This is a genomic window from Mucilaginibacter sp., assembly GCF_028288185.1.
GTDB lineage: Bacteria > Bacteroidota > Bacteroidia > Sphingobacteriales > Sphingobacteriaceae > Mucilaginibacter.
The window spans coordinates 1-57,671 of sequence record NZ_JAQBOF010000036.1; the positions used below are offsets into that span (position 1 = coordinate 1).

The 57,671-nt window shown below is 41.1% G+C and carries 46 protein-coding genes (1 of these 46 running past the window's edge); 15 read left to right on the forward strand and 31 right to left on the reverse strand.

All coding sequences use genetic code 11. The features are described 5' to 3' along the window. The 3 genes from JWQ34_RS15940 to dnaK all read left to right on the forward strand — a co-directional run. Nucleotides 1-908: DNA-directed RNA polymerase subunit alpha (locus tag JWQ34_RS15940; RefSeq protein WP_299358851.1), on the forward strand; the 908-nt coding region annotated here is incomplete at its 5' end. Between the two features lie 191 nt (nucleotides 909-1,099). Further along, nucleotides 1,100-1,738 (forward strand): 50S ribosomal protein L17, encoded by a 639-nt coding sequence (rplQ, locus tag JWQ34_RS15945; RefSeq protein ID WP_299358852.1) that lies wholly within the window; start codon nucleotides 1,100-1,102, stop codon nucleotides 1,736-1,738. Nucleotides 1,739-2,028: 290 nt separating this feature from the next. Next, entirely contained in the window at nucleotides 2,029-3,939 is a 1,911-nt protein-coding gene (gene dnaK / locus JWQ34_RS15950) for a molecular chaperone DnaK (RefSeq protein WP_299358856.1), read from the forward strand. Nucleotides 3,940-4,099: 160 nt separating this feature from the next. On the opposite strand, the gene JWQ34_RS15955 is transcribed toward dnaK, so the two are convergent. Continuing rightward, nucleotides 4,100-6,373 carry a glycoside hydrolase family 31 protein gene (locus tag JWQ34_RS15955; protein ID WP_299358858.1) on the reverse strand — a complete coding sequence of 758 codons (2,274 nt, stop codon included), beginning with the start codon at nucleotides 6,371-6,373 and terminating at the stop codon, nucleotides 4,100-4,102. An 88-nt stretch (nucleotides 6,374-6,461) separates the two neighbouring features. On the opposite strand from JWQ34_RS15955, the gene nhaA reads away from it, so the two are divergent. Next, nucleotides 6,462-7,634, forward strand: a complete 1,173-nt coding sequence (gene nhaA, locus JWQ34_RS15960; RefSeq protein WP_299358860.1) for a Na+/H+ antiporter NhaA — start codon at nucleotides 6,462-6,464, stop codon at nucleotides 7,632-7,634. A 60-nt stretch (nucleotides 7,635-7,694) separates the two neighbouring features. Here nhaA and JWQ34_RS15965 read toward each other — a convergent pair whose 3' ends face one another. The 19 genes from JWQ34_RS15965 to JWQ34_RS16055 form a co-directional block, all read right to left on the reverse strand. After that, nucleotides 7,695-7,871, reverse strand: coding sequence for a histone H1 (locus JWQ34_RS15965; protein WP_299358861.1), 177 nt, complete (start codon nucleotides 7,869-7,871; stop codon nucleotides 7,695-7,697). 312 nt (nucleotides 7,872-8,183) lie between these two features. Further along, nucleotides 8,184-9,725, reverse strand: coding sequence for a VCBS repeat-containing protein (locus JWQ34_RS15970; protein ID WP_299358863.1), 1,542 nt, complete (start codon nucleotides 9,723-9,725; stop codon nucleotides 8,184-8,186). Nucleotides 9,726-9,880: 155 nt separating this feature from the next. After that, on the reverse strand, nucleotides 9,881-11,122 hold the full coding sequence (locus tag JWQ34_RS15975; RefSeq protein ID WP_299358865.1) for an aminotransferase class I/II-fold pyridoxal phosphate-dependent enzyme: 1,242 nt from the start codon (nucleotides 11,120-11,122) through the stop codon (nucleotides 9,881-9,883). Between the two features lie 170 nt (nucleotides 11,123-11,292). Then, a complete protein-coding gene (gene ftsZ, locus JWQ34_RS15980) occupies nucleotides 11,293-12,915 on the reverse strand; it encodes a cell division protein FtsZ (RefSeq protein WP_299358867.1) in 1,623 nt (540 codons plus the stop codon). A gap of 140 nt (nucleotides 12,916-13,055) precedes the next feature. Beyond that, nucleotides 13,056-14,402: a cell division protein FtsA gene (gene ftsA, locus JWQ34_RS15985; protein WP_299358869.1), complete on the reverse strand. Its 1,347-nt coding sequence runs from the start codon at nucleotides 14,400-14,402 to the stop codon at nucleotides 13,056-13,058. A gap of 2 nt (nucleotides 14,403-14,404) precedes the next feature. Beyond that, nucleotides 14,405-15,268, reverse strand: a complete 864-nt coding sequence (locus tag JWQ34_RS15990; protein WP_299358871.1) for a cell division protein FtsQ — start codon at nucleotides 15,266-15,268, stop codon at nucleotides 14,405-14,407. After that, the gene (gene murC / locus JWQ34_RS15995) at nucleotides 15,261-16,616 is read right to left on the reverse strand and encodes a UDP-N-acetylmuramate--L-alanine ligase (protein WP_299358873.1); all 1,356 of its coding nucleotides are present in this window, start codon (nucleotides 16,614-16,616) and stop codon (nucleotides 15,261-15,263) included. Before murC ends, JWQ34_RS15990 begins: the two co-directional genes overlap by 8 nt. A 51-nt stretch (nucleotides 16,617-16,667) precedes the next feature. Beyond that, nucleotides 16,668-17,783 (reverse strand): undecaprenyldiphospho-muramoylpentapeptide beta-N-acetylglucosaminyltransferase, encoded by a 1,116-nt coding sequence (gene murG / locus JWQ34_RS16000; RefSeq protein WP_299358875.1) that lies wholly within the window; start codon nucleotides 17,781-17,783, stop codon nucleotides 16,668-16,670. 89 nt (nucleotides 17,784-17,872) lie between these two features. Then, the gene (locus tag JWQ34_RS16005; RefSeq protein ID WP_299358877.1) at nucleotides 17,873-19,036 is read right to left on the reverse strand and encodes an FtsW/RodA/SpoVE family cell cycle protein; all 1,164 of its coding nucleotides are present in this window, start codon (nucleotides 19,034-19,036) and stop codon (nucleotides 17,873-17,875) included. Nucleotides 19,037-19,145: 109 nt separating this feature from the next. Continuing rightward, entirely contained in the window at nucleotides 19,146-20,534 is a 1,389-nt protein-coding gene (gene murD, locus JWQ34_RS16010; RefSeq protein ID WP_299358879.1) for a UDP-N-acetylmuramoyl-L-alanine--D-glutamate ligase, read from the reverse strand. Between the two features lie 97 nt (nucleotides 20,535-20,631). Then, nucleotides 20,632-21,873: a phospho-N-acetylmuramoyl-pentapeptide-transferase gene (gene mraY / locus JWQ34_RS16015; RefSeq protein WP_299358881.1), complete on the reverse strand. Its 1,242-nt coding sequence runs from the start codon at nucleotides 21,871-21,873 to the stop codon at nucleotides 20,632-20,634. Further along, nucleotides 21,873-23,333 (reverse strand): UDP-N-acetylmuramoyl-L-alanyl-D-glutamate--2,6-diaminopimelate ligase, encoded by a 1,461-nt coding sequence (locus JWQ34_RS16020; RefSeq protein WP_299358883.1) that lies wholly within the window; start codon nucleotides 23,331-23,333, stop codon nucleotides 21,873-21,875. Before JWQ34_RS16020 ends, mraY begins: the two co-directional genes overlap by 1 nt. Beyond that, entirely contained in the window at nucleotides 23,330-25,453 is a 2,124-nt protein-coding gene (locus JWQ34_RS16025) for a penicillin-binding protein (protein ID WP_299358885.1), read from the reverse strand. Before JWQ34_RS16025 ends, JWQ34_RS16020 begins: the two co-directional genes overlap by 4 nt. After that, nucleotides 25,450-25,857, reverse strand: a complete 408-nt coding sequence (locus JWQ34_RS16030) for an FtsL-like putative cell division protein (RefSeq protein ID WP_299358887.1) — start codon at nucleotides 25,855-25,857, stop codon at nucleotides 25,450-25,452. Before JWQ34_RS16030 ends, JWQ34_RS16025 begins: the two co-directional genes overlap by 4 nt. A gap of 1 nt (nucleotide 25,858) precedes the next feature. Beyond that, entirely contained in the window at nucleotides 25,859-26,764 is a 906-nt protein-coding gene (gene rsmH / locus JWQ34_RS16035; RefSeq protein WP_299359140.1) for a 16S rRNA (cytosine(1402)-N(4))-methyltransferase RsmH, read from the reverse strand. Further along, on the reverse strand, nucleotides 26,745-27,218 hold the full coding sequence (mraZ, locus tag JWQ34_RS16040) for a division/cell wall cluster transcriptional repressor MraZ (protein WP_299358889.1): 474 nt from the start codon (nucleotides 27,216-27,218) through the stop codon (nucleotides 26,745-26,747). The genes rsmH and mraZ overlap by 20 nt, the downstream gene beginning before the upstream one ends. A 503-nt stretch (nucleotides 27,219-27,721) precedes the next feature. Next, on the reverse strand, nucleotides 27,722-29,551 hold the full coding sequence (locus JWQ34_RS16045; protein WP_299358891.1) for a UbiD family decarboxylase: 1,830 nt from the start codon (nucleotides 29,549-29,551) through the stop codon (nucleotides 27,722-27,724). Nucleotides 29,552-29,612: 61 nt separating this feature from the next. Continuing rightward, nucleotides 29,613-30,908 carry a pitrilysin family protein gene (locus JWQ34_RS16050; protein ID WP_299358893.1) on the reverse strand — a complete coding sequence of 432 codons (1,296 nt, stop codon included), beginning with the start codon at nucleotides 30,906-30,908 and terminating at the stop codon, nucleotides 29,613-29,615. Nucleotides 30,909-30,918: 10 nt separating this feature from the next. Next, a complete protein-coding gene (locus JWQ34_RS16055; protein WP_299358895.1) occupies nucleotides 30,919-32,289 on the reverse strand; it encodes a pitrilysin family protein in 1,371 nt (456 codons plus the stop codon). 196 nt (nucleotides 32,290-32,485) lie between these two features. Here JWQ34_RS16055 and JWQ34_RS16060 point away from each other — a divergent pair, with 196 nt between their 5' ends. Then, on the forward strand, nucleotides 32,486-33,322 hold the full coding sequence (locus JWQ34_RS16060; RefSeq protein ID WP_299358897.1) for a sulfite exporter TauE/SafE family protein: 837 nt from the start codon (nucleotides 32,486-32,488) through the stop codon (nucleotides 33,320-33,322). 85 nt (nucleotides 33,323-33,407) lie between these two features. Beyond that, nucleotides 33,408-33,785, forward strand: a complete 378-nt coding sequence (locus tag JWQ34_RS16065) for a DUF1634 domain-containing protein (RefSeq protein ID WP_299358899.1) — start codon at nucleotides 33,408-33,410, stop codon at nucleotides 33,783-33,785. Here the strand turns inward: JWQ34_RS16065 and JWQ34_RS16070 are convergent. After that, on the reverse strand, nucleotides 33,782-36,241 hold the full coding sequence (locus JWQ34_RS16070; RefSeq protein ID WP_299358901.1) for an outer membrane beta-barrel protein: 2,460 nt from the start codon (nucleotides 36,239-36,241) through the stop codon (nucleotides 33,782-33,784). The genes JWQ34_RS16065 and JWQ34_RS16070 overlap by 4 nt on opposite strands. Before the next feature lie 187 nt (nucleotides 36,242-36,428). On the opposite strand from JWQ34_RS16070, the gene JWQ34_RS16075 reads away from it, so the two are divergent. Next, the gene (locus JWQ34_RS16075; RefSeq protein ID WP_299358904.1) at nucleotides 36,429-37,703 is read left to right on the forward strand and encodes an alpha/beta hydrolase; all 1,275 of its coding nucleotides are present in this window, start codon (nucleotides 36,429-36,431) and stop codon (nucleotides 37,701-37,703) included. Nucleotides 37,704-37,710: 7 nt separating this feature from the next. Here the strand turns inward: JWQ34_RS16075 and JWQ34_RS16080 are convergent, their stop codons facing one another. After that, entirely contained in the window at nucleotides 37,711-38,187 is a 477-nt protein-coding gene (locus JWQ34_RS16080; RefSeq protein ID WP_299358906.1) for a DinB family protein, read from the reverse strand. A 77-nt stretch (nucleotides 38,188-38,264) separates the two neighbouring features. Here JWQ34_RS16080 and JWQ34_RS16085 point away from each other — a divergent pair, with 77 nt between their 5' ends. The 3 genes from JWQ34_RS16085 (at nucleotide 38,265) to pruA (ending at nucleotide 43,667) form a co-directional block, all read left to right on the forward strand. Then, the gene (locus JWQ34_RS16085) at nucleotides 38,265-40,019 is read left to right on the forward strand and encodes a DUF885 domain-containing protein (RefSeq protein WP_299358908.1); all 1,755 of its coding nucleotides are present in this window, start codon (nucleotides 38,265-38,267) and stop codon (nucleotides 40,017-40,019) included. Between the two features lie 554 nt (nucleotides 40,020-40,573). Continuing rightward, a complete protein-coding gene (locus JWQ34_RS16090) occupies nucleotides 40,574-41,503 on the forward strand; it encodes a DUF5996 family protein (RefSeq protein WP_299358910.1) in 930 nt (309 codons plus the stop codon). A 529-nt stretch (nucleotides 41,504-42,032) separates the two neighbouring features. Continuing rightward, a complete protein-coding gene (gene pruA, locus JWQ34_RS16095; RefSeq protein WP_299358912.1) occupies nucleotides 42,033-43,667 on the forward strand; it encodes an L-glutamate gamma-semialdehyde dehydrogenase in 1,635 nt (544 codons plus the stop codon). A gap of 87 nt (nucleotides 43,668-43,754) precedes the next feature. Here pruA and can (JWQ34_RS16100) read toward each other — a convergent pair whose 3' ends face one another. From can (JWQ34_RS16100) to JWQ34_RS16125, 6 genes are all read right to left on the reverse strand, one after another. Beyond that, nucleotides 43,755-44,414 carry a carbonate dehydratase gene (gene can / locus JWQ34_RS16100; RefSeq protein ID WP_299358914.1) on the reverse strand — a complete coding sequence of 220 codons (660 nt, stop codon included), beginning with the start codon at nucleotides 44,412-44,414 and terminating at the stop codon, nucleotides 43,755-43,757. A gap of 29 nt (nucleotides 44,415-44,443) precedes the next feature. Beyond that, entirely contained in the window at nucleotides 44,444-45,175 is a 732-nt protein-coding gene (locus tag JWQ34_RS16105) for a YoaK family protein (RefSeq protein WP_299358916.1), read from the reverse strand. Between the two features lie 6 nt (nucleotides 45,176-45,181). Then, nucleotides 45,182-45,613, reverse strand: a complete 432-nt coding sequence (locus JWQ34_RS16110) for a cupin domain-containing protein (protein WP_299358918.1) — start codon at nucleotides 45,611-45,613, stop codon at nucleotides 45,182-45,184. A 145-nt stretch (nucleotides 45,614-45,758) separates the two neighbouring features. After that, entirely contained in the window at nucleotides 45,759-46,481 is a 723-nt protein-coding gene (gene can / locus JWQ34_RS16115) for a carbonate dehydratase (RefSeq protein ID WP_299358921.1), read from the reverse strand. 6 nt (nucleotides 46,482-46,487) lie between these two features. Beyond that, nucleotides 46,488-48,092, reverse strand: a complete 1,605-nt coding sequence (locus tag JWQ34_RS16120; RefSeq protein ID WP_299358923.1) for a SulP family inorganic anion transporter — start codon at nucleotides 48,090-48,092, stop codon at nucleotides 46,488-46,490. Nucleotides 48,093-48,161: 69 nt separating this feature from the next. Continuing rightward, nucleotides 48,162-48,491, reverse strand: a complete 330-nt coding sequence (locus JWQ34_RS16125) for a hypothetical protein (RefSeq protein ID WP_299358925.1) — start codon at nucleotides 48,489-48,491, stop codon at nucleotides 48,162-48,164. Between the two features lie 101 nt (nucleotides 48,492-48,592). Here JWQ34_RS16125 and JWQ34_RS16130 point away from each other — a divergent pair, with 101 nt between their 5' ends. The 5 genes from JWQ34_RS16130 to JWQ34_RS16150 all read left to right on the forward strand — a co-directional run bounded on the left by JWQ34_RS16130 (nucleotide 48,593) and on the right by JWQ34_RS16150 (nucleotide 53,867). Then, nucleotides 48,593-50,134: an acyl-CoA carboxylase subunit beta gene (locus JWQ34_RS16130; RefSeq protein WP_299358927.1), complete on the forward strand. Its 1,542-nt coding sequence runs from the start codon at nucleotides 48,593-48,595 to the stop codon at nucleotides 50,132-50,134. Nucleotides 50,135-50,170: 36 nt separating this feature from the next. Next, nucleotides 50,171-51,130: a hypothetical protein gene (locus tag JWQ34_RS16135; RefSeq protein ID WP_299358928.1), complete on the forward strand. Its 960-nt coding sequence runs from the start codon at nucleotides 50,171-50,173 to the stop codon at nucleotides 51,128-51,130. 128 nt (nucleotides 51,131-51,258) lie between these two features. Further along, nucleotides 51,259-51,678: a GNAT family N-acetyltransferase gene (locus JWQ34_RS16140; RefSeq protein WP_299358930.1), complete on the forward strand. Its 420-nt coding sequence runs from the start codon at nucleotides 51,259-51,261 to the stop codon at nucleotides 51,676-51,678. 116 nt (nucleotides 51,679-51,794) lie between these two features. Then, on the forward strand, nucleotides 51,795-52,910 hold the full coding sequence (locus JWQ34_RS16145) for a M42 family metallopeptidase (RefSeq protein ID WP_299358932.1): 1,116 nt from the start codon (nucleotides 51,795-51,797) through the stop codon (nucleotides 52,908-52,910). Between the two features lie 54 nt (nucleotides 52,911-52,964). Further along, nucleotides 52,965-53,867: a sugar phosphate nucleotidyltransferase gene (locus JWQ34_RS16150; RefSeq protein ID WP_299358934.1), complete on the forward strand. Its 903-nt coding sequence runs from the start codon at nucleotides 52,965-52,967 to the stop codon at nucleotides 53,865-53,867. 76 nt (nucleotides 53,868-53,943) lie between these two features. Here JWQ34_RS16150 and dapA read toward each other — a convergent pair whose 3' ends face one another. From dapA to ligA, 3 genes are all read right to left on the reverse strand, one after another. Continuing rightward, entirely contained in the window at nucleotides 53,944-54,819 is an 876-nt protein-coding gene (gene dapA / locus JWQ34_RS16155; protein ID WP_299358936.1) for a 4-hydroxy-tetrahydrodipicolinate synthase, read from the reverse strand. Nucleotides 54,820-54,931: 112 nt separating this feature from the next. Next, nucleotides 54,932-57,376: a DUF5686 and carboxypeptidase regulatory-like domain-containing protein gene (locus JWQ34_RS16160; RefSeq protein ID WP_299358938.1), complete on the reverse strand. Its 2,445-nt coding sequence runs from the start codon at nucleotides 57,374-57,376 to the stop codon at nucleotides 54,932-54,934. Nucleotides 57,377-57,584: 208 nt separating this feature from the next. Then, nucleotides 57,585-57,671: the 3' portion of an NAD-dependent DNA ligase LigA gene (gene ligA / locus JWQ34_RS16165; RefSeq protein WP_299358940.1), read on the reverse strand. 1,923 nt of this gene lie beyond the right edge of the window; only the last 87 of its 2,010 coding nucleotides appear in the window; its start codon lies beyond the right edge, outside the window; its stop codon occupies nucleotides 57,585-57,587.

Consider the following 57,671-nt stretch of genomic DNA (forward strand, 5'->3'; position numbering starts at 1 on the left):
TAGAACCAGGCTTTGGTATAACCATTGGTAATGCGCTACGTCGTATATTACTTTCATCGCTTGAAGGTTATGCAATTACTTCTGTACGTTTCTCAGGCGTAATGCATGAGTTTTCAACTATAAAAGGAGTTGTTGAAGACGTTACCGAGATCATATTAAACTTAAAACAAGTTAGGTTTAAAAAGACAGGTGAGTCTGGCGACAGTGAAAAAGTTTTCGTGATCATCAATGGTCAGGATACTTTTAATGCTGGTGATATAACTAAGTTCTCAAATAACTTTACAGTTTTAAATCCTGATTTAGTTATCTGTAACATGGATTCATCAGTAACGCTTGAAATTGAATTCACGATCAATAAAGGCCGTGGTTACGTTGCAAGCGAAGAAAATAAAAATCCGGATGCGAATGTTGGTGTAATAGCTATTGATTCTATTTACACCCCGATCAAAAACGTAAAATACACTATTGAAAACTATCGTGTAGAGCAAAAAACCGATTACGAGAAATTAGTATTGGATATTGCTACAGATGGTTCTATTCATCCTGAAGACGCGCTGAAAGAAGCTGCTAAGATCCTGATCCAGCACTTTATGTTGTTTAGCGACGAGAACATGATGTTAGAAGCGCAAGCTAAAGAAGAAACTAAAGAAGTTGACGAGGAAATTTTACACATGCGTAAGATCCTTAAAACTGAATTAGTTGATCTTGATCTTTCAGTACGTGCATTAAACTGCTTAAAAGCAGCTGATATCCGCAGCCTGGCTGACCTGGTATCTTATGACGTAGCAGATATGTTGAAATTCAGAAACTTTGGTAAAAAATCATTGACTGAAATTCAGGACCTGGTTAAATCAAAAGGTTTATCTTTCGGCATGAACTTGTCGAAATTTAAATTAGACGAAGATTAATAAATAGAGTCAAGAGTTAAGAATCAGAATCTTGTATCCTGATTCTTAACTCTTAAATCTATAAAAGAGTAGTTACAGTGAGGCGATCTCACTAACTCCAAACACAATTTTTTAACGGAGTATTTGCATAATTCCGCGGGCTTGACTGAAAAGCCGCCCAACGGTATGCACGTGCCACAAACAACAAAACAATGAGACACGGTAAAAAACACAACCACTTAGGCCGCACCACCAGTCACCGCAAAGCGATGCTGAGTAACATGGCTACTTCGCTTATTTTACACAAGCGTATCACTACTACATTAGCTAAAGCTAAAGCTTTACGCGTTTATGTAGAACCAATACTAACAAAAGGTAAAGATGATACTACGCACTCACGTCGTACCGTATTTAGCTACCTGCAAGACAAAGACGCAACAACTATCCTTTTCCGCGAAATTGCTGAGAAAATTGCTAACCGCCCGGGTGGTTACACTCGTATCGTTAAATTAGAAAATCGTTTAGGCGATAACGCTGAAATGGCAATCATCGAGCTAGTTGATTACAACACAGTTTACGGTACAGACGCAGCACAAGCCGCTAAGAAATCAACACGTCGTCGTGGTGGTTCTGGTAAAGCAAAAACTGACGCACCTGCTGCAAGCGCTGCAGTAACTCCTGCTGATGAATTAGCAGTTGCAGAAGCACCTGTTGAGGACATAGCTGTAGCAGAAGCTCCAGTTGCTAAGGCAGAAGTTGAAGCACCGGTAGCAGAAGAAGCTGCACCAGCTGTTGAAGAAGCTCCTGAAGCACCAACTGCTGACGAAGAAAACGCAGAAAAAGGCGAATAAGCCCCCTCTAAATCTCCTCCGGTAGGGGAGACTTTAAATAATATTAAAAACGCCCTGCTCATTTGAGTGGGGCGTTTTTTTGTTTAATGCCGTATAAAAGATGCAAAATATTGAGTCTCTATAATTGAGACCATTACACTAATTTTCTGCCAACCTGTCACCACAATAAGACAGCATTCTGACTAAATATTACCACCTTTTACAGCAATTGCCTAAAAAAACTGCCAAACCCAAATTGGCACATGCATTGTTAATAAGGTAGTATAAACAATCAAGAAAAATATAATCATATGTCTAAAATAATTGGAATCGACTTAGGAACAACAAACTCGTGTGTTGCTGTAATGGAAGGTAATGAACCTGTAGTTATAGCAAACAGCGAGGGAAAACGTACTACGCCGTCAGTAGTGGCTTTTATCGACAACGGCGAGCGTAAAGTGGGAGACCCTGCCAAACGTCAGGCTATTACAAATCCTACAAAAACTATTTCATCTATTAAACGCTTCATGGGTAACCAGTTTAATGAGGTTACTAAAGAAGCAGATCGTATGCCTTATACGGTAGTAAAAGGCGATAACAATACACCACGTGTAGAAATTGGCGATCGTAAATACACGCCACAAGAGATCTCTGCAATGATCCTTCAGAAAATGAAGAAAACTGCCGAAGACTTTTTGGGCCATGAAGTTACCGAAGCGGTTATTACCGTGCCGGCTTACTTTAATGATGCACAACGCCAGGCTACTAAAGAGGCCGGTGAAATTGCAGGCTTAAAAGTTCGTCGTATCATTAACGAGCCTACTGCTGCTGCCCTTGCTTATGGCTTGGACAAAGCACACAAGGATATGAAAATTGCCGTATTTGATTGCGGTGGTGGTACGCATGACGTGTCTATCTTGGAGTTAGGCGATGGCGTGTTCGAAGTAAAATCAACTGATGGTGATACACACTTAGGTGGTGATGACTTTGACCAGGTAATTATCGACTGGATGGCAGACGAATTTAAAAGCGATGAAGGTGTTGACTTGCGTAAAGATCCAATGGCTTTGCAACGTTTAAAAGAATCTGCAGAGAAAGCTAAAATTGAATTATCAAGTTCGACACAAACAGAAATTAATTTACCATACATCACTGCTGCCGATGGCCAGCCTAAGCACTTGGTTAAAACTTTAACACGTGCTAAGTTTGAGCAATTGGCCGACAGCTTGATCAAACGTACTATTGCCCCTTGTAAAACAGCATTGAAAAATGCAGGTTACAGCGTTAGCGATATTGACGAGGTTATTTTGGTAGGTGGTTCAACTCGTATCCCTGCTATACAAGATGCGGTACAAAAATTCTTTGGTAAAGCGCCATCAAAAGGTGTTAACCCGGATGAGGTTGTTGCTATTGGTGCCGCTATACAAGGTGGTGTGTTAACCGGCGAAGTTAAGGATGTATTGTTGTTAGATGTTACCCCGCTATCATTAGGTATTGAAACAATGGGTGGTGTAATGACCAGATTGATCGAATCGAACACAACTATCCCGACCAAAAAATCAGAGACATTCTCTACCGCTTCTGATAACCAACCGTCTGTTGAGATACACATTTTGCAAGGCGAGCGCCCTATGGCACAAGGTAACCGTACCATTGGCCGTTTCCATTTAGATGGATTGCCACCTGCGCCGCGTGGTGTACCACAGGTTGAAGTAACTTTTGATATTGATGCCAACGGTATATTACATGTATCGGCTAAAGATAAAGCTACCGGTAAAGAGCAAAAGATCCGTATTGAAGCATCATCAGGTTTAACCGATGCCGAGATCAAGAAAATGAAGGATGAAGCTGAAGCTAACGCTGATGCTGACAAAGCAGCAAAAGAAGAAGTTGAAAAACTGAATAGCGCTGACGCCTTGATCTTCTCGACAGAGAAACAATTGAAAGAGTTTGGTGATAAATTACCGGCTGATAAAAAAGCACCTATAGAAGAAGGTTTAACCAAATTGAAAGCTGCTTATGAGTCTAAAAACTTAGCTGATATAGATACTGCTCAAGCCGAGTTGAATACTGCCTGGACAGCAGCCTCTGAAGAGATGTACAAAGCATCTGCCGAAGGTGGCCAGCCAGCAGGTGATGCAGGCGCCGGAGCAGGTCCGCAAGATCACTCTGACACCGTAACTGACGTTGACTTTGAAGAAGTAAAAGACGACAGCAAATAATTTCTCAATATATATTAGTAAAAGCCTTGTTCTGCTAGATCAGAACAGGGCTTTTTTGTTTTATACTGTTTTTGCTACCCATGACATGTTGTAAAATGTTAAATTTACTTGAAGCGTAACATGTTATTTTATCTTTAAAGTCCCATTGGAATTTTATAACTCAGAATGACAAATATGAATATGATATTGTGAATGATTGATTATTATTCTCCATCCCAACCTTACTATCACCCTCAAACCCATGCCAAACCACCTGCACTTTTGAATGTTTAGAAACAAAACTCCCTTCAACCAAACCAAACACCACTTCTCTTTTTTGCGGATCAAAGCTTATAACTCTTTTATAATAAACTCCGCTTTGATAATCATAAGATGTCCCATCATCCTCATAAAAAACAAACTCGCTAGCCTCATCGCCGTTCCAAACATGGATAAGTAAAACACCATCCCCGGCCTCATTAGTACTCTGTATCACATTTTGCATGGGGATAATTCCACCTGCTTTTACAAATACCGGCAGATCAGTTAGCGGACATGAAATATTTACAACTTGCCCTCCGGCAAACTTTTCATCTGTGCTTAACCTATACCAATCGCCTACTGGCAAATAAACATCAACGCTTTCAACCGTACTGATGATCGGCGCTACTAATATTGAGTCGCCAAACAAAAACTGGTTCTGATATTTGGTGTCGAACACGTTTTCATCAGTTGTATAATCAATAGCCAATGTACGGCTTAAAGGCAGGCCGGTTTGGGTAGATTGGTAAAAACCCGAATAAATGTATGGCAATAACTTATACCGCTGCTCAATGTCTTTTTTAATGACCTGCTCATAGGCTTTGCCCCATTGCCAGGGCTCGCGCATACTCATGCCCAAAGCTGCATGGTTACGGTACATAGGCGTATACGGGCCAAGCGAGTTCCACCTAACCATCAGCTCGGGTGTAGGATTACCCATAAACCCCCCAATATCTACCCCGATCAATGACATTCCTGTCAACCCCAAACTATTAACCAACCGTTGGCCGAATAGCATGTGTTCATCTGTAGCGGCGTTATCACCCGTCCAAACCGCCGAATAACGCTGCGTACCGGCATAAGCGGCACGGGTGAGTATAAATGGACGTTTGTTATTTAAAAGGCCTTTAGTGCCGTTATAAGTGGCCCTTGCCATTTGCATGCCGTAGACGTTGCGGATCTCGGGCATAAACTTATCGCCGAACTTCACCAGCCAGGGTATGTTTTGTCCCCAGGCGGCAGGCTCATTCATATCGTTCCAAAAACCTTCAACGCCGGGGTCGGTTAACGCTTTAAATGATGCGCCCCACCAATCGCGCACATCCTCGTTTAAAAAATCCGGAAAATGGCAGCGGCCCGGCCAAACGCTGGCGGTGTATAATTCGCCGTTAGGGTAGGTGGCGAAGTAGTGTTTGTCTACACCTTCTTTATATTCATTGTAGTTCTCATCTATTTTTATTCCGGGGTCTACTATAGTTACCAGTCTAAAGTTCATGGCTTTTAGTTCATCTATCATTCCTTTTGGATCGGGAAAAGTCTCCTTGTTCCAGGTAAAGATCTTATAACCATCCATGTAATCAATATCACAATACATTACATCGGCAGGAATGTTCTTCTCCCTGAACTTTCTGGCAACATCCAATACTTCATCAGCGCTCATATAGCTCCACCGGCATTGCTGATAGCCCAAACTCCATAGCGGTGGCATTTCCATGCGCCCGGTTAGCCACGTATAATCTTCCAGAATATTCCGTACGCCCTGCGCACCGAAGAAATAATAATTCATATCACCGCCATCGGCCCCGAACCAGCTCATTTGCTCAGCGGTAGTAGCGCCAAAGTCGAAATAGCTTTTATGGGTATTATCGAAAAACAAGCCATAAGTTAACCCGTTATGCAGGCCGATAAAGAACGGGAAGGTTTTATACAATGGATCTGTTGTGATGGTGTGCATGGCGGCATCCGTGTTCCAATTTACATAATTGCAGCCACGACGGTTCAGATCGCCTGCCTTTTCGCCTAGGCCGATAAACTTTTCATCAGCATACAATTTGCGATAATTAATAACCCGATCGCCCTGCCAGTTGGTGCCAAAACGTTGGTCGTCCTCGCTTAGCGGTTGGCCATTTGCTGCATAAAAATTAAAGCGTAAAGGCTTTAGGTTGATGATCAATTTTAATGCTGACGTAGTTAATTCAACTATATCAGTCAAATGTTGCCAGGTAAAGTCATCCAGCGGCTTTTCTATCACCGCGAGTGATTCATCCAAACCACTAAAATCCTTGCTGATACAAACCCGAATAATAGTAGGGCTATACACCCAAACCCGCGCCTCGGCTTGCCGGGTTTTAATAACTAACGCGCCATTTTGCTCGGTAACGATATCGGCATTGCCTAATATTTCTAGCTGCATATTTTATAGAACAGCAATATCGTTTTTTTAGTTTGGGAAAGGAGAGATAAAAAGGATATACTTATATTTAGGACGATTACTAGCCATCATGATAAAACGCACCAATAACGCCTTTTCAGAATTTATTAAATCAGAACAAGCCAGCGGTGTGATATTAATTTTATGTCTAATCACTTCTTTAATTATAGCCAATACATCAGCCAACCAAAGCTTTGCTAATCTGCTATCGTTTAAGTTTGGTTATGAGTCATCAGGTATCGAACTAAAATATTCGCTACTAAACTGGATCAACGATGGCTTAATGGCTATCTTCTTTTTCCTGATAGGGTTAGAGATCAAAAGCGAGATCATCGGCGGGCATTTATCCAGCTTTAAAATTGCGGCGGTGCCGATATTTGCCGCGGTTGGTGGGGCGGTAGTTCCGGCGTTGATATTTTTTATTTTCAATTATGGTAAGAATACATCGGCAGGCTGGGCTATCCCAATGGCTACGGACATTGCTTTTGCATTGGGCGTGTTATCCTTATTAGGTAAACTAGTGCCACCCGCGTTAAAAGTTTTACTATCTACTTTGGCGGTAGTTGATGATCTGCTGGCTATTGTTGTCATCGCCATATTTTACTCGACTACCTTACATTGGCTCTACTTTGCAATTGGCGCGGGCATATTTTTGCTTTTATTGTTGACGAATAAGTTAGGCGTAAAGCATTTGGCATTTTATATTATTCCGGGGATAATGCTATGGTACTTTATCCATCACTCGGGTATACATGCTACAATCGCCGGGGTATTAACAGCATTAGCCATACCTGTAAGCTCCAAAAAAGGACCTATCCTTGAAAAATTGGCGCACCAATTAAATACGCCGGTTAACTTTATAATTATGCCCGTGTTTGCGTTAGCAAATACCAATATCCACTTTGAAAGCAATATGGTTAACGGTATTATGGGTATATTAGGCTTGGGTATAATTTTAGGGCTACTATTTGGTAAGCCGATAGGCATAATGCTGTTTGCCTGGCTTATTGTAAAATTTAAAGTAGGCTCATTGCCTGATCAGATCTCCTGGAAACATATTTCCGGAATGGGTTTATTGGCGGGGATTGGCTTTACCATGTCGCTATTTATATCGCTGCTATCCTTTGGTAGTTCGGTGCATAATACGGAGGCTAAGTTTGCTATTTTAATAGCTTCAGTAGTAGCGGGTGGGGTAGGGTTTGTGTATTTGAAATCCGTATTGACTGCAAAGTTGTCAAATTAAAAAGGCATAAAAAAACCCTGCTGCGTGCAGCCGGGTTTTTATAATAAGCGTAGAAATACCCTATGCTTTGTTTTTTGCTTCCTGAACTTCCAGGCGAATAGATTGTGCCAGATTTTTCAGGTCTTGCATTCCTTTGCGAACGCGGGTACCGGCTGCACTGTTACCCTTGTTGTAAAACTTGTCGGCATCAGCTTCAAGCGAAGCGATCAACTCTTTTACTTCAGTGAATTTTTTCATTTAATTTCTCCTTTAAAATATTGACGAGGTTTTTTGTTTTTGTAAAAGCTAAGCTAAAATGTTTTCTCTGAAAAAAAAATACTTAAAACAGCCTATAACGGTGTTTTTTTTCCACATTTCTAAGGTCGTTCAACTTCAGAATAATAGCTTGAAAAGATAACCTATTATCAATATTATAATAAATTTTCTTTTTAAATAATATCGATACATTTTAGGCCGCAATAGCCTAAAAATAAACGTTATACTATTTAATTTGCAAAAACAGTAAATCAACAAATAAAAACCTGCTGACGAAAAAATACCGAAGATTTGCTATTTACTTTTAATGGCTTTGCCCGTACCAGGGCTTATGTTTTTTAATACCATAAATAGCGGTTGCTTATCCGGGCCATCTATATTATCGGCGGCAAAGCCCGCCCCCAGTAACAGATCGGTCTTACCATCGCCATCTATATCTGCAGCGTCCACTGTCATGCCCCTTGTAAATCGTGTGGTTAATGGTAAAGTATACGTCTGAAACTTAAGATTACCCTTGTTTTCAAAATAAACAAATGCTTCCCAGGTTTCTTTATGTCCCGGAAATTCGCTAATGGTAGCAATATCCAGGTCGCCATCACCATCAAAATCTTTCACAATAGCTTTAGAGCAACCATATATAGCATAAAAATACTTTTGGGTGAAATTGTTCTTACCGTCATTTAAGTAGATGTATACGCCGTGATATGGCTTTAATATCTGGCTAAAATCGGCATTGTCACCGCAGGTATATATGATATCTTTAAATCCATCGCCATTAAAGTCAACCAAATCAAAAGAAGTTGAACCATAAGATGGCGGAAAACTTAACACTCGTTTTTCTTCAAAATTGCCTTTACCATCATTGGTATATAAAAAAACACCTTCATCGCCTTGCGAAAAAAGCGCCCAAATGTCCGGACGCTTACTGTTGTTACCATAATCAACAATAGTTTTTAGGCATCCGGGCTTATCTCTTAATATATGCTCTTTACTATTCTTTCCAAATCCTTCAAACCAACTTAGCCTTCCTATCATTTTGCCAAACTGCGCAATAAGGTAATCTTTCTTTCCATCCATGTTAAGATCGACCATATCAACTGATACCGGGCGACTTAACTGCTGAAAGATAGGCTTGGCTTGTGGTGTAACTGTGCCTTTTTTATCAATATTGATCTCTCTGATATTGCCCACTTTGAAATTATTTGCCGCTAAGTCTGGACCAATAGTAGTTGCGATAATTTTATTTTTTTTAAACAACAAATCTACTATAGGGCCATCTAATATGGATGACTTAATTGTTTGTACTTTATCATTCAAAATAATTAACCTGTTGGTTAGGCCATCGCATACAATAAGGCGGTGAGGAACTACACTTTCATCAATTTTGACGTATGATGTTAACGACTGTGTTGAAACCCATTCGGCAGGGGTGGGTTGTATCGCAAAAAAAGGTAATTGATGTATAGGTGTAGCCTGATGTAGCGGAGGTAAATGTTCGGGAGACTTGGTAATATAGTATGCACCTAACTGCTTCCATTGTGCAGGAGTTATTGTAGGCTGGGTGGCCTGGTAATATTCATCATCTACCGGGTTGGGCACGCGGCCGGCAGGAGCATCCAAATGGATACCCAGGTATGAGCGCATGGCCGGTAGCACGTGGCGAGCCCATGTTTCTTTGTCCAATAATGATGGATCTGGCAATTTATGGCATGATTGACAATATTGTGCAGCCATTTCTTGTCCCTTACTCACATCATCTTCACTAAATTCTGTTGGCTTAGTTGCCGGGGGCGTATCATTGGTTGAGCTTGTGCATTGAACAAGTATTACAACCATTAGAGCAAGCAATGCAATAACGGTTGTTTTATTGGATAGTCGCATAAGAACTGATCTTAACTGGGTTTGGTTATAAAGATATTAAAATATATAAAACAAAAATGCCACCTCTGTTAAGAGATGGCAACTATTTTATACCCAAAAGTTATATTTCATTAAACTTCGGCAAGCCTTTCGCGATAATGCCCTGCTTTTAGCTTTTCGCCCATTTCACTATAAGCATCCAATGTACGTTGTACATCGTCAAGTGAATGTGCGGCGGTAGGTATTAACCTAAGCAATATTAATCCCTTAGGTATAACAGGGTATATAACTATCGAGCAGAATATGCCGTAGTTTTCGCGCAGATCGCGGGTTAATGATGTAGCTTCATACAGGTCGCCTTTTAAAAATACAGGGGTAACCATGGTATTGGTAACGCCCAGGTCAAAGCCGCGTTCTTTCAAGCCTTTTTGCAGCGCGTTGGTTATTTGCCATAATTTTTCGCGCAATTGGGGCTGAGATTTAAGCAGCTCGAAACGTTTTTTTAAGCCCAGTACCATTGGCATTGGGAGTGCCTTTGCAAATATCTGCGAACGCATGTTATAGCGTAAATAATCAATTACGTGTTTGTCGCCTGCAACGAACGCGCCAATACCTGCCATTGATTTGGCGAATGTACCAAAGTACACATCTACCCCATCAATACAATCTTGTTCTTCGTGTGTACCGGCGCCGGTTTTACCCATGGTACCAAAACCATGCGCATCATCAACCAATATCCTGAAATTGAATTTATCTTTAAGCGCGATGATCTCTTTTAATTTACCTTGCGCACCTGACATGCCAAAAACACCTTCGGTAATTAATAATATACCACCACCATTTTGTTCAACCAAGCGGGTAGCGTGCTCCAATTGCTTTTCGCAGCTTTCTAAATCATTATGGCGGTAAACAAAGCGTTTACCCATGTGCAAACGCAAACCATCAATAATACAGGCGTGCGACTCGGCATCATAAACTATAACATCATTGCGGTTAACCAGCGAATCAATAATAGATACCATCCCCTGGTAGCCATAATTCAATAAAAACGCGTCTTGTTTGCCTACAAATTTACCCAAGCCATTTTCAAGCTCTTCGTGATGTTTAGTGTTGCCAGACATCATGCGGGCACCCATAGGGTACGCCATTCCGTAATCGGCAGCAGCTTGTGTATCTGCTTCTCTAACTTCGGGATGATTAGCTAATCCTAAATAATTATTCAAGCTCCACACTAAATGCTCTTTCCCATTGAATTGCATATGCGGGCCTATCTCGCCTTCTAACTTAGGGTATGAAAAATAGCCATGCGACCATTTTTGGTGCTGTCCGAGAGGACCGCCCATACTACTTGTTATTTTATCAAATAAATCCAAATGTACTCTTATTAATCGTTTTCGAATTGCAAATATAAGGTTTTATGTGGTTTGTTAATAGTTCATAGTTAATGGTTGGTAGCTATTTGCAGCATTTTATAATGCAAAATAGGGAGACACTTATTTAAGCATCTCCCTATTACTATGATCCATGAACCATAACCTAATACTTAATCTACGTTATCGTGTAAGAATGAGTTGCTGTCGCGAATCTCTATTTTACCTTCACTATCAGGCAATAAAGAGAAACGTGACACCTGGCTTTCATCAGATGAAGGAGTTTCCTGTAAAGCCACTTCCTTACGTTTATAAGCTGGTACATTTTCCAGCTCCTGTATGTTACCGCTGCGTAGTTTCATGCTCAAATCTTTTAAACGCATAATACGTTCGCGAGATTTGCGCAATTGCTCCTCTATAGATTCGTCTGTTTTATGCTCGTCAGCACTTGCAACCGGTTCAGGTTCCGGCTCAGCTATTTTTTCTACCACCGCTGCTTCAAAGTTGATGATAGTTTCCATCTCAGGCTCAGCCAGTTTGAAAGTAAACTCCGGCAATTCGGTTTCGTTCTCGCCTATTGGCTGCTCTTCAACTTCCTGGAAATTATATTTAATAATAGCCGGCTCTTGTTCTTCTGCATGTTCTGCAGCAAACAGATCAAATAACCCGGTTTGTTTTTGTTCTTCTTTTTGTTGTTGTGGTTGGCCCTTCATATAAGGCTCGGCAGTTGTGCCTTCGCTTACGTGATTGATAAATTCGTTTACAGGTCTAACCAAAGGCGCATCAGGAACCAGCATGGAAACAATTTTCTTGCTGCTATGCTCTTTTTCACGCTCATCCTTGGTTTGGACACCGGTAGCTATAATAGTTACTGATAATTTATCGCCCAAATTCTCATCACGACAGTTACCCCAGATCAGGTCAGCAGCAAGGCCGGCTTCTTCCTGGATGTAATCGGTAATAATACTTACCTCATCCATGGTTACTTCTTTCTCGCCCGAGCTGATGTTTAATAGGATATAACGTGCGCCTTCAATTTCATTATCTTTTAATAATGGCGATGATAAAGCGCCTTCAACCGCGCGTAAAGCACGGTTCTCGCCTTCGGCTGCCGAGCTACCCATGATAGATACGCCGCTGTCTTTCATTACAGTGCGCACATCTTTAAAGTCAACGTTTATATAGCCGGGTAATGTTATGATCTCTGCGATGCCTTTGGCCGCTGTAGTTAAAATATCATCAGCCTGCGCAAATGCCGATCCTAAGGTTAAATTACCGAAGATCTGGCGCAGCCTGTCGTTTGATATTACCAGGAATGAATCAACATATTTTTTTAATTCTTCCATTCCTTCTTCGGCCTGCATTTTACGGCGTTTGCCTTCGAAAGAGAAAGGTGTAGTTATAATGCCTACGGTAAGTATGTCCATCTCGCGTGCTGCTTTGGCAATGATAGGGCTTGCACCTGTACCCGTACCACCGCCCATACCTGCTGTTATAAATAACATTTTGGTATTAACACCCAGCATTTGTTTAATATCGTCAATGTTTTCAATAGCCGAATTTTTTCCAACCTCGGGTATTGAGCCTGCGCCCATACCTTCTGTCAAGCTTGCGCCTAATTGTACTTTATTGGGTATAGGGCTTAACTCTAATGCTTGTGCATCAGTGTTACAGATTATAAAATCAACCCCCGTAATACCTGCCTTGTACATGTGGTTTACTGCATTACCACCGCCGCCGCCAACACCAATTACCTTGATGATGGACGACTTTTCTTTTAACATCTCAAATTGCATAATCCTAATTTTCAGCTATATGTGACTTGACGAAATTTAACATTTAACCATTGTAATATTAGCACTTTTTCAACAACCTTTTTCCACAAATGTGTACAATGTGGAAAAAATGAACGTTGTTGATAAGTATGTCTTTTTGTCTATTTTAAAAAGTCCTCGTCTTTAATATCGTCCTTAATAAATTTCTTTCCGCTCTCTAATATTTTACCAAACAGACCATACTTTTTATCCTCGGCATATTTGGTGCCTTTATCCACTTTTACTTCGGCAGGTGTTTCTACAACGCCGGTGTATTCCATTTTCTGAATACCTTTTATCAACAGGCCAATACCGGTTGCAAAAGTTGGGCTTTGCAGCTCTTCATAAATATTCTTAGGCAATACTTCGTTCTTGGCCAGGTGCTCGTTAGGGTAACCTACACGACAATCTAACCCGGTAACAAACTCGACCATTTGCGGCAGATGTTTTAATTGCGCGCCACCACCCGTTATCACAATACCGGCAATTAATTTTTTCTCATAGCCTGATGATTTGATCTCATAATACACATGCTCTACAATCTCTTCCATACGGGCCTGGATAACAAACGCCAGGTTTTTCACTGATATTTCTTTAGGCTCACGTCCGCGCAAACCCGGCACACACACAATCTCATTTTCTTTATTTTCTTCAGCTAAAGCTGATCCGAAACGTATCTTTAATTGCTCGGCAATGTTGCGCATTACAGAGCAGCCTTCGCGAATATCCTCGGTAACACTGTTACCGCCGAATGGAATAACGGCAGTATGACGGATAATACCTTCGTGGAAAATAGCCAGATCGGTAGTACCACCACCAATATCAACCAGTACCACACCGGCTTCTTTCTCTTCATCGCTTAATACCGACTCTGATGATGCCAATGGTTCCAGTATCAATTCCTGGCTTTCTAAATGTGCCTTGTTAACACATTTTACAATGTTTTTTATGGCCGTAACCTGGCCCGATATAATATGGAAATTAGCTTCAAGACGCACACCCGCCATGCCTATAGGGTCTTTAATACCCGGCTCGCTATCAACAGTAAACTCTTGGGGCAATACATGGATGATCTCCTCGCCCGGAGGCATTACCAGGTTGTACATATCTTCAACAAGTTTGTCAATATCCTTGCGGCTTATCTCTGATTGCAGATCGCGACGGGTTATTAACCCGCGATGCTGCAAGCTTTTAATATGCTGGCCCGCAATACCTACGTTTACTACGCGTATTTCTACATTTGATTGCGTGCCCGCAATTTCAACTGCAGCGCTAATACCTTGTACGGTTTTGTCGATATTTGAAACTACCCCACGGGTTACACCCGCAGATTCGGCCTTGCCAATGCCCAGGACTTCGATTTTACCGTTTTTGCTGCGGCGGCCAACAATTGCGCAAATTTTTGTGGTACCAATATCCAATCCCACTACAATTGGCGAACTTTTTTCTTGTGTTGAACTCTTATCCATATTTACTGTTTTATTAGAGATGTGTCTTGTTTTACTTTTTTTGTTGAATCGGTAGTAATTTTCATTTGCTTCATTCTAAGCGAATCTGCCTTTGTGTTTTTTACCCCGATTATTTGATTGGCGTATTTAATATTTATTTGTTTGTAAGCATCCCAGCCAACTTGTGGTAGTGCCTGTTTGTAAAAAGCCAGCAGGTTATGAAACTTCAGTTCCAGCGAGTCTGCATTACCTAGTAAAATGCGCTGGTTGCCTACGCGTGGTATCAATTCAATTTCATGATCCTGGTTAACATAGATCTGCGCTATCTGCGCATCCCAAAGCGAATCTTGCCTTATGTATAATGCTGTTTTAAAAAGGTCTTTCGCCAGCAGTGTACGTAACGTATCTACCCTGCTGCCAAATGGTTCTTCAATAAATCCGTTGGCTGCCAATACCCTCGCGGTAAAGTTGACCGATAACGGAATTTTTAAACCGTTTTTATCAACATAATAATCCTGGTCAAACTGGTTCATTACCCGCAATATGGGTTGGCGCTGAGATATCTCTATCATAATTATGCCATCCATATCCGCATAAACCTTTGCATATTCAACAAATGGATTAGCCTTTAACCTGTTCTCCAAAATATGCAGGTTAATGTTATCTATTTTACGGCCTATCAGTGTAAAGCTGCTTAGCTGCAAAATATTTTCTACCTCTTTTTTATCAATAAAATACTGGCTGCCAGGTATGTATATTTTAACATCCTTGCAAACCACTTCGGCCTTTTTTATTTCAATAAAACTCATCAATACAACCAAGCCACCCAGGCTAACCAGCCAGATGAAACTAAATAATATAATGCGCCATATTGGTTTTTTAAACATTTTCTAAAGCACTTTTTAATGGTTGTACTAACTGATCAATATCGCCCGCGCCAACGGTTAACAATAGCTCGGGTTGTTCTGCAATTACTTTATCAATAGCCTCCTGTTTGCCCAATATTTGTTTGTTGGGCAAATGCATCCGCTCTAATATCATGGCTGATGTTACGCCCTCTATCGGCAGCTCGCGCGCCGGGTAAATATCAAGCAGCAGCAGTTCATCGCTCATATCCAGAACCTCGGCAAAGCCGTCCACAAAATCGCGCGTACGGGTAAATAAATGAGGTTGAAAAATTGTTGTGAGTTTTTTATCTGGATATAATTTTTTAATCGATGTAATTGCCGCCCTTAACTCTTCCGGGTGATGCGCATAATCATCAATATAAATATGGTTGTTGTTTTTTACGATATACTCAAACCTGCGCTTTACGCCTCTAAATGATTCTAAAGCACTTTTTATAGCAACAGCAGATACGCCAACCAGCAAAGCAGCTTCGGTAGCGGCAACAGCATTTTCAATATTATGTAAACCGGCTATGCCCAGTTTTATATTGGCAATAGTTAGATCACCACGTTTAAAATCAAAGCAGAAATTGCCGTTTTCAATACGGATATTTTGAGCCATAGCATCGGCAGCTTCATTAATACTATAAGTAAAACCACTATCTAAAGGCAAACCTTTACGATGGATGAGTTTACCACCCTCTTTTATCTGCGAAGCAAATAATTTAAATGATTCGGTTAGTTGCTCATGGTCGCCATAAATATCCAAATGGTCTGCATCCATCGAGGTTACTATAGCAATATCAGGGTATAACGTCAGGAACGACCGGTCGTACTCATCAGCCTCGACCACTACAATATCACTCTTGCCAAACAATACATTGGTTTGGTAGTTAGATGCAATACCCCCTAAAAATGCCGAGCAATCTTTACCGGAATCTTTCAGGATATGCGCCACCATGCATGAGGTAGTAGTTTTACCGTGTGTACCTGCAACTGCTATGGTAAATTTATCTTTGCTGATCAAACCCAATACCTGCGAACGCTTCCACAGTACAAAATCTTTCTTTTGGAAGAAGTTTAATATCTCCGAATCCTTAGGGATGGCAGGTGTATAAATTATCAGCGTATTATCATCCAGGTCACGAAAGCTTTTTGGGATACCATCGCTATTGTCATCAAAAAATAGTTGTATACCTTCGTTACGCAACTCATCAGTAAGGTCTGTTGGTGTTTTATCATAACCGCAAACAATACAGCCCAAATGAGCAAAATAGCGTGCCAGGCCGCTCATACCTATGCCGCCTATGCCAATCAAGTAAACCCGTTGTATGTTGCGTAATTCCATTTCTTTTTTGAAAAAGCCCTACCTCCTTTTGCGGGGAGGCAGAGCTAAGATTTAATTGTTGTTAATTGTTATTTGTATAACCTCTTTCGCAATAACTTCATCAGCATTGGGCAAAGCCATCTTGCCGATATTATCGCTTAATTTCTTTTGTAATTCTTTATCATTTAAAAGCGCAATTGCTTTATCAATCAATTTTTCTTCGGCATCCCTGTCGGCCACAAAAATGGCTGCCTGGTCATGCACTAAGGCCAGCGCGTTTTTGGTCTGGTGATCCTCGGCCACGTTTGGCGATGGCACCAGGATCACCGGTTTTTTCACCAAGCATAGCTCGGCAATTGTGCCCGCGCCTGCTCTTGATATAATTACATCGGCAGCGGCATAGGCCAGATCCATGCGGTTTACAAACTCCATTATCTTCACATTAGGGTGATAGTTTTCGCCCAATTGTTCCATAATGCTTTTGTAATAGAACTTGCCGGTTTGCCATATCAGTTGTACATCGGCAGCTATTAGTTTATCTAGGTGGGCCAGTACACTATTGTTTAATGTGCGGGCACCTAAACTACCGCCGGTAATCATAATGGTTTTTTTCTCTGCCGATAACTTATACAGCTCCAATGCGTGCATTTTTTTACCGGCGATATCAACAGACTCCCTGCGGATAGGATTACCTGTTTTAATAATCTTCGCTGCCGGGAAAAATTGCTCCATCCCATCAAACGCAACACATATCTTTTCGGCCTTTTTACCTAGCCATTTATTGGTTATACCCGCGTACGAGTTTTGCTCCTGTATTAAATACGGTATCCCTTTTAATGCCGCTGCGTATAATAACGGACCGGATGCATAACCACCAACGCCTACCGCTGCATCGGGTTTAAAATTTTTAATTATTTGCAGCGCCTTGTTCACGCTGTTAAACAGCTTAATCGGGAACATTAAATTCTTCCAAATAGATTTACGCTGTATACCTTGTATGTTTAAACCAATAATTTTATAACCGGCATCAGGGACTTTCTCCATTTCCATACGGCCAATAGCACCAACAAATAATATTTCGATGGTAGGGTCAAGTTTTTTCAAAGCGTTGGCAATAGCAATAGCCGGGAAGATATGCCCCCCTGTACCGCCACCGCTAATGATTATTCTTTTACCTTGAGATTTCACCGATTTATTATTTGATTGCACTGATTATTTTATTGATTGCACTGATTTATCTTTCTTAATTATCCTCTATTGTTCTCCCTTTAGGGGGTTTATGCTAACTCCATATTACCTACTTCTTTTATTTCGCCTACTACCACTTTTTTCGGATCCTCTATATCGCGGCTAACCGATAGGATAATACCGAACGCTATACTTGTAAACAACATGGATGTACCGCCCATACTCACAAATGGTAACGGTACACCTGTTACCGGCCCTAAACCTACTGCCACTGCCATATTAGCAAATGCCTGTATGGTTAAACTAAAGCTTAACCCCGCCGCCAGCAATGCACCGAACGCTTTAGGTGCTTTGGTTACAATTTTTATACATCGATATAGCAAGAACAGGTAAATACATATTAGCGCTATACCGCCCATCATGCCATATTCTTCTACTATAATGGCATAGATCTCATCCGAATATGCCTCGGGTAAATAATTCACCTCGTTACTTTTACCCGGGCCTTTGCCAAATATACCGCCGGTGGCGATAGCTATTTTAGCATGATCTGCCTGGAACGATTTATCAGGATTAGCAGCTTCAGGATGTAAAAATGTATGAATACGCGAGGTATAAGTATGCCTGCGCGGACCTAAGAATATAACCCCGGTTAACAATATCGCTCCAGCTAAACAGGTTATGGCTATTTGTTTAATGCTGATACGGCCAATAATCAACAGTAAAACACTAACACCAAAAAGCATTAACGCGGTTGATAAATTTGCTAACGCGATTAATATAAATACAATACAAACCGCCCCCATAATCGGGATGAATGATTGCTTAACATCCTTAATGTTTTCCTGCTTACGCGATAAGGAGCGGGCAAGGAACGTGATTAATGCCAGCTTAGCCAAATCGGATGTCTGGAAGCTTAAACCGGTGCCCGGTATGGCTATCCAACGGCTTGCATCATTAACATGGCTGCCAAACAACAGCGTATACAACAACAATGGTATGGTGATATACATCAACAGTTTTGATATACCCGAATAATACCTGTAATCCAGTTTATGCGAAATGTACATCAATATAATACCGCCAATAATCATAGCCAAATGCTTCATCAAAATAGACTCGGCACCCACACCACGTTTATAAGCCAGCGTACCGATAGCACTATATACCGACAACAGCGATATCAACGAAAGCAATATGACAATAAGCCATATCCAACGATCTCCTTTTATGTTGTGTAGTATTGCGTTCATAAGCCCCCTCTAAATCTCCCCAGGTAGGGGAGACTTTTTTATTGTATAATTTAATTTCTTCATTTCTTAACATTTAAGCCCTCCCTACCGGGGATGGTTTGGGTGGGGCTTATAGCTCCTTTACCGCCGCCTTAAACTGGTTACCTCTATCCTCATAATTTTTAAACAGATCAAAGCTTGCACAAGCAGGGGATAGCAATACCGTATCGCCTTTTGTTGCCAAATGGTAAGCCGCTTGCGCCGCATCTGTTGCAGATGAAGTATTAACTATAATATCTACTACATCCTCAAAAGCTTCGTGGATGCGCTGGTTGTCTTTACCTAAGCAAACTATGGCCTTTACCTTTTGTTTAACCAAATCTTTCAACATCGAATAATCATTGCCCTTGTCCACACCGCCTAATATCAGTACCACATCACTGGTCATGCTTTCTAACGCGTACCAGGTTGAATTAACATTAGTAGCTTTCGAATCATTTATGAAACTAATGCCTGATATTTTACCTATCGACTCCAGCCTATGCTCAATATTTCTGAACGTGGCCAGGCTTTCGCGCAGGGTATCATTGCGTAATTCTAGCACTTTTGCTACAATGCCAGATGCCATTGAGTTGTAGATGTTGTGCTTGCCTTGCAGGGCCAGTTCTGTAATTGACATTTCAAAATGTTCTTGAGGTGTGTTAATGACAATATTGTCGTTTTCGAGATCTGCTCCCGTTGCAATTTTTTTTTCTATCGAGAATGGAAACTGCTTTGCTTTAAAGCTGCGCCCTTCCATTCCCTTTATTGTTTCCGCATCATCAGCACAGTAGATAAATACATCATCAGCTGTTTGATTTTGCGTTACACGGAACTTTGATGCCGCGTAGTTTTCCATTTTGTAATCATACCTGTCCAAATGATCGGGTGTGATGTTTAACAACACCGCTATATCTGTTTTAAACTGGTACATATCATCCAGCATAAAACTGCTTAGCTCTAACACATAGCAATCATGCTTTTCGGTAGCTACCTGGTAGGCAAAGCTTTTGCCTATGTTACCGGCCAGGCCAACGTTTAATCCCGCGTTTTTCAGGATAAAATGGGTTAAGCTAGTCGTAGTAGTTTTTCCGTTCGAGCCGGTAATACCTATTATTTTAGCGTTGGTATATCGCCCCGCAAACTCAATCTCTGATATAACCGGCACACCTTTTTCTTTTAGCTTTTTGATGATGGGCGCTTTATCAGGTATACCAGGGCTTTTAATAACTTCAACCGCGTTTAATATTTCGGCTTCGGTGTGTTGGTTCTCTTCAAAACGGATATTCCAACCCTTTAACTGCTCTTTATAATGAGGGGCTATGGCACTAAAGTCTGATACAAAAACATCATACCCCTGCTGTTGGGCAAGATATGCCGCACCCACACCGCTTTCGCCGGCACCAAGGATGGCAAGCCTCACCCCGGCTCTCTCCAAAGGAGAGGGAGAGTTATAGGATATGTTAATGTTTTCGTTCATTCTTTTTTAGTCCATAGACCATGGTCGATATCCCATAGGCGTTTTTTGCTTTTTTATCTATCTATCTATCCTTTTTCTATGGACCATCGACTTCAACTTATCTTAGTTTCAATGTTATAAATGTTAAAATTGCCAGCATAATCCCCAGGATCCAAAAACGAGTTACGATCTTAGATTCATGGAAACCCTTTTTTTGGTAATGGTGATGCAACGGCGACATTAAAAATATCCGCCTGCCTTCGCCAAATCTTTTTCGGGTGTATTTAAACCAACCCACCTGCAGCATTACCGACACATTCTCTACCAGGAATATGCCGCATAATAATGGCAGCAATAACTCCTTACGTATCAGGATAGCAAATACAGCTATGATACCGCCGATAGTTAAACTACCGGTATCACCCATAAAAACCTGGGCAGGGTAGGCGTTGTACCATAAAAACCCTACGCAGGCACCCACAAAAGCGCCGGCAAAAATTACCAGCTCGCCCGAGTTGGGGATGTACATAATATTTAAGTAGTCGGATATGATGTAGTTACCCGATACATAGGCCAGTATAGCCAGTGTAATACCAATGATTGCAGATGTACCCGTTGCCAGTCCGTCAATCCCATCGGTTATATTAGCGCCGTTTGATATGGCTGTTATAATAATGATCACAAAGAATAAGAATACAATCAGCGTATATTTCTCATAACCCGGGCCTAAAAATTTGAGCACCTTGCCATAATCAAACTCGTTATTTTTATAAAACGGCAGCGTTGTTTTGCGCAGGTTGAGGTCCTGTGTTAAAACAGGTTTATTTCCCCTCATGTGGAAATCTATCTTAGCATCATATTGCACCGGCAACTTCACTTCTTGCTGTATAACCACATTTTTATTATTGTACATAATAAAACCTATGATCAATGCTAAACCTACCTGGCCAACAATTTTGAACCTGCCGGCTAAACCCTCTTTGTTCTTCTTAAATATTTTAATGTAATCATCCAAAAAGCCAATAACGCCCAACCAAAGGGTTGTAATAATCATCATGATGATATAGATATTATCCAGTTTGGCAAACAACAGGGTTGGTAGTAAAATACCAAGGATGATGATCAACCCACCCATAGAAGGAGTGCCTGCTTTTTGCATCTGGCCCTCTAAACCCAAATTCCTTACAGTTTCGCCTACTTGTTTATAGCGCAAAAAATCAATTAACCGGCGCCCATAAACAGTGGTCACTATTAATGATGTAATTACTGCCATAGCCATCCTGAACGTGATGTACTGAAACACCCCCGTTCCGGGAATACTGTAGTTTTTGTATAAATATGTAAATAGATAGTATAGCATTATCCCATCAATTTAAATTGGTTCAGTAACTCTTCTTTATCGTCAAAGTGATTTTTTACACCTTTTATTTCCTGGTATTTCTCGTGGCCCTTGCCGGCTAACAGGATAATATCACCCGGTTGCGCCAGCATGCAGGCGGTTTTAATAGCCTCGTGCCTGTCGGTAATACTTACCGTATAGCGTTGCGCGGTTGGTGTAACGCCAGCTTCCATATCTTTAATAATCTGTGCAGGGTCCTCGGTACGCGGATTGTCTGATGTCAATATCACTTTATCGCTCCATTCGCAAGCTACCTTAGCCATTATAGGGCGTTTGGTTTTGTCCCTGTCGCCGCCGCAGCCTATCACAGTTATTACTTTTTCATTTCCCTTGCGGATGTTGTGGATAGTGCTTAACACATTCTGCACCGCATCCGGCGTGTGGGCATAATCAACAATGCCTATAATTTTATTTGGCGCTACTACATAATCAAACCTGCCTTCGGCGCCTGATAGTTTACTTAGGCTGGTTAATACTTTGGCACGATCCTGATCCAGCAACATCGCGGCAGCATAAACAGCCAGTAAATTATAGGCGTTAAACGTACCTACCATCTTAAACCAAACTTCCTCGTTATCAATCAGCAGCAATAAACCACCAAATTGATTCTCCAGGATCTTGCCTTTATAATCGGCCATGCTTTTAAGGGCATAGGTTTTTTTATGAGCCTTGGTGTTTTGCAGCATTACACTGCCGTTCTTATCGTCATTATTGGTTAAGGCAAACGCGTTTTTAGATAGCCCATCAAAAAATGCCTTTTTAGCCTTTAAATAATTATCGAAGGTTTTATGATAGTCTAAATGATCGTGCGTTAAGTTGGAGAATATACCACCTGCAAAATTCAACCCCTCTATACGATGCTGAGCAACCGCGTGCGAGCTTACTTCCATAAAGCAATAATCGCAGCCTTGTGTTACCATTTCGTCCACCAAACTGTTCAATTCTACCTGGTCGGGTGTAGTATGGGTTGATGGAATAATTTTTCCGTTGATCTGATTTTCGACGGTTGATAGCAAGCCGCATTTATAACCCAGATCACGAAACAATTGATACAACAACGTAGCAATAGTGGTTTTACCATTGGTGCCGGTTACGCCAACCAGTTTTAATTTGTTTGATGGATTATCATAAAAATTGGCTGATACAATACCTAATGCAACTGCAGAGTTACCAACCATTAAAAAGTCAACCTCACCGGCGGTATGTCCCGGTAGTTCCTCGCATATTATAGCTACCGCGCCATCTTTTATGGCTTTCTCAATATAATCATGGCCATCAACCTGGGTGCCTTTTACCGCTACGAACAATGAACCGGGCACAACCTTGCGCGAATCAAACACAACCGCGCTAATTTCTACATCTGCCGCGCCTTGCAGCTCGGTAAATGGTAGTCCGGTTAATATATCGCTCAGGTATCTCATTGCAGCTCTATTGTTATTTTTGATCCCTTAGGTATTGTACTTCCACCGGTAACCGACTGCGCAGTTACTACGCCGCTGCCTTTTACACCTACTTTATAGCCTGCATTACCTAAAAGGTATAATGCATCGCTTAAACCCATGCCTGTTACTGTTGGCACAGTGCCGGCTTTATATTTATTTTCTTCAAAAGGGATACCGCTGCTGGTATCAATACCGGTATTTGCGGCAGCATACAAAGGTTTAAGGCCCAATTTGCTATACACTTGTTTTAATGCGGCTAAATTGCCCTGTTTAACTTTAGGCATAGTTGTGTTACCCACTAAATGCAAGGGGGCGCTATGATTAATATCCAGGTCACTGGCATAAACTCTATCAGCTATTTTGCGAAACACCGGACCAGCCACATGGGCCGCCAAATGCGAACCTACTTTTGGATTGCTGATAACAACAATCATGGAATACTTGGGATGATCAGCAGGGAAATAACCGCAGAATGATGCCTGGTGAGCATTTTTTTCGCCATAACCTGATGAGCCGTTAGCTATCTGCGCCGTACCGGTTTTACCGGCTACACTGTATAATTTATTTTTGATAACCAGTTTGCCGGTTCCCTCTAATACCACACCTTCTAACAAGCCTTTTACTTTAGCCAAGGCTTCGTCCGAGCATACCTTAGGATTAATAACCTTTGCCTGAAAATGCTCTACTGTATTACCCATACTGCGGATCTCGCGTACAAAAATCGGCGATATCATTTTACCATTATTAGCCACCGAATTATAAAAAGTAAGCATCTGTAACGGCGATAACTTTAACTCGTAACCGTAAGCCATTTGTGCCACACTTTGCAATTTGTTCCAGCTTTTGGATGATGGATTTTTTATTAACGGTTGTCCTTCGCCCGGTATTTGCAGGCCGTTTCTTTCATTCAGATGATAGCGATACAAAGCATCGGTAAATTCGCGTGGATTGTCTTTATAATGCGAGTAAACAAATTTTACAGCAGCCACGTTTGATGATTCTTCAAAAGCATGTTTGGCGCTAATTACGCTGCCGCCATCTTCTGCATCTTTTATATGTAAAAACACTTTGCCATTGTGTGGATTGACCATATTATATATACCATGTTCAATATCAACCTTGCTGCTGGTGTCTATTTTATGCTGATCCAGCAAAGTCATATAAGTGGCCAATTTAAAAGTCGATCCCGGCTCAGCCTCGGCTCCAATAGCATAGTTAAATCTTTCCTCGTAATCGCCCTCTTTAGTGCGGGTAAAGTTGGCAATGGCGCGGATCTCGCCGGTGGCAACTTCCATTAGTACCACCGTACCAAAATCCGCCTGGATGCTATCCAATTGCTTTTTTAAGGCTTTTTGAGCGACATCCTGGAAATTTACGTTAATGGTAGATATAATATCCGCGCCATCTTTTGCAGTCACTTCGTCCTCGTCATTATTAACGGGCACATATACACCACCTGCAATGCGCTGCATCAGGCGTTTTCCGTTTTCGCCGTTGATATAGCCGGCATAAGCACCTTCTAAACCAACCGCGTTTTTTACATTCTCGTTCTTATAACCTATTGTACGGGCCGCTAATGACCGGAAAGGTAAAATGCGCTTGTTTTGCGCCAATACAATTAACCCACCCTTATATTTACCCAATTTAAAGATTGGAAACCTGCGGATCTCTTTTAACTCCTGGAAAGTTACTTTGCGCCTGATCAACTGGTAGCGCGAGCTATCTTTACGGGCATCGCGCAGCATCCTTGAATAATCTCTTTCTGATCTTTCCGGATATAATGCTGATAGTTTTGATGCCAACGAATCTACTTTGCTGTAAAATATCTTATCCTCGGCAATACCGCCGGCAAACATATCCATGTGCAATTCATACTCGGGCACCGATGTGGCCAATAAGCTGCCGTCAACCGAATAAATGTTTCCACGGGTAGCTTCTACGTTTTCATACTTAGTTGATAGCTTGGAAGCCATCGCCTTCCATTTATTACCCTGTACGTATTGAAGGCGGTACATTTGCACCACTACCGCTACCGCGAACAGTAATATCAGGCCAAAGGCCAAATACACACGAAGCAATATGTTGGTTCTGATACTCATTGCGTAGCATCCTCCTTAACAGTAATTTTTTGAGCCGGCTGCAAAGATTCACGTATACCTAAAGTATCAGCCCGTTTAGACACTTCTGACAAAGTGCTTTTATAGGCCAGATCAGCTTTGGTTACTTTATACTCCCAGCTTAGCTCATGTACTTCTTTGGTTATTTTATCTATATCACGAATATTTTTTTCGGCCAGGTGACGGTTGCCTATGTAAATCATCCCTAACAGCGCAATGAACAATACAAAAGGCAAAGCGCGGGTAGCTTCATCCGAAGCAATAAAACCGTTGGATAAAAATTTAGTCAAAAAGTTTTCCGGAACTTCCTTTACAGTCTTTTCCTCAACGATCAGTTCGCTTTCTAATTCTTCTTCCGGAATTTCTGTGCGTAAACGATTGTTCATACTACTTTTTTACCGCTATCCTTAATTTTGCACTACGTGCCCTGTTATTGCTAAATATTTCTTCTTCTGACGCCGTTATCGCGCCGCGGCTTACCGCGTCAAATGGTTTTTGGTCATTACCAAAAAAATCCTTCTCCACCTCGCCGCTAAATTTGCCTTTGGCGATGAAGTTCTTTACCAGCCTATCCTCTAACGAGTGGTAAGACATTACCACCAACCTGCCACCTACCGCTAATACATCAGCCGTTTGTATTAAAAAATCCTTCAGCGCTTCCAGCTCCTGGTTAACTTCTATTCTTAACGCCTGGAAAACCTGCGCCAGATATTTATTTTCTTTACCCTTCGGGATGCGTGCCGAAATAACATTCTTCAAATCGGCAACGGTTATAATAGGCGCGTTTAACCGGGCAGTTACAATTGTATTTGCCAGCGATTTAGCATTCTGTATCTCACCATAAATACCGAAGATGCGGTGCAGTTCGGCCTCGGTATAACTGTTTACTACTTCTTTAGCACTTAGGTCAGATGCCTGGTTCATGCGCATATCCAACTCCGCGTCAAAACGGATGGAGAAACCACGTTCGGCCTGGTCAAACTGGTATGATGACACGCCCAGATCAGCCAGTATCCCATCAACCGGGATAGCGCCATGCAGGCGGCAAAAGTTTTTCAGGTATCTAAAATTTTGATCAATAAACTCAAAACGTTCATCGTCAATTATATTTTGCTGCGCATCGGCATCCTGATCAAACGCCAGCAATCTGCCGTCTTTTCCCAGGTGTTTTAATATTTCTTTGGAGTGGCCGCCACCGCCAAAGGTCACATCTACATAAGTGCCATCTTTTTTAATAGCCAGGCCATCAATACATTCCTGCAGCATTACGGGGTTATGATAAGTGCTCATCATTCCTCCTTCCGGCATTACCCATTACCTCTTCGGCAAGGTTTGCAAAGTTTTCGGGCTCGTTATCCAGTTGCGCGTTGTACGCTTCTTCGGCCCAAACCTCTATTTTGTTAAACTGGCATGATAACACCACATCGGCATCAATGCCTGCATATTCTAATAACGACTTCGGCAAAAGCACCCGTCCGGCACTATCCAAACCCAATTCGGACGCGCCACGGGTGAAATACCTGATAAATTCGCGGGTCTTTTTTTCGTATTGGTTAAGTTGGCTCAAGTCCTCAACTATCTTATTCCATTCTTTCCGGGTATAGATCACCAAATGTTTTTCGAAGCCACGATTGATCACAAGGCCCTCATTAACAGCTTCGGGGAGCTGTTTTTTGAGGCCAACAGGGATCATCATCCGCCCTTTAGCATCCAGTTTACAATCAAATTCTCCTAAAAAATTAGACATAGTTACACTTCGGCAATTATTGTAACGTAAAAGTAAATAGCTTTTACCACTTTTAGACACTTTTTCCCACTAAAAGTTTTCAACAATCACTAAAATGTTTTTTCTTCCCACTTTAGGTAGCAAAAAACCCGACTAGCATCGGGTCCAAAAAATAGCTTAAAGCATGTTTTTATGCGATTAATTGATTACCATGATGTTATGAATTTCGATTTAAGAGTGTTCGAAAGATTTAAGAGCCATGGGCTCGACACATATTGTAGCAACGGGTTTTAACCCGTTGAAGAATATGCCCCTTAATAATGAGTGCCATAGGCACGATGCATATTGGCTACAAGATTTGCGAATTACCCGGTTATATGGGCCGAACCTATGGTTCTTCGACTTGTTTTTATTTTAATTTTCAACGGATTAAAATCCGTTGCTACAATATGGTGCGAGGCTACGCCTCTTGTGATTTCGTTCGAAAAGTCCTAATTTAGATTTGAAAGTTACAACCGAAGGGTTTAAATAACCCCATACAAAACCCCACCAACTTCCCCCATCTTATCCACCATCTTCTCCACCTCAGGGTCCTTCACCAATACCGGTGCATGATGCGGTTTTATCCTTGCATCAATAATCAACGGGCCATAGCAGCCCCAGTGTTTATGCTCGGTAAATTCGTTAATGCCATAAATATCATGCGATGGATTGCTGCGGGTAAAGGTTACCCAAACAAAGTTGTTAATATTTTGAGCGACAAAGGCGGCATCATCACATAATACCATTAGCGGGATCCCTGATAGATCAGCCCCGGCAAAATGCTCTTGCAAAAACTCCATCATCAGGGGCATGTCACTGGTTCTTATATTGTTAGGAACCTCTACAGCGAGTACACCCGGCATCACCATTTTATAATTGACGAATGGTTTTGGCAGTGTAAAATCTGTAGGCACATCGGCCCATAATTCCCGTTTTATTTCTCCTGCTACTGCCACTGCTACTTTACTTCCTGAATTTAAGCCGCTGCCACTATAATCAAGCGTATCAATAGTGGTACGGGTATGAAAATGCAGATCGCGGGTCAGGTCTATGCGTTGCAGTATATGTGTCAAAAAACCGCTAATATCATTTACATCCAACTTAGGGTCATCCTCCTGCGCGGCAATGAACAAGTATTTGGCCAGACTTAGCTGGTTCTTGCCTAATATATGATTGGCAATGGTTAAAATCTCCTGTGGCTTTCTTTCTTTTATATAAGGTGTATAACGCTCGCTGCCTATGGCAAATAATAAAGGATGTACGCCAGCCGCGTCAACCGCGTTAACGGCATGTAGTCCCGGAATTTCCTGCGGTAAAGCCGAGCCGGTAATCTCATGGATCAAAGCGCCAAAGCTTGTATCTTCCTGCGGTGGCCGACCCACTACGGTAAACGACCATACGGCATCCTTACGGTGATAAACGTTATGTACTTTTAATAACGGAAACGGATGCGCCAAGCTATAATAACCCAAATGATCACCAAACGGACCTTCTGATTTATTTTCATGCGGCTCGACAGTTCCGGTGATGATAAAGTCCGCATCGGCAGAAATACAAAAACCTTCCTCATCATAAAAATAACGGAACCTGCGGTTACCCAACGCGCCGGCAAAAGTCATTTCTGACAGTCCCTCGGGCAATGGCATTACCGCCGCTACCGGGTGCGATGGCGGGCCGCCTACAAATATGCTCACTTTTAAAGGCTGGCCCTTTGCATTGGCTTTGGTTTGATGTACGCCTATACCACGGTGCAGTTGGTAGTGCAGGCCAATCTCTTTATTTAATATATAATCATTACCTGCCATCTGTATACGGTACATGCCCAGGTTGGCGTTTATTACCCCGGGCTTATCGCTGTCCTCGGTATAAACTTGTGGCATGGTTACAAACGGGCCGCCATCTTTGGGCCAGTTTACAATTTGCGGCAGATCACTGATGTTACACTTTTCAAAGGCCCTCCTGCCAACCTTCATAGGCAAAGCCGATAGAGCGGTAAGTGCAACATTGGCGTATTTAAATGGATGTTTTAAGGCATGTAATGGGTCGTTCTTTACATCAACCAGTGTTTTAACTTTCTCTAGCGAATCGCGGAAAATAAACTTAGACCGCTCCAGCGTACCAAACAAATTAGATACCGCCGGGAATTTACTGCCTTTTACCTTCTCGAATAAAATAGCCGGGCCAGCGTGCTCAAACACGCGCAAATGTATTTGTGCCATTTGCAGATATGGGTCAATCTCTTCTTTTATACGTATTAAATGACCGTGTTTTTCAAGGTCGGTAATGCAGACTTGTAAATTTGGGTAACCCATAGGGCAATTTTATTTGCACAAAGGTGCTTAAAATATCATAAGCAGGTCTGTAAATAATTAATTAAAAAAGCGGTATGGTGTAATTTTTTATCGAATTAGTATCCCCCAGGAAAGACCAAGTTAGCCCGGTTATATAAGTGTTTAAAGCGTTATTTACCTGTTCTACAGATGCCATATAAACTAGCTGGGGGAAATCATCAGCATACTGCCAGTTACTGTCAATTTCTGACAGCGCCAGGTTTTCTGTTACGGCCAAATTACTTTGTTGGTTTATAAAGCTTGTAATAATAAATGCGTTTTTTAGGCGGGCTAACCATTCTTCATTTACGCCTGTTCTTTGCAGATTCTTAATAGTTTTAACTATTTCATCAATAGCCTGTTGGGGAGTATTAGTAACCAAACTAATAACCATATGAGGCATTTGCATGGTTGAGCAATCGGCATTTATAGTATTTACTAGTTGCGCTTTGGTTAAGTTATAATAAAGCGTGGCGCTTAATGCCGCCACACCCAATTTAAACGGTATAAAGTCCGGGCTTTTTACAATTGGCGCATTAGACATTGCCGAAACGTAGTTACTTGGTATATTTTTCTGCTGGGTAATAATTTTATTGCCGCTTAATACCGGAGCCTCATAAAAAGGTTGGTCGTATTGTTTTGATCTAATATTCCCGAATGACAACAGTATTTTTTCTTTAAGCTCATCCTTAGTTATATTACCTACTACAACTATAAATAGTTTTTCTTTGCTTAAAAGAACATTGTTATAATAATCTTTTATATCAGCGGCAGTAATATTGTTTAAAGTAGCATCAGTTCCGTACGGATCTATACCATAGGATGTTCCCTTATAAGCATTAAGCAGTAATATTTTAGAAACATCCACTATTGGTCTTGAGCCCATTAATTTATTATCAGAAATTATCTTATTTCTGAGCAATTGAACCTCACCAGCTTGAAAAGTAGGGTTCATTACAATATCGGCAAACATATCCCATCCCTTGTCAAAATATTTAGAAATACAGTTTAGCTGTATAAAGCCATAATCAAAACTCGATGCCCCTGAAAAATATATATCATACTTATCACTGGTATCACGCAGTGCATTAGCCGTATAGTTTTGTGTTCCGCACTCTACAGCTCCACGTAACGCAAACTGTTCAATACCTGCTTTCTCTTTCGAAAAATTAGTCACACCGCCCCGAAAATATATCCCTACATTAATGACCTTCTTTTGCGAAGGCTTAAATATTACTTTGATACCGCCTACATCAAATGAAGTTGCCGTATTTATAGTTTGAGCAATTGCAGTAATATTTATGAAAATAGCTGCGATGATGGTTATTAACGATTTCATTTTTTTATTATTAATCAGCTTTAAAAAAATCATCTGTTTTTAATTGAGACCTTAACTCAGGGCTTATTAATAAGCCTGCACAGTAAGGCTTGTTTTTTATGTATTTACGTACATATGCCTGCAAATCTGCTTTATTTATTTTCTGTAGATTATCTAAATAAGTAAAATAATAATTTAGCGAGGCTGATGCCCACCAGAATGCTAAGGTATTAACAAAATTAGATGAAATTTCTTCGCGCCGTATTTGGCCAATTTCAAGCTTCCGTTGGGCTGTTGCTATTTGTTGGGCTGTTATATAATCATCAGAATCAAATAAATTGATCTGTCTTTTCGCTTCGGCCAAACATTCTTTGATTTTTAAAGGGTTGGGCTTTATCATAAATGTTATTGGGCCGCCCCTGCGTAATGTTAAATAATTAAAGTCTATTTCTAACGCTAAGCCTGATTGTAAAAGTGCTTTTTTTAACCTGGACGTATTTTGCATTACAATATTTGAAAATACATCAGCAGTATAAGTAGACTGGATATCCATTTGTGTATTTGGGCCTTGCCAGCCTAATGTAATGTAAGGCACAGTTGCCGTGGCAGACTCCACAGTAAAGTATTGCGTTTTTATAATTGGTTTAAATAGTGGCACCTGCCATTTTTTAAACGGATCAAACACAGACGATTGCCAACTGGCAAAAAGTTCATTAACTTTTGTAAATATTTTTTCGTGTGATATGGAGCCCGCTATAGTAAGCAATGCGTTATTAGGGTAATAATATCGTTTTTGTACAGAATCCATTAACGATAAAGTAGCTGACTGGATACTTGCATGATTGCCAATTGCCCTTTTACGATTATAAAGATTACCCCATAAATGCTGATCTACAGCTGCACCAAGGGCAAACAGGCTGTTTGTTTCTTTCACCTGTAATTCTCTATTTGAAATACCTTTAGCTTCGGCCAGGCTCTTTTCGTCAAGAAGCGGAAAACGCATGGCCGAATTCATATATCTTAGTCCTTCATCTACACCTATATTTGGCATCGTAAAATGACATTCGGCTTTTTCCTCTGCAGCACTGGTATTTCTAATCATGCCAGATTTACTTGCATAATAGGCAACCATGTCACTGCTGCCATAGTCTTTGTTTGCCCTAAACAGCATGTTATGATACATATAGGTAAGGCCGCTATAAATCGGCGACTCTGTAAAAGAGCCATTTTTAAACGTCATGGAGATAGTAACCAGCGGGACACTATTATCTTCTATAACCAACACAGTTAACCCATTGGGTAGTTTTTGCGAAAAGATATTCTCTCGTAATTGAGTTTGCGCTTTAACTGCGGTAATTACAAAGCAGGATAAAAGCATTAAGATGTAGCTCTTTAGGATCATATAAGGTTTAGTATTTACCCTGTTAAATTAAAAAAAAATATTTTAATTGGCAATTTATTTACCGCCCCTCCTATTTAATTTATGAAACCCTAAAAACGCCAAGCATTGCGTCTCTACTAAATCCATAGATAAACATTAAACATCGTGCTTAAAAAAAGTTATTATTACTTTTAGGGCCTAAACGTTTTGTGTTTATATGTCGGTTATTGAGCTTACGCTAATTATACTCATCGGCTCGTACTTCGCGGGTTTACTAGGTTCATTAACCGGTTTGGGCGGCGGGTTCATAATTATTCCCTTACTTACCTTATTACTTCACGTTGATATTCACTACGCCATTGGCGCATCTTTAGTATCAGTAATAGCAACTTCATCGGGCTCGGCAGCTGCTTATGTTAAGGAGGGCATTACCAATATGCGACTAGGCATGTTTTTAGAAATAGCTACAACGGCCGGCGCATTAGCGGGGGCTATCCTGGCCATATATACACCTACGCATTATATTGCCATATTATTTGGGTTGATTTTGATATTATCGGCAATAATGTCGCTACGCAAAAAAACGCGGCAAATAACCCAACACAAAAGCTATCTGGCCCAAAAGTTAAAACTTAACAGCAGCTACCCTACCACTGATGGCATGCTCGAATATGGTGTAAGCAATGTAACCGGCGGCTTTTTTATGATGCTTTTTGCGGGCGTTATATCGGGTTTAATAGGGATAGGTTCCGGCGCGTTAAAAGTTGTGGCTATGGATAATATTATGCGGATACCTTTTAAAGTGTCAACCACTACCAGTAATTTTATGATAGGTGTTACCGCGGCAGCTAGTGCGGTTGTTTATTTGCAACGGGGTTATATTGATCCGGCCCTTTCTATGCCCGTGGTTATAGGCGTATTACTGGGTGCAATAACCGGCTCGAAAATTTTGGTGCAAAGCACCTCTTCCAAATGGATACGGGTAATATTTTCGGTAATAATAAGCGTATTGGCTGTACAAATGATCTATAAGGGTGTAATGGGTAAGATATAGTTATTAGAGATTAGTGATTAAAGATTAGGAATGCAAATTTAATATCTACACTAACTTACCAATTAACTAATGAACAATTGAACTAATGAACAAATTAAAAGACACCGATATACAAGCAACTATTGGCTGGGTATTACGTACCGGGGTAATATTATCTATAGCGATCGTGCTTTTTGGCGGGGCGGTATATATATATCGTCATGGGCATGATATTGCAAACTATAGCACATTTAAAGATGAGTCTGATTTTGCGCAACTAACCGGCATTATAAACGGGATACTAACTTTCAGAGGCAGGGCAATTATACAGGGCGGCATAATTTTGTTAATAGCTACACCTATAATAAGGGTTGCGTTTTCGGCTATTGGGTTTTTGTTCGAGAAGGATTACCTGTATACCGGTATTACTTTACTTGTTTTACTTATTATTTTTATAAGTATGCTTAGCGGGCACACGGGTTAATTACTTGTAGCTTTTCCGGCTATACCGCCGGCCCTTTTTTGCTCGTCCTCGTTACCGGTATCATGTTTGGTTGTATTCTTTAATGATATATTACCAAAATTATAGCTAAAGCTAAACGTAATTAAACGGGTTTCTTTTTTATCATATACCGTCATGTTAAGATTTTGATACTTGATAGTGCTAAAGTCCCTGTGCGTGTTAAAAATATCCTTTACGCCCAGGCTTAATCTCCCATTTCGGTTAAGTATTTTTTTGCTTATACCAGCATCAACATAATAATCTGCCTTAAACTGGCCAATACCATAAAAGCCAGGCGATTCATAATCACCAGAAACCTGGGCAGAGAGCGTATTGGATAACCTAAGGTTTTGCTCACTGTATAAACTAATCCACTGGGTACCTTTATCAAGTGTCCCGTTTTGGGGATAAGCTTTTATACGCTGATAGGACGCATCCGCAGAAAAACTGCCAGTCCACCAGTTTGTAAAGATTACCGGCACGTAAAACCTTAAGCCATAAGTAGAGTAAGTACCAAAATTCTGGGTGATTGATCTGCTTACCTTTGTCGAATCGTTTTGTACATAATCCAAAAACTCATAAAAATTTGTAATAACCGAAGCGTATAAAGTGGTCATTGATTTTTTATTATAAGTATGTGATATTTGTATTTTGTTAGTATACTGAGGCAATAAATTTGGATTACCCTGGCGGTAATCATACAGATCTGTAAAGTACAAAAACGGGTTAACAGCATCATAAGCCGCCCTGTTTACTCCCCGGTTAAAGCTAATATCAAAGTTATTTTTGGCATCAGCCTGGTAATTTAACTGCACTTGAGGAAACCAATCCGTATAGTTCTTTTTAACCGAGCTTACCATTAATGCAGATGTGCCATTACCACTAGTATTAGACTGCTCAACTCTTAAACCTGCTATCAAATCTACTTGCCCTAATTTGCCTATATAATTTATATACCCTGAATTGATATTCTCTTTATATAAAAATGCACTGCTAAAATTTGGTGCGCTTTGGTAAACCCCGTTTACTTGGGGGCCAAAAATTAGATTATTATCGCTTTGCACCCAGCTAAATTTTAAACCACCTTCTAATCGTGCTGTTTTTGATAATGGGTTTACATAGTCAACCTTTGCTGCCAGGATATTAATCTTGGCCGGCGATAGGTTTTGCAATTTAAGCGCGGGCCTGTAATTAACATGTGCAGAATTGTAGAAGTAATTATCAATATATTCGGACGAGTGGCGATTAATATCATTATAGGTTACGTCTACAGTTAGCAGCTTGCCCATGGTATCCAGCTTACCGGTATAGTTAATATCGTAGCTTAAATTATTAAGCCCGCGGTTTAGCTGTGATTTTGTTGATATGGTCGAATCAAGCACCCCGTTATTGGTAACATTTAAAACATTGTTTTTTACAAAGTCATCATCATTAATGGTACCACTTACCAATACTCCAATAGTATGTTTAGTTGATAATGTATAATCTGTCCCGATCCTGAAATTATGAACATAGCCTTGCTGGGTAGCATAATAATTTACATCATACTCATTTACATTGCCTTTGTAGTTTATTATTCTGTTGGTTATAAACGCATGGTCGGTTTTTCTATCACCGTAATTATAATTACCAAAAATATTTATTTTGCCCCTGCGGTTATTAAATATCAAACCCGCGCTACCCTTACCAAACTTACCATAACCCGCACTGGTTGAAACTGTAAAGTTTGTACCGGCATTGGTGCCCTTTTTCATTTCGAAGTTAATAATACCACCACCGGCCGCTTCATATTTAGCTGAAGGATTAGATATCAGTACTAAATGATCTATCATGCTGGCTGGTAAACTTTGTAAATAGTCAACCAGATCCGGCCCGGTTAACTGCGTTGCTTTACCATCAATCGTTACCAAGGCGTTTGATCGGCCAATAATACTAATGTCGCCCTTATTATCGGCATGCACACCCGGTGCCTGCCTTAATAAATCAAATGCAGACTCGCCCCCAGAAATTATACTGCTTTGTACGTTTAGTATAATTCTATCTGGCTTAACCTCTATATATGAGCGTTGGGCGGTTATAGAAACTGCTTCAAGTTGTGGCAAGTGGAGGGTTAAGTTAATTTCGCCAATAGCTATATCTTTATCAGATATTACTGTATACGGCCCGGTTAATGACTGGTCATAACCTATTTTACTTATCAGCAGCAGATACTTGCCGGGCTTAATATCAAATTTAAATATTCCTTTTTCATTACAGATAGCAGATTTAATGATCGAAGAGTCGGCAGCGGCTAATAGGATAACCGTGGCCGCTTCGGCCGCCAAATGTTTTTCCTCAGAAACTTTACCATGCAACCCGGAAGAGCCTGTTTGTGCATATAAATGATTATAGGCACCCGATAAGAACGCTATTAACAAGCACCCCGTTAAAACCTTCATTAATATATATGTAGAAATTTGTTATCAGTTAATAATAAACTATAAATATGCTAAAAAATAGCCTGATTTATAGTCTTGTTACGGTTTATTTTTAATAAAAATTATTAATACTTATTGTATAGTTGGTTATAGTAACATGTATTGCCTAATTTTTATTAATTTTCGTAATTATATTACACCCATTAAAATGAAGAAAATTTGCTTTTTTACACTGGCTATATTTTTTGCTGTAAAACTATTTGCACAGGCAGAGCCCGCTACGTATATGGCTACCGCAGGTCGGTTTAAAAAGTTCTATAATGCAAACCTCCCTGATAGTATATCTGCAAACTTTGGCCCCGAGTTTAAAGCTGTTTTACCTATTGATAAATTTAACGCCTCAACCAAACAATTAAGGGCACAGTTAGGCACTTTACTTCAAACTGAGTTTATTGGTTATGACTCGTCATTGGCTAGCTATAAAGCTACATTTCAAAACGGTGTCTTTTTACTCAATCTTGCATTAAACGGTAAGAACCAGATTATTGGGTTAAAACTGGCCCCATATCAGGAAGCCGCTAAAATTGATCCTTCATTAATAGAATCTCCCGTTTCGTTAAAAACATTATCCGGAACAATTTATGGCACTATAACTACGCCAAAAACCATTAATGGTAAAATACCTGTGGTGTTAATTATTGCAGGCTCTGGCCCTACAGACCGTAACGGTAATAGCCCCAATTTGGCTACTAATGATTATAAATTAATAGCCGAAGCATTAGGTAAAGATGGTATTGCAAGCTTACGCTATGATAAACGTATGGTTGGCGAAAGCGTTGGGACAGAAAAAGAAGAAAGCCTGCGCTTTGATGATTATGTTGATGATGCTATAGGCATGATCAATTTATTAAAAGAGGATAAGCGGTTCTCTAAAGTAATTGTGCTGGGGCATAGCGAAGGATCATTAGTTGGCATGCTTGCTTCCATTGCTTCCGAAGGCGGTACCGATGCTTTCATTTCGGTTGCAGGCGCGGGCCGCCGGGCCGATGAGATTTTAACTGAACAAATGAAATCGCAGCCGGCTTATATGTCCGAAGGCTTTAAAAAGATATTAGACTCGTTAGCCGTGGGCAAAGTTCAGAAAAAGGTTGACCCTTCTTTATACTTTATAGCCAGGCCAGGCATACAAAATTATTTAAGGAGCTGGTGTAAGTTTGATCCCCAACAGGAGATCAAAAAACTTAGAATACCTATACTAATTATACTAGGCAATACAGATTTGCAGGTACCTGTTACTGATGCAGAAAAGTTAAAAAAAGCAAAATCGGCAGCTATATTAGCAATTATACACGGCATGAACCATGTACTTAAAGAGGCCCCGGTAGATAAAGATAAAAATATGGCCACCTATAACCAGCCGGACCTGCCTTTAAAACCCGAGTTTGTAAGCAGTGTGCTTGATTTTATTCATGGGTTGAAGTAAAGAATTACTAAGACTTATAGTTCCCCTGCAACCGTCGTATCACCACGATTTCGCTGATATGATAAGCGGTATGATCTGCAATTTGAAGGGCCTCGCGCAATATGGTTTGCCCACTGCCATGACCCAATGGTTTATAAATATCTGTGGTTTTAAAAAGATTTATAAACTCTTCAAGGTCGGCCTCTATTTGTTTTAATGAATTTTCCCAGTCAGTGCCGCCAACCGGCGCGGTTTCTTTTGGCCAGTATTCATCGGGCCATTTTGGCGATTTATGATTCTTGTCCAAACAAAACTGCACCATATCCCATTGGACAATGCGTATATGCTCAACCAATTGCCAAATGCTGTAGGGTAGTTTAGTTGGTTTATCGCCACGTGCCCCAGCAGGCAACCCTTCAAGCGCATCTTGTAAACCAATATGTGCGCTGCCGCCACGCAGTAATTTTACTACTTCATCAATAATTATTTTATGCTCCTTATCCATAGTAATACTTTGTTTTATTGTTAATAGCTTTTTTGTGTTAAATGTTCTAAGTTTATCCAACAAAATAATTACCAATTATGCGTAGCCTTACCTACTTAATTCTCTTGTCGCTTTTTATTATCGGATGCCAGAAAGAGGGCCCAATGGGCCAGTTATCAGCAAAAGGTAACGAGGCGTTTACCGCTTATGAGGGCCATTACCTGGATGCTTTATGGAAACTAAACCCGGACGAAGCAACTAACCAGGGCTACCATAAATATGATAGCTTACTGATAATCCCTAACGATAAAAGCCGCGAGGCGATGCTGAATTTTGTCAAACTGCAACAAGACTCTTTGGCGCGGTTCGAGGTAAATGATCTGACCGAACTGAACAAAATGGATTACCACATCCTTCAAAATCAATTAGAGTATACTAGTTGGCAGATAACGGTATTAAAAAGCTATCAATGGAACCCCGGATATTACAATGCTATCCCTACGTTCGCGCATATTTTAAATGAAAACTATGCCCCGCTGACTAAGCGCTTGCGCAATTTCTACCAAAAAATGGCCGACCTGCCGGCTTACTATAAAGAAGCCCAAAAACAAATAAAAAATCCGGTGCCCGAGCTAACCACTCTGGCTATAGACCAGCAAACAGGTGGTATTAATATATTGGAAAAAGATTTTGCCGACTCGCTAAAAAAAACCAATATACCGGCGGCAGAGCAAAAACAAATGACCGACAGGGCCAAAGTTTCGGCTGATGCGGTTAGAGCATTTGTAACCTGGCTACAAAACTTAAAGAGCGATAAATCACGAAGTTTTAGATTAGGCAAGGAGTTGTATGAGGATAAGTTTAAATTCGAAATACAATCAGCCTATAACGCGCAGCAGTTATTTAATTTAGCTACCGAGCGTAAAAAACAAGTGCATAAGGATATGGCTAAGCTAAGCCGCCAGTTATGGCCAAAATATTTCGGCAAAAAAGCAATGCCTGCCGACTCGTTGGATATGATAGGCCAGGTTTTAGATACGCTATCAGCCAAACATACAACGGCTGCTGATCTGCAATTGACCATCGAAAAAATATTACCTAAACTATCGGCATTTATAAAAACTAAGGACTTGCTAACGCTCGACCCTACCAAGCCATTGTTGGTACGTAAAAACCCGGCTTACTTTGGCAATGCGGCCGTAGCATCATTAAGCGCACCGGGGCCGTACGATAAAAACGGAAACTCTTATTTTAATATCATTAGCCTGACAGGTTTATCAGCAGATAAAGCAGAAAGCTACCTGCGCGAATACAATAACTATACCATACAAATATTAAGTATACATGAAGGCATACCCGGCCATTACGCGCAATTGATTTATGCCAATAAAGCGCCTAGCTTAATAAAATCACTGTTTGGCAGCGGCACCATGGTTGAAGGCTGGGCCGTGTACGGCGAGCAAATGATGCTGGATAATGGTTATGACGATTCGCCCGAAATGAAGCTGATGTGGTATAAATGGCACCTGCGCTCGGTTTGTAACAGTATTTTAGATTATAACGTACATAGCAACGGCACCACCAAAGAACAAGCTATAACCTTCTTAACCCACGAAGCTTTTCAACAACAGGCAGAAGCCGAAGGCAAATGGAGGCGCGTAAGTGTAACCAGCGTACAACTGGATAGTTACTACGATGGATACAAAGAAATTATGGGTCTGCGCGAAGCCTACAAAGCCAAAGTTGGTGCCGAAAAATACAAGCTTAAAGAGTTTAATGAGAAGTTTTTAAGTTATGGCAATGCGCCGGTTAAACTGATAAGATTGGCGATGTTGGGGAATAAATCAAATTAAGTTTGTCATTTCAAGGTAGGATATTTCCAGCGCGCAACTGAACGTGTAGTAGCGCTCATGGCCGCTGGGCCTAGTTCTTTTTCCTTAGATGAAAAAGAACCAAAAACTAAGCGTAGCGACCTCATGAACACCTATAAAAACAAACAATAAGTGAATAAATCAAGTCAGCCCAATCGCTGCCACCTCACAGGCCAGGCTCCCGACCGCGTGGGCTGACAGGCCTTTGCGCTCTTTTCATTGCTCATTAATATGAAAATTGTTGGCTCATTGAGCAAAGCGTCAGCAGAAAAGCTTCGGATGAAATTAAGTAAAACAAGTTGGCCTGAGTGTTGGAAAGGGCATAGCAACTTTTTACTGAAGCGGTGGACGTGAGCGAGCAAAGCTGGGTAAAAATATTGCAGCCCGTGGTTTTACTTAATTTGCCGGGCAAAGGCCATGAGCGCAAAGAAGCATATCTGATGACTTGATTTTTTGGTTACTTTTGTATCAAGACAAAAGTAACAGCCCTAGCGGCAATTGAGCGCTACGACGCGTTCTCGCAAAACAATAAAGGCATGAGCAAACAAAACTGGCCCCAACTAAACTACACCGACCTAAAAGATACTGTAGCTACTGTACAGTTATGGACACAAATAGTCGGCAAGATCCGCCTTAAAAAAATGCCATGGCTTAATCATTCCTGGCATGTTACTTTATATGTTTCGCCGCGGGGTTTAACCACACAAAGCATCCCTTATGGCGGTGGTAGTTTCCAGATAGATTTTGATTTTATAACACACCAGCTCATCATTACCTGCAGCAACGGCAAGCATCAAATAGTAGAGCTATACCCACGCACAGTAGCCAGCTTTTATAAAGAGCTATTTGAAAAATTGACGTTGCTGAATATCGAAATAGCTATTTATGCCAAACCCAATGAGATTGACCCGGCTATTCCGTTTGCTGATGATGAGGTGCATCAATCGTACGACAAACACCAGGTCGAGCTATTTTTTAAGGCTTTGCTAAACATCAATAAAGTGTTTACCCAATTTAGGTCGAGGTTTAGCGGCAAGTGCAGCCCGGTACATTTTTTCTGGGGAGCGTTTGATCTGGCCGTCACCCGTTTCTCGGGCCGCAGGGCACCGTTATACCCCGGCGGCATACCTAATATCCCCGACAGAGTGATGCAGGAAGCCTACTCGCATGAGGTGAGTAGCTGCGGTTTTTGGCCGGGCGGTGATCAGTTTCCGCACCCTGCGTTTTATGCCTATTGCTATCCTACTCCTGCTACCTTTGGCCAGCAACCTGTTAAACCGGCCGAAGCATTTTACAGTACGGAGATGGGCGAGTTCTTTTTAAAATATGAAGATGTGCGCAATGCCGGCAATCCTGAAAATACTTTACTGGAGTTTTTAGAAAGCACCTACGTAGCGGCCGCCAACACAGGCAATTGGGACAGGGAGAATTTAGAATGTGATTTTTCGTGGTTGGAGAAATCTTAAATTTAATAAGTTAGTCCTAATTTGTAATCCGAGGAAGTATCAAACAGGGCTGAAATTTTACAGCAAAATTACGGCGTTTAAATAAAATTATGGTGACACCATTTTTGTCAGTACCTGTTTTTAGCGATACGGACGTGTCATCCACAGCTAAATCGCTGATTTCGCTTGTTTCTTTTTTCTGTTTCACATCACTAAAAATCAACAAAATACAAACATTTGATTATCAGTAATTAAACTAAAAATTACACATAAAAATCTTGACGTTTAGGTTGTTTCATTTTGTTTCACTCCATTTTACTAAACTGCTATTTTTCAAATAATTATCTCAAAAAAGTGTTTCAATTGTTTCATCTGTTTCACTGTTTCATGAAACAAAGCAGTCAGCCTGGTAATATCCAGACTTACGAAGTTTTTAAAACTTCGTAAGTCTTAACCACCTTCTGTCATATACCAGTAATTTGCCCATCCGCCTATCTGCACATTTGCACATAATATGTACCTTTACTTTTAGAATTAACTGAACATCATTATGCTAAAAGGATTTTTTAATGTCCCCACACCGCAAAACGAGCCTGTATTAAACTACGGCCCGCGCAGTTTGGAAAGGGCAGCGCTAAAACAGGCTTTGGATGAAGCCCGTGCCTATAAGATTGACATACCTATGTACATTGGCGATAAGCAGGTACATACCGGCAAACGGATGGAGATCCGCCCGCCGCATGATCATAAACATTTACTGGCTAACTTTTTCGAGGGCGATAAAAACACCGTTGAGCAGGCTATAGATGCCGCCCTGGCCGCAAAAGCCGACTGGGAGAACATGCCCTGGGAGCAACGTGCTGCTATCTTCCTAAAAGCCGCCGAGCTGTTTGCTGGCCCATACCGCGCAAAGATCAACGCGGCAACCATGTTGGGCCAATCTAAAAACGCGTACCAGGCCGAAATTGACGCTGCTTGCGAGCTGATAGATTTTTTGCGCTTCAACGTGCATTACATGACCGAGATCTATGCGCAGCAACCGCCTATATCGCCAAAAGGGATCTGGAACCGTGTGGAGCAACGCCCGTTGGAAGGGTTTATATTCGCACTAACACCATTTAACTTTACGGCTATCGCTGGTAATTTGCCGGCATCGGCAGCGATGATGGGTAACGTGGTAGTTTGGAAACCTGCCTATCCGCAGATCTACGCTGCTAACGTATTGATGCAGGTTTTTCTGGAAGCTGGCTTGCCGCCGGGTGTTATCAACTTAATTTATGTTGACGGACCAGTTGCCGGCGATGTAATATTTAATCACCCTGATTTTGCAGGTATCCACTTTACCGGATCGACAGCGGTATTCCAAAACATCTGGCAAACCATTGGTACCAATATCCATAAATACAAAATCTACCCACGCATAGTTGGCGAAACGGGTGGTAAAGACTTCGTGCTTGCCCACTCAAGTGCTAATGCGGATGTAGTTAGCACCGCCCTGATCCGTGGCGCTTTTGAGTACCAGGGACAGAAATGCTCGGCTGCTTCAAGGGCCTATATCCCGGCATCACTATGGCCCGCGGTTGAAGAGAATATGAAACGCGACCTGGCCACCATTAAAATGGGCCCGACAGAAGATTTCGAGAACTTTGTTAACGCGGTTATCACCGAAGCATCATTTGACAAGCTGGCTAAATATATTGATGCCGCTAAAGCGGATAGTAGTGTTGAGGTGATTGCCGGTGGTAACTATGACAAAAGCCAGGGCTGGTTTATTGAACCTACGGTAATTAAAGTAACCGATCCTTTCTATGTAACCATGTGTACAGAGCTGTTTGGCCCGGTACTAACCATCTACGTTTATGAGGATGATAAATTTGATGAGATCCTGAAGATAGTAGATAAAACATCCATCTACGCGCTAACCGGCAGCATCATATCGCAGGATCGTTATGCTATTGCTAAAGCGACACATGCGCTACGCAACGCGGCAGGCAATTTCTATGTCAATGATAAACCAACCGGAGCGGTAGTAGGCCAACAGCCATTTGGCGGTGCCCGCGGATCAGGCACCAACGATAAAGCTGGATCAATGATCAACCTGTTACGCTGGGTATCTCCAAGAACGATCAAAGAAACTTTTGATCCGCCGAAGGATTACAGGTATCCGTTTTTGCAAAAGGATTAACCCCTCTAATCTCCCCTGGTAGGGGAGATTTTATATTTAGACATTGAAACTTTTTAAGCCCTCCCTTCCGGGGAGGGTTTGGTGGGCTCATTTAAACCTAAACACGCTATCCATCTTAGCGTTATCCTGCGTGCTTACTTTCATATCCGTAATTATGCCTGTTTCAATACTGTATACCCAACCATGTACAGAAAGTGGCTGGCCTTTTGCCCAGGCGTTTTGTACTATTGATGTTTTGCAGAGATTATAAACGTTCTCAACTACGTTTAATTCAACCAGGCGGTCTACACGCTTTTGGTCATCTTCTATGGCTATCAGTTCGTCTGCGTGTATGCGGTAAACATCTTTAATGTGGCGCAGCCAATTGTCAATCAGGCCGTATTCTTTATTACTCATGGCGGCAATTACGCCACCACAACCATAATGGCCGGTTACAATAACATGTTTCACTTGCAAAACGTTAACCGCGTAATCCAGCACAGACAGCATATTCATATCCGTATGGATAACCATATTGGCTATATTACGGTGTACAAATATCTCGCCGGGCGCGGTATTGGTGATCTGGTTAGCGGGTACGCGGCTATCTGCGCAGCCTATCCATAAAACCGGCGGATTTTGCCCGTTAGCTAACTTCTCAAAATACTCCGGATCAAGTGCCAGTGATTTCTCAATAAATTTCTTATTGCCCTCTAAAAGGGTTTCGTAGGTTATATGGTTGGTGTCGTGTATGGGTTTTGCGCACATGGCGTGTTATATTTTTAAGTAGATGATAGTTAATTTTTGGTAAACAGGCGCGTCAGTTTATGCAAGGCTAAATCAGACACGTCATAGTATAATATAGTCAGCAATATTACCGGTACGCAGTAAAAGATGGCAAACTCATACAAATTAAAGAAGTATCCGCCAATTATCCCACCTAAAATATAAAAACCCAGTATAGTGAACCTGATATATATTTTATTCCGCACCAGTTCGGTCTTTTCGGCATTGGGATGTACCCACTCGGCAATATCCCCGCCCAAGTCGGTAAACAGCCCGGTTAGGTGTGATGATTTGATTAATCCGCCCGATATGGTTGACACCAAACTGTTCTGCATCCCCATTGAAAAAAGAATGGTCGCTATTACAATTTCGCGTTCGGTTTGTGTTTCCTGGTAAAAGTTGTGTCCGTATATCGCCACAAAAAGTAAAATAACTATCTCTATAATAACGGGGATAGAATGCGCCCGATAATAGCTCTTATCCTCCAACGACCGTACAATAAAGCTGGATAAAAACGCACCCGCAAAAAACATAAACAGCCATAGCAGGAATATTAATATCTCGTTAAAGTTTTGTTCGACAATATGTTTTGATAAGTTAGCGACATGCCCCGTAACGTTTGATGTAAAAGCCAAAAACGCCACCAAGCCTACCACGTTGGTTATGCCCGATACCATCGCGGTGGACGATGCAAGCATTAAATTTTCGCGAAGTGTGCGGTCACCTTTTGATTGTCTTAGCATGTTGGATTATCCTTTGGATGGTATTAATCCGTGCCTGTTCATTATTTCGCTAATCACTGCCGGATCAGGCGGGACACCGGGTTTAATAGCATTACCGATCTCACGAAAATATGCGGGACCGATAGATGCCGGTGTTAGCACACACAAAGCTTTTGCGTTTGCAGTGCTTTTATTATCATGATGGTGTATTATTCCTCTTGGTATAAAACAATGATCGCCGGGTCGTATGGTAACGTTTTTACCATCAACAATGGATGACAATTCGCCTTCCAATCCATACAGTGCTTCATCAACATCCACATGGTAATGTGCTACCGGCACTTTGGCTCCCGCGGGGATGGTAAGCTCAAACATCACCATTTGGTTATTGGTGTCATCGCCGTCTAATAAAAAATCCAGTTCTAGCTGGCCTATCCGTATTAATTCTTTTGAGGGCATGGCAATAAATCTTAAGGTTGATAAACGTTATAAATATCGACATTGTCGCGCAATTTATCTTTTAATATTAATACTATGTTTCCAAAAAAAAATCCCGGCCTGCAATTGCAGCACCGGGATCACTTCACCCTAAACTAACTTATCTTTATATGTGCGCGGCCATAGCCTCCAGTTCCATTTCATACACATAACCCAGGTTTTGCGAGTCGTGGTTAGACACTTTAAGGTCCTTCACCAGTCCTGTGTTAATATCAACTATCCAGCCATGCACTTCCAGGTCCTGGCGTTCTTTCCAGGCGTTTTGTATAATGGTTGTTTTACATAAATTGTATGCCTGCTCCACAACATTTAACTCCACCAGACGGTTAATTTTGGTTTCCTTATCGGTTATTCGGTCAAGCTCATGGCTATGCAGACGATACACATCTTTAATATGCCTTAACCAGTTATCTATCAACCCATATTGTTTATTACTTAACGCGGCAGCCACGCCACCACAGTTATAATGGCCTGCAACAATAACATGCTTTACCTTTAATACGTTAACCGCGTAATCCAGCACGCTTAGCATATTCATATCCGAGTGATTGCAAACGTTAGCTATGTTACGGTGCACAAATATTTCGCCGGGCTTGGTATTTGTAACTTGGTTGGCAGGTACACGGCTGTCTGAACAACCTATCCACAATACTTCGGGGCTTTGCCCTTTAGATAACTCTTTGAAATAATTAGGATCTTCTTTAAGGCGGGCATCCACCCATTCGCGGTTACCTGATAGTAAAGCTTGGTAGCTTTCTGTTTGGCTAAGCTGTACTTTAATTGGTTTGGCAGTAGGTATAATATCGTTTTTTTGATTTTCAGTCTTCATGATCTTTTAATTAGGATTGTTAATTAATTCTTTCAGTTTAGGCACATCGTAGCGGTCTTTAATGGCAACCAGTTGTACAATAATGGCCTTGGTGTAAGCATTGTGCTTAAAATTGTGGATGATCTCCAGTACGTCCGGGTCAATATACCGGGAGTTGGTGCCGTCAATTATCACCTCAGTTTCTTTTGGCAAACTTGTCAGCTTGATCTGTATAGCCGCTTTGTTTAAAAAAGAAACCTCTTCGGCCAGTTTTATGCGGATGACTTTGCGGTTGGTATTATCCTCTATATGATAGAAATATGGATTACGCATATTGGTGCGCAGTATGTAAAACACACCTACCAGCATACCAATGCCCACGCCGATTAACAAATCGGTTAAAACAACGGCAGCAATAGTTACCACAAAAGGAATAAATTGCGATAACCCCTGGTGCCACATGTGCTTAAACAAGCTTATTCGCGCCAGCTTATAACCGGTAACCAATAATATTGCAGCCAAGCATGACAGCGGGATATAATTGATCAGCGCCGGGATAAATAACAGCGATAATAACAACAATACCCCATGTATAATGGTACTCATTTTAGTACGTGCGCCGGCGTTAACATTGGCTGATGAACGTACAATAACCGCTGTCATGGGTAAGCCGCCAAGCAAACCGCTTATTATATTACCAGCCCCCTGTGCAACCAGTTCGCGATTGGTTGGTGAGATCCGTTTGATCGGGTCTATCTTATCGGCAGCCTCCAAACTTAAAAGCGTTTCTAAACTGGCGACAACGGCAATGGTGATGGCGGTTATCCAAACCTCCTTATTGCCTATCGCCGAAAAGTTAGGCGATTTAAACAAGCCAAAAAACTCGCTTGCGTTAGCTACTACCGGGATGCTTACCAACTGCTTTCCTTTAAGTGCAAGCTCCGTCCCGCCAAATATCAGGCTTAAAATAACCCCTGATAGCACCACTAATAACGGTGCGGGCACAATAGCCAGTTTTTTAAATCGCGGCCAATAGATCATCAGCGCAAGCGAAACAACACTTATAATTACCGCGCCATAGCTTATCCTGGATAATGCACGAGTAATGCCCGAAAAGGTATTGTGATCATCTACCTGGCTAAACCTTTCATCGCCCTCAAAATCGGCATCATAACCAACCGCATGCGGGAATTGTTTCATGATGAGAATGATACCGATAGCGGCCAGCATCCCCTCTATTACTGCCGATGGGAAGTAGTTGGCAATGGTGCCGGCTTTAATAATACCTAAGGCTATTTGTATAACACCGGCTAATAATACGGCCAATAAAAACGTTTCGAACGAGCCTAGCCCGGTAATGGCATTTAACACGATAACGGTTAAGCCTGCGGCCGGCCCGGCAACGCTTAGTTGCGATCCGCTTAAAGTACCAACTACTACACCGCCAATAATACCAGTTAAAATACCGGAAAACAAAGGCGCGCCTGATGCTAACGCGATACCCAGGCATAGCGGCAGGGCCACTAAAAAAACAACAACACTTGAAGGAATATCTTTTTTAAGATTTTTTGGCAAAAAATATTTACCGAGATTAAGACTGCCCATAGCTGTCCCATCTTGCTTTGAATACATATAGAATGATTTGAATTAAAAATTTAAATGAATAGCAATCCATCCCGGAGCAAGGCCCGGGTTATTCATTTAAACGTTTGGAGGGGGCGTGGGTACCACAGGGTGGTAAAGTTGAATAAGCAACGAATGCTCCAAATTATGCAGATAATTTGTTTCAACTAAATAAGGATCGTAGTGAAAAAAAGTAAACAGGTGTTCATCAAAGTTCTTTTTCTCTTTGAAAGCATCTTTATCAGGCTTTTCTTTTTCGTCCTTGCTTTCATGCTCTAACTGCATAATAACCGCACGGGCGGTATCACTATCTAAAAACGAAAATAAAGGCATCAGCGATATGGACATCTTTACAACAAAGACGAACATAAAAAGCATACCTATTATTTTTTTGTTCTTAGTGTTCACTGGCGCAAATATATTGATCTTATAGCTTGTGTTACAACTTTAGTAAACGGCTTTTGTTCAATTTAATTGTTAATTTTAAAATCTTACACTATAATTATATTGTGAATAATAAAATAAAGCAACTAAAACATAAACGCGAACAGGCTTTGGCCGGTGGCGGCGTGGCCCGCGTTGAAAGTCAGCATAAAAAAGGAAAACTTACCGCGCGTGAACGGTTACATTTTTTAATGGACGAAGGCTCGTTTCAGGAAATAGGCATGATGGTTACCCATCGGTCTACCGATTTTGGAATGGAGAAAGAAAAATATCCCGGCGATGGTGTGGTTACGGGGTATGGCACAGTTAATGGCCGGCTGATATACGTGTATTCGCAGGATTTTACCGTTTTCGGTGGCTCGCTGTCTGAAACTCATGCCGAAAAGATCTGCAAGATCATGGAGTTGGCTATTAAAAATGGTGCGCCGGTTGTTGGGCTGAATGATTCGGGCGGTGCCCGGATTCAGGAAGGTGTAGTATCACTGGGTGGTTATGCCGATATATTTTACCGCAATACCATGGCATCAGGTGTAGTGCCGCAGATCTCGGCTATAATGGGCCCTTGCGCGGGTGGCGCGGTTTATTCGCCTGCCATTACCGATTTTATTTTGATGGTAGAGCATACCTCGTACATGTTTGTAACCGGCCCCAATGTGGTAAAAACGGTTACGCATGAGATAGTTACTTCCGAAGAATTAGGCGGTGCAAATACGCACGCTAGTAAATCGGGCGTTACGCATTTTGCCTGCGCTAACGAGATAGAGGCTATCAACCATATTAAAAAACTGCTAAGCTATATGCCGCAAAACTGCGAGGATAAAGCACCGGCTCTACCTTACGACCCAACAAACGAGTTACGCCCCGAACTAAACAATATACTACCCGAAGCGGCCTTGCAACCTTATGATGTGCGCGAGGTGATTACCCACGTAATTGATACCGATTCGTTTTTAGAGGTTCATAAAGATTTTGCCGAAAATATTGTAGTCGGCTTCGCTCGATTGGCAGGCCGCAGCATAGGTATTGTAGCCAATCAGCCCGGCTTTTTGGCGGGGGTTTTAGACAGGCATGCATCAACCAAGGCCGCACGCTTTGTACGTTTTTGCGATAGTTTTAATATCCCATTGTTAGTACTGGAAGATGTACCGGGCTTTTTACCGGGCACCGACCAGGAATGGAACGCCATTATTACCAACGGCGCTAAATTGCTGTATGCATTTTGCGAGGCTACAGTGCCGCGCATTACGGTTATTACCCGTAAGGCCTATGGCGGCGCTTATGATGTAATGAACTCTAAACATATTGGTGCCGATATGAACTTCGCCTGGCCGTCGGCAGAGATAGCGGTTATGGGTGCCAAAGGCGCCGCCGAGATAATATTTAAACGAGAGATCAGCTCGGCAACCAACCCGGAAGCTAAATGGAAAGAGAAAGAACAGCTCTATTCGGAAACCTTTGCCAACCCCTACCGCGCCGCCGAGCGTGGCTTTATAGATGAGGTAATAGAGCCATCAGAAACAAGGCTAAAACTCATCTATGCATTCAAGATGCTGGAGAATAAAATGGTTAATAATCCGAAGAAAAAGCATGGGAATATACCGCTATAAGGGAATTCAAATATTAATATTGTTAAAAAATAGTTTATGACCATAAAAGAAGCCATTATAAAAAGTCTTGAAGATATAAATGGAGTTACTAATTACTTAGCGGTTCTTGATAATATTATAAACAAAAAATATTACGATTTTAAAGAGGCAAAAACGCCTCCGGCAACTATATCGGCTTTACTAGGGGATTTTATTCGCACAGGGGATACCAGAGTGAAAAGGATAAGACAAACTGGAGGAACATATTCTTATTATTTAACAAAAAATGAAAACAATCTTGATCTGATATCATTAACTAACCCTACTTTACAAGTTGAAAATAAAAAAGTTAAGGCAACAGGATATGACGAAAGACATTTACATAAATTATTAAGCAGCTATTTAAAAAACACAGAAATCTATTCAAAAACTATATTTCATGAACAATCCTTAAATAGTAAAGATAATCACCAAAAATGGGTGCACCCCGATATGGTCGGTATTCGATTTTTGAACTTACAAACAAGAGCTAGTCAAACATTTTTAAAAGCAATTAATAGAGTTGACACATTTAAGATTTCATCTTTTGAGATTAAGAAGGAAATCAATTCTGATTACGAATTAAAGAAATCATTCTTTCAGGCTGTTTCAAATTCAAGTTGGGCTAATTACGGATATTTAGTTGCATTTGAAATCAGCGATACATTAACAGAAGAAATGGAACGTTTAAATCAGTCGTTTGGGATTGGAATTATCGAGTTAAAAGCCAATCCCTATGAAAGCAAAATATTATTTCCTCCAAAGTATAGGGATCTTGATTTTAAAACCATTGATAAACTCTGTAAGATCAATAAAGAATTCGAGAGTTTTATTGAACAAACCGAAAAGCTGCTAACAGCTAATGAAAAATACGTTAAAGCTACCGAGAAAGAATTAAATGAGTTCTGTGATTCTTATTTTAACACCGACACAGAGTTTGAAAAGTACTGTATAGAAAAAAACATCCCAACAGAATAGACTTGATCTAAAATATGTACCAATTCAAAGCCGAGCCTTGTGCGATTCCCTCCCGTGGGGAGGGAATCGCACGAGGCCTTGCTTGCATTAATCCAAATATTCCTACTAAATAATTGCCCTTGTATAAAATGTTGCAAATAGAGCAAATCCGCCCCGAACTTACCTGGCGCTTACGCCAGCGGGTATTATACCCCGATTCCAAATTATACGAAATGGAAATGGAGGAGGATAATCATGGCTATCACTTTGGCGCGTTTCAAAATAATGAGTTGGTAGCAGTGGTTTCGTTATTTCAAAACGGTACAGATTTTCAGTTTAGAAAATTCGCGGTAGATGCGCCGGTGCAAAACATGGGTATCGGCAAAATGCTATTAAACTATATTATGGACTTTGCCATCACAGAAGGCGCAGATAGAATATGGTGCAATGCCAGGGTTACGGCCATAGGTTTTTACCTGCGGTATGGTTTTGAACGAACGGGCACTTTATTTAGCAAAGGTGGATTTGATTACGAGATAATGGAGAAAAAGCTTTTAACTAAAAGCTGAAAGACTAAAGCTGGTAGGTTTTATGCTAATTAAAAAAAGCTTTTCGCTTTGTGCTTTAAGCTTTAAGCTAAATATTATATTTGCAACGGCCGGTTAAAAGGGCCAAAATCAACGCTATGTCTAAAAAAAAATCAGATAAAAAAGAGCACGTTACGGTAGTAACCGATAAGTCACTTTCGTTTCTTGAAAAATATATTAATAATGCCTCACCTACGGGTTTCGAGTGGAAGGGCCAGGAGCTATGGCTGGATTACATAAAGCCTTATGTTGATGATCATTATGTTGACAATTACGGCACCGCGGTAGCTATCATTAACCCAAAAGCCGAGTATAAAGTGGTTATTGAAGCTCACGCTGATGAGATATCATGGTTTGTAAATTACATCACCAGCGATGGTTTGATCTATGTTATCCGTAATGGCGGCTCTGATCACCAAATAGCGCCGTCAAAACGTGTTAATATCCATACTGATAAGGGTATAGTTAAAGCTGTTTTTGGCTGGCCGGCTATCCACACCCGCCTAGGCGGCGAGAAGGAAGAAGCTCCGTCACTTAAAAACATCTTTTTAGATTGCGGTTGTACCTCAAAAGACGAAGTGGAAAAACTAGGTATCCACGTAGGTTGTGTTATTACTTATGAGGATGAGTTTATGATATTGAACGACCGCTACTATGTTGGCCGTGCGCTGGATAACCGCGTTGGTGGTTTTATGATAGCCGAGGTTGCCCGTTTGTTGAAAGAGAACAAAAAGAAATTGCCTTTTGGCCTATACATCGTAAATGCCGTACAGGAAGAAATTGGCCTGCGTGGTGCCGAAATGATAGCACATCGCATTAAACCAAATGTGGCTATTGTTACCGATGTTACCCATGATACGCAAACGCCCATGATTAGTAAAATTACCCAGGGCGACCTGGCTTGCGGCCGTGGACCGGTAGTATCATACGCCCCTGCTGTGCAAAATAATCTAAACAAGTTGTTAATGGATACTGCCGAAAAAGCAGACATACCTTTCCAGCGCCAGGCATCGTCACGGTCTACAGGTACAGATACCGATGCTTTTGCTTACTCTAACGATGGGGTACCATCGGCATTGATATCATTGTGTCTGCGTTATATGCATACCACGGTTGAGATGGTGCATAAAGAAGATTGTGATAATGTTATCCGTTTGATTTACGAATCATTATTAAACATCAAAGCCGGGCAAGACTTCAGGTATATTAAATAAACATTTTATTACTTTTAACGTTGACATATGGGGTTATTTACCCTTGCACTTACTATGAAACCTACATTATTAATATTGGCCGCAGGGATGGCCAGCCGTTACGGCAGCATGAAACAAATTGATGGCTTCGGCCCGCATGGCGAAACCATTATTGATTATTCTATCCATGACGCTATAAGAGCGGGATTTGGTAAAGTAAGCTTTATTATTCGCGAAGAATATGTTGAACCGTTTAAAGCCATTTTTGAGCCTAAGTTAGCAGGCAAGATAGAAACAGATTACGTTTTTCAAAACTTTGATCTGAAGCCTTTCGGTATAGATAAAACTATTGAACGTGCTAAACCATGGGGGACAGCCCACGCCGTATTAGCGGCACGTAACCAAATCAACGAGCCTTTTTGCGTTATTAATGCGGATGATTATTATGGTTACGATGCTTTCGAAAAAATGGCTAAGTTTTTAACTACCGAAGCGGATGACACACATTATGCATTGATCGGTTACCAGATAGACAGAACTTTGTCTGATTATGGTTCAGTATCGCGCGGTGTATGCGAGGTTAATACCGAAGGTAACATGACCGAAGTTAACGAGCGTACCGAAGTTTACTTTACAGACGGTGGCAAAGTTGCCTACAAAGATGGAACCGGTGAGCATCCACTACCGAATGATACCCGTGTATCTATGAACTTTTGGGGCTTTACTCCGGCAGTTTTCGAACAAAGCGAACCAATGTTCCGCGAGTTTGTTGAAGCGAATGAAGCGAATCCAAAGGCAGAATTTTTCATTCCGTTAGTTGCTGATAAATTGATAAAAAGCGGCGTAGCATCATTTAAAGTTATTCCAACCGCGTCAAAATGGTTTGGCGTTACTTATAAAGAGGATAAGCCTATTGTACAAAAATCAATTTCAGAATTGATAGAGAATGGTATATATCCGGCCAATCTTTGGAGTTAATAAGCAATTTTTTAAAACATAAAATCCCGCTTAATGGCGGGATTTTATGTTTTAAAAAATTGCCAAATAGGTATGATTAAAATTTCTGAATTTCTTTGATGATCTTATCAGCAGTATAATCACTAACTGCTACCAGTGGTAAGCGTACTTTGTCGCCGCATATACCTAATTGCTTTAGCGCTGTTTTTACACCCGCAGGGCTGCCTTCAACAAAGCAAAGGCGGGTTATGTCTACCAAATCATAATGTCCTTTTTGCGCGCCTTTAAAGTCATAGTTTAAGCAACGGCGTATCATATCAGATGTTTGGCGCGGTAACGCGTTGCCAACTACAGATATAACACCTACGGCACCCAATGCTATCATAGGTAAACTAATAGGGTCATCGCCTGATATCATCAGGAAATCAGCTGGCTTATCGCGCATGATCTGGTTGATCTGGTCGAAATTGCCTGATGCTTCTTTTATACCGACAATGTTTTTAAAATCTTTAGCCAGCCTTACGGTTGTCTCGGCGCTTACGTTGCTGCCGGTACGGCTGGGTACGTTATATAAAATAATAGGTAGTTTAGCATTTTCGGCAATGGCTTTATAATGCTGGTAAATGCCTTCCTGAGTAGGCTTGTTATATTGCGGGCTTGCAGATAGTATCGCGTCATATCCCGCTATATCAAACGCTTTTACCTGTTCAACAACTTCGGCGGTGTTATTGCCGGCAATGCCTGCTACTAAATTTATACGGCCATTTACAACCCCGGCAGTAAACGTTAAAACCTTCTTCTTCTCATCCGCGCTTAATGTGGCGCTTTCGCCGGTTGTACCTAATGACACGATGTACTCTACACCGCCATCAATTAAATAATTGATGAGTTTTTTAAGCCCGTCATAATCCACTTGCCCGTCTGCAAGAAAAGGAGTAACTATCGCTATCCCCGTTCCGTAAAATTTGTTCATGTTAAATACTAAAGGGCGCTAAGATAATAAATTTTGATTAGAGGCTTTTAGCACTTTCGTCATAATATCGAATTTTGAATTTTGAATGTCGAATTTCGAAGTTCGATATTATTTAGAACCCAATCCCCAGCCTTATGGCCGAATGCACATTATTACCGCTATTATACGATTGCCCGTAAAGCAATTTTAGGTTAAGATACCTAATACCAACACCTACCTCATAGTAATTTTTAAGTTCGGGCGAGCTCAAGTAGTTTACGTGAAAAATTTCCTGTAGTTTAAGTTTCCTCAGCAAGGGTATCTTGTTGGCAATAAAGCCCGAAAAATTGTGTTCAAAATGGCCCTCAATATACTCGGTATGGGTGCTGTAGGTATAATAGTTAAGCAATAAAAAACTGTTGATACCGCTTCGGTAAAAAAGGCCTTCGTTACCTTTAAACTGGTTGTAATCTGTAAAAAATAGACTGTTTGAATTGATAAACTTACCCGCACCAATGTAAAATGATGTACGGCCGTAAAGGCCCATAGGGATGTCTGTTTTCATAATATCAGCAGATATCTTATCGTAATCTACATCCGACCCTAATACGTTTTTAATGCCCTTAGTATAGTTTACATCAATTGTAGGATACTTTGATGGTAAATAACGCCTGCCGTTAGGGTAAGTTTCATAACGGTTACTAAAATCATAACTGGCATGGAATGCTATTTTAAATGCCTGGTTTTGCGGAAATAAGGGTACATCAGCAGTAGGTATTAACGGATTATTAGAGGAGTAATCCAAGTCATTATTAGAAAAACTATAGGTCGATGTATTTGGCAGCCAATTGCGATTAGCATACTCAACCGCGGCGCTGGCTCTTAATCCGCCTGATATGCGGCCCGATAACGATGCCGATACAAACTGCTTCTGATAGAGCTTTTGATAGTTCTGCCCCGCAAATAAACTATGAACGGTGTTTGATAGCGTGGTGATAGGCTGCAGGTTATTCATATCCAATACCTCCGACCCTGCATTAAAACCAAACTGAATTTTGTTAATAGGGGCAATAATATTAATATCGCCACTAAAAATATGGTTAGAAAAACCGTACCCTGCATTGGCCGCAAACCTAAAGAAACGGTTGTTTACCGTATCAATCATTTTGGTAAACGCGGCCTTATAGTAAAAAGCAAAACCCTGCACCGTGTTAAAGAAAATATCACCTAATACCGGATCGAAATGATAGTACTCTTTTTTATAACGGTCCCTTAAATCAATACCGCCAAGCACCAGCGTAATAGGTTTAAATTTATTATTAACCTTATCAACCGAATCAATATAAGTTTTCGATTCACGCTTAGCGGCCAGTACTTCTTTCTTTTTATAATCTGTCTTTTCCTCGGCGGTTAGCGGTATGGGGCGTTCCTGGTCCCAATAGGTACTGTCTTTTTTGTTGATGCCTTTGGTAATGCGCAGCACCTCGTTAAAGTCCTTTTTATTAAAGGTAGGGACAAGGTCGTAGTTTTTGTAGACCGATATAAAATATCCGCCAAACTTAAAGCCAAATATTCCTCCCACAAAATCAAAGCTGATGGTTGATGTCATCCAGGCTTTGTTATTAACCGGCACAAACTGTTGGTTAATTTTTATGGTATCAACAATATTAATATTGGCTTTTTTGGTGATGTATAAGTTAACGCCAACCAAGCGCCAGCTATCATCCTGTATATAAATATAGCCTTCGAAACAAGGATCGTGCGCGCGGCGGGGGATAACCTTTATTTTGTTAACGGTTTTGCCATTCTCGACAGTCTCGCCAATCCAACGGTAGTTATAGTAAAAAAAGGCATTGTCGGCTATGGGCGATATTAAGGGTCTTAAACTAACCCGACCCCAATCCTCATAATTTTCATAAAAATTTACCCGCATATCGGTAGCGCGGTTAAAGCTAAACGCCCGGTTGCTGCCCGATACTTTTGACGATATCATTTCCTCATGCACATTGCCGGGGTACATATAACTATACTTAGATTCGGACTCTGACAGGTATATTATACCCCTGCGGTTGGAGTCGAGGCCCAGTTGTTTCCCTATATCATCTATATTGCGGCCCAGAAACTTTTTAGGCGCGTCAAGTAGTTTTTGTAAGCCTTTTATGTAAACATCTGCGGTATACGCCTTTACTTCATTAAGATAAGTTTTGCGTTTTTTTATCGCTTTGCGAATGATGGCATAAGCCGGATCCTTACCGCCAACGTTAACGGCCTGTAACTGGTAGGTTTCAATGCTTAGTGTTATATTAACGGTTTTGTTTTGTTGCAGATCAACCGTGCGGCTTTCCTGCTTATAGCCTACCGCTTTGTATTGGATAACATACTGACCGGGTTTTAAATAAAGGCCATATTCGCCCTCGCTATTGGCCGATGCACCCTGGGTAGTGTTCTGAATGTAAACACTGGCAAAAGGCACAGCATTACCGGCATCATCAGTAATCTTACCACTTACCTTAAATTGTTGAGCAAATATTTTAGTCGTTATTAATAAAAATAAAAAACAAATTAAGGTTGGCCGCATGCAGAAGATAAGTTTATGCGAAGATGCATTTATTTGTTAAAAGGTTACATGCGGTAGGTGTTAATTATTGTTAATTCTATTCCCACGCCGTCATTGCTGTAAGCGTAGCGTGGCAATCTCTGCACGATAGGTAAATCGTTAACCTGGCGTATAGAGATTGCCACACTCGTTCCTCGTTCGCAATGACGTGTCGGAGAGAAGAGCGAGGCTACCCAATCATCTCCATCAATTCCTCATCACTAATAATAGGGATGTTAAGCTTTTGTGCTTTCTCTAGTTTAGCGGGGCCCATGTT

Coding starts and splice junctions, on each gene's coding strand:
- JWQ34_RS16085 (WP_299358908.1), top strand. CDS start 38,265: ATGCGTAGCCTTACCTACTTAATTCTCTTGTCGCTTTTTATTATCGGA.
- JWQ34_RS16020 (WP_299358883.1), bottom strand. CDS start 23,333: ATGAGATACCTGAGCGATATATTAACCGGACTACCATTTACCGAGCTG.
- JWQ34_RS16135 (WP_299358928.1), top strand. CDS start 50,171: ATGACCATAAAAGAAGCCATTATAAAAAGTCTTGAAGATATAAATGGA.
- ftsZ (WP_299358867.1), bottom strand. CDS start 12,915: ATGCAATTTGAGATGTTAAAAGAAAAGTCGTCCATCATCAAGGTAATT.
- mraY (WP_299358881.1), bottom strand. CDS start 21,873: ATGCTATACTATCTATTTACATATTTATACAAAAACTACAGTATTCCC.
- JWQ34_RS16005 (WP_299358877.1), bottom strand. CDS start 19,036: ATGAACGCAATACTACACAACATAAAAGGAGATCGTTGGATATGGCTT.
- JWQ34_RS16045 (WP_299358891.1), bottom strand. CDS start 29,551: ATGGGTTACCCAAATTTACAAGTCTGCATTACCGACCTTGAAAAACAC.
- pruA (WP_299358912.1), top strand. CDS start 42,033: ATGCTAAAAGGATTTTTTAATGTCCCCACACCGCAAAACGAGCCTGTA.
- murC (WP_299358873.1), bottom strand. CDS start 16,616: ATGGAATTACGCAACATACAACGGGTTTACTTGATTGGCATAGGCGGC.
- dapA (WP_299358936.1), bottom strand. CDS start 54,819: ATGAACAAATTTTACGGAACGGGGATAGCGATAGTTACTCCTTTTCTT.
- JWQ34_RS16110 (WP_299358918.1), bottom strand. CDS start 45,613: ATGCCCTCAAAAGAATTAATACGGATAGGCCAGCTAGAACTGGATTTT.
- JWQ34_RS16160 (WP_299358938.1), bottom strand. CDS start 57,376: ATGCGGCCAACCTTAATTTGTTTTTTATTTTTATTAATAACGACTAAA.
- JWQ34_RS16060 (WP_299358897.1), top strand. CDS start 32,486: ATGTCGGTTATTGAGCTTACGCTAATTATACTCATCGGCTCGTACTTC.
- JWQ34_RS16105 (WP_299358916.1), bottom strand. CDS start 45,175: ATGCTAAGACAATCAAAAGGTGACCGCACACTTCGCGAAAATTTAATG.
- rplQ (WP_299358852.1), top strand. CDS start 1,100: ATGAGACACGGTAAAAAACACAACCACTTAGGCCGCACCACCAGTCAC.
- JWQ34_RS16080 (WP_299358906.1), bottom strand. CDS start 38,187: ATGGATAAGGAGCATAAAATAATTATTGATGAAGTAGTAAAATTACTG.
- rsmH (WP_299359140.1), bottom strand. CDS start 26,764: ATGATGAGCACTTATCATAACCCCGTAATGCTGCAGGAATGTATTGAT.
- JWQ34_RS16070 (WP_299358901.1), bottom strand. CDS start 36,241: ATGAAGGTTTTAACGGGGTGCTTGTTAATAGCGTTCTTATCGGGTGCC.
- can (WP_299358914.1), bottom strand. CDS start 44,414: ATGTGCGCAAAACCCATACACGACACCAACCATATAACCTACGAAACC.
- JWQ34_RS16150 (WP_299358934.1), top strand. CDS start 52,965: ATGAAACCTACATTATTAATATTGGCCGCAGGGATGGCCAGCCGTTAC.
- JWQ34_RS16030 (WP_299358887.1), bottom strand. CDS start 25,857: ATGAACAATCGTTTACGCACAGAAATTCCGGAAGAAGAATTAGAAAGC.
- nhaA (WP_299358860.1), top strand. CDS start 6,462: ATGATAAAACGCACCAATAACGCCTTTTCAGAATTTATTAAATCAGAA.
- mraZ (WP_299358889.1), bottom strand. CDS start 27,218: ATGTCTAATTTTTTAGGAGAATTTGATTGTAAACTGGATGCTAAAGGG.
- JWQ34_RS15965 (WP_299358861.1), bottom strand. CDS start 7,871: ATGAAAAAATTCACTGAAGTAAAAGAGTTGATCGCTTCGCTTGAAGCT.
- JWQ34_RS16050 (WP_299358893.1), bottom strand. CDS start 30,908: ATGAAATCGTTAATAACCATCATCGCAGCTATTTTCATAAATATTACT.
- can (WP_299358921.1), bottom strand. CDS start 46,481: ATGAAGACTGAAAATCAAAAAAACGATATTATACCTACTGCCAAACCA.
- JWQ34_RS15970 (WP_299358863.1), bottom strand. CDS start 9,725: ATGGTTGTAATACTTGTTCAATGCACAAGCTCAACCAATGATACGCCC.
- JWQ34_RS16055 (WP_299358895.1), bottom strand. CDS start 32,289: ATGATCCTAAAGAGCTACATCTTAATGCTTTTATCCTGCTTTGTAATT.
- JWQ34_RS16140 (WP_299358930.1), top strand. CDS start 51,259: ATGTTGCAAATAGAGCAAATCCGCCCCGAACTTACCTGGCGCTTACGC.
- JWQ34_RS16025 (WP_299358885.1), bottom strand. CDS start 25,453: ATGAGTATCAGAACCAACATATTGCTTCGTGTGTATTTGGCCTTTGGC.
- ftsA (WP_299358869.1), bottom strand. CDS start 14,402: ATGGATAAGAGTTCAACACAAGAAAAAAGTTCGCCAATTGTAGTGGGA.
- JWQ34_RS16145 (WP_299358932.1), top strand. CDS start 51,795: ATGTCTAAAAAAAAATCAGATAAAAAAGAGCACGTTACGGTAGTAACC.
- JWQ34_RS16075 (WP_299358904.1), top strand. CDS start 36,429: ATGAAGAAAATTTGCTTTTTTACACTGGCTATATTTTTTGCTGTAAAA.
- JWQ34_RS15990 (WP_299358871.1), bottom strand. CDS start 15,268: ATGTTTAAAAAACCAATATGGCGCATTATATTATTTAGTTTCATCTGG.
- JWQ34_RS16065 (WP_299358899.1), top strand. CDS start 33,408: ATGAACAAATTAAAAGACACCGATATACAAGCAACTATTGGCTGGGTA.
- dnaK (WP_299358856.1), top strand. CDS start 2,029: ATGTCTAAAATAATTGGAATCGACTTAGGAACAACAAACTCGTGTGTT.
- murD (WP_299358879.1), bottom strand. CDS start 20,534: ATGAACGAAAACATTAACATATCCTATAACTCTCCCTCTCCTTTGGAG.
- JWQ34_RS16090 (WP_299358910.1), top strand. CDS start 40,574: ATGAGCAAACAAAACTGGCCCCAACTAAACTACACCGACCTAAAAGAT.
- JWQ34_RS16120 (WP_299358923.1), bottom strand. CDS start 48,092: ATGTATTCAAAGCAAGATGGGACAGCTATGGGCAGTCTTAATCTCGGT.
- JWQ34_RS15955 (WP_299358858.1), bottom strand. CDS start 6,373: ATGCAGCTAGAAATATTAGGCAATGCCGATATCGTTACCGAGCAAAAT.